The following is a 57671-nucleotide window of genomic DNA, read 5'->3' as shown; positions in this document are numbered from 1 at the left end:
ACTGCTGGCGCTCTTCCCGCATGCCGATGGCCGCCGCTGGGTGCTCTGGACGCCGTCCGGCTATTATGACGCCGCACCCGGCGCTGAAGAACTGGTTGGCTGGCATCTGAACGCAGGTAGCGATAAAGCGGCGGATTTCTTCGGGGTGGCCCGCTTTCGCGCCGATTATTACCGGCCCGACGTTGTGGCGGTTATCCTTGAGTTAAAGGACGAACAGGCAGCGCTGAACGCTGCGAACGGCAGAGGGGGAGCCCGCCAGAAGAGCCGGAGCGTGCAGAAACTGCTGCCGCCGGTGGCTGTGATCGTGTCGCCCGAGAACCTGAGCCTGCTTGATGGTGAAGAGGCGCTCTTGACCGTGGTGGTGCGCTCGCCTTCCGGCGAACCGGTCACCGGACTGAAGGTGCTGGCAGGCGGCAGACCGGCAGCGGCAAGGATCGAGGTGGTTGCCGGTCAACCCGACAAACGGCTAGTGCATGTCCGAGTGGGGGAGGGGGATGCCGAACTGGCCGTCATTGCCGAGAACCGCAACGGCGCGGGCGAGCCGGCCATCATCCATCTGCGGCGGGCAACAGTCGCTGCGCAGGATGACGGTTTTTCCATCCAGCCAAAGCTCTACATGCTGGCCGTAGGGGTTGGCGCCTATCCGGACAAGGATTTGCAGCTCGCTTTTGCTGCCAAGGATGCCCGTGATTTTGCCGTGGAGTTCATGAAACAGAAAGGAGGGTTGTACCGCGACGTGACCATCAAAGTGATCACCGATAGCTCCGCCACCCGCGAGGCGGTGCTGGACGGGCTGGAATGGTTGCAACGGCAGGCTACGGCCAAGGATGTTGCCATATTGTTTCTCGCCGGACATGGGGTCACCGATCCGAACGGCGTCTACTACTATCTGCCTGTCAATGCCGATCTTGCCAAGTTGAAGAGCACCGGTATCATCTTTACCGAGATCAGGAACTCTCTCATGGCGCTTGCCGGTAAGGCCCTGCTTTTTGTGGACACCTGCCATTCCGGTAATGTCATGGGGAGCCGCCGGGCAGTTGCCGACATCAACGCCGTGGTGAACGAACTGGCCTCTGCCGAGATCGGCACCGTGGTCTTTGCGTCGTCCACCGGGCGCCAGTATTCGCTGGAAGACGAGTCCTGGGGCAACGGCGCCTTCACCAAGGCGTTGCTAGAAGGGGTGTCCGGAAAGGCCGACTTTACCGGCAAGGGGCGGATCACCATAAACATGCTCGATCTCTATCTGGCCGAACGGGTCAAGGAGCTGACCGACGGGAGGCAGACGCCGACCACGGCCAAGCCGCAGACGGTGCCGGATTTCCCCATAGCAGTAGTGAGGTGACCAGCCAGGAAAGTTTTGGGCTCCATCAATATCCTTACGTCTGTCGCCCCAGCAGTGCGAGCGCCCGCTGGCAAACATTCTCCACGCTGAAGCCGTTTTCACGAAGCACGATCTCTCCCGGCGCCGAAGCGCCGAACTGCTCGATACCGAGAATATCACCGCTGTCTCCTACGTAGCGATGCCAGCCGAGCGGAGAACCCGCTTCGATGGCCAACCGCTTCGTCACCTGCGGCGGGAGAACCGAGTCGCGGTATTCCTGACTCTGCCGATCAAAGAACAACCAGCAAGGCATTGACACAACTCGGGCCCGGATATCCTGCCGGACGAGTTCCTCCTGGGCAGCCACTGCCAGATGTAGTTCTGAGCCGGTGGCAATCAGTATGAGGTCTGGTGTTCCTCCAGCTGCATCGGCAACAACATATCCCCCTCGCATAAGCTCTGCTGCCGAGGCATAACGATCCCGGTCCAGAGTCGGGATGTTTTGGCGGGAGAGAATGAGCGCAACCGGTCCGGGGCTCTCAAGCGCTGCCTGCCAGGCTACAGCGGTTTCGTTGGCATCGCCTGGACGGATAACTGGGAGGTTGGGTATGGCTCTGAGGCCGGCAAGGTGTTCAATCGGCTGGTGGGTGGGGCCGTCTTCACCGATCCCGATGCTGTCATGGGTGAATATGTGGATGACATGCAGCCCCATAAGCGCCGCCAACCGCAGCGACGGACGGAGGTAATCGGAAAACGTGAAAAAGGTGGCACCAAAAGGGATGACCCCTCCATGTGCAGCCATGCCGTTAAGGGCTGCAGCCATGGCGTGCTCGCGAACGCCGAAATGGAAGTTGCGCCCGCTGTAGCCCCATTCTCCGCCAACAATCCCCTGCCGGTCGGCGAGCGGTATTTCGGAACCTTCGAAATCCCCCATCCCTTTGAGAGCGGTATTGGTCGACGGGTTGAGGTCTGCTGAACCGCCAACCAGAGCGGGAAGGCGGGGGGCAATGGCATTCAATATTTTCCCCGAGGCAACACGGCTTGCCATCCCTTTTGGGTCAGCTGGAAAGGAAGGCATATCTGCGTCCCACCCTTCCGGGAGGCCCCCTGCCATCGCAAGTTGCAGCTCACGGGCAAGTTCCGGGTACTCGCGTGCATAGCCGGACAGTAATGTGTTCCATCTTTCCTCAACTTCTTTGCCTTGTGCGACTGCCTGTCGAAAATGATTCAGCGCCTCATCGGGAATGAAAAAAGCAGGTTCAACCGGCCATCCCAGGTTTTCCTTGGTGAGGCGTACTTCTTCCTCTCCCAGTGGTGAGCCGTGCGCCTCGAACGAGTCCTGCTTGTGCGGGGAGCCAAAGCCGATATGGGTCCGGACGATTATGAGCGAGGGCTTGTCCGCAGTGGACCGCGCGGTGTCAAGGGCGCTATGGATTGCTTCCAGGTCATTGCCGTCTGACACCGTCTGCACGTGCCATCCATAGGCGGCAAATCTCTGGGCGCGGTCCTCGGTGAAGCTCAGGTCGGTTGCCGCTGCAAGGGTAATTCGGTTGTCGTCGTAGAGATAGATCAGCTTGCCTAGCTGCAGGTGGCCGGCAAGCGAGGCCGCCTCTGCTGCAACCCCTTCCATCAGGTCACCATCGCTGACTATCCCGTAAGTGAAGTGATCGATGATATCGAATCCGGGGCGATTGTAACGGGCTGCAAGGTGCGCTTCAGCCATAGCCATTCCCACACCGTTGCCGAATCCCTGGCCGAGAGGTCCGGTGGTTACCTCTACTCCGGGAGTATGGCCCCGTTCCGGATGACCGGGGGTTCGGCTCTGCCTTTGCCGGAATTGTTTGATCTCCTCCAGCGGCAGATCGTAGCCGGTAAGGTGGAGAAGGCCGTAGAGGAGCATCGATGCATGGCCCGCGGAAAGAACGAAGCGGTCACGGTTGAACCAGCCGGGGTTTGCCGGGTTGTGGTTAAGGAAACGGTTCCAGAGGATATAAGCCATGGGAGCCGCACCCATAGGCATTCCAGGGTGACCGCTGTTGGCCTTCTGCACGGCATCTATGCAGAGAAAGCGGATGGTGTTGATGGAGAGAAAATCTACATTTGACGAAGTGAAAAGGCGCGGTGAGTCATCCTTCATAGTATCTCCTATAACGTTGGCTTCTTTCACAGCACTTGCAAAGATTCAGCATCAATCATGCCTTTCTCAGCGAATTAATCTGTTCAATATTTTAAGGCAATTACAGCCCTTTTTGTTAAATTCGGCTATGGTGTTCTTCTGTAGCATTTGCTGTCGATTCCAGCAGAGTCAGCGCATAATATGCTGATGTTGCGATTCTATTTCGGCATAAAGCGATGTGTATGTCGCAACAAATGTTGCGACTTTAGATTCTCCTGCCACGTGCGCCTGCTTAAATATTCCCTGTACAATCAAAGCATTGCGCTGCCCAGGCGCTTGTCGGGCAGAAGGCGTTGGCGATTTCCGGCAGTAAGTGATATTACCGTCACAGGAGAAAATGTTGTTCTTTACCTGACAGCAGTATTGCCACATAATTTTCTTATCTTTTCTCAATATTAGAGGTTCGATATACATAAGGGATTACAACATGTTTTGTCATAAAATGCTCCGGCTGCAACATCTGTACAGAACCGCTGCTTTGCTGGCACTGATCACTATTTTCTACAATATCGCCGAAGGCGTCATTTCCGTCTGGTTTGGTGCCGAGGATGAAACGATCTCTTTGTTCGGTTTCGGTCTCGACTCCTTTGTTGAAGTGATCTCCGGCATCGGCATCTGGCACATGGTTCGCCGTTTGGGGAAAGGTGATCTTGAGGATCGTGATCCCTTCGAAAGAAAGGCTTTGCGCATTACCGGAGGATCATTCTATCTTCTTGCCGGCGGTATGATGCTGACTGCCGGAGTTTCCATCCTGCAGAACCATAAACCGGTCACAACCGTTTGGGGCATCATTGTATCCGTGGTATCGATCATCGCCATGAGGATGCTGATCCACTACAAGGTCAAGGTGGGCACTGCCCTCAACTCGCCAGCCATTCTGGCCGATGCCGCCTGCACCCGTACCTGCCTGCAACTCTCCGTGGCTCTTTTGCTCGCCAGTATCGGCTACACCCTCACCGGTATCGGCTATCTGGATGCCATCGGCTCGCTGATTATTGCCGCACTTTCCGTACGCGAGGGGAGAGAAGCTTTTCAGAAGGCCAACGGACTTGCCTGTTCATGTTCCTGCTCCTGTTCCGGATCATAACAAAAGCACACCTTGCCAATTCGGCAGCCAAGGACGCTACGCAGGATACATCGACTACCTGGCGCAACTATAGCCGTTCATCGATGTTCTCCTGCCGTTCGTCGAAAACGGCGTGACCCATTCCGTTTGCTATACTACATAGAAAGGGTTTTCTTTTGCCGGCGACAGGGACAGCTGCCTTGAACCGATCAGATCTGGCTTGACGCAGTCAGCCCGGCCTGACGGTTCATTCGTTTATGGGAGGCCAAGCGATGATCGCAGCGACGGAAAGAAATAGCTACGTAATTCTTTTGCGCGGGGTGATGCCGACCGGCCGCAACCGGGTTCCGATGGCGCAGTTGCGTACTGCGCTCATCGAAGCCGGCCTGGTCGGCGTACGGACCTACATCCAGAGCGGCAACGTAGTCGCCGCTGCCAGCTGCGATGCCGCCACTCTGGAGCAGCTTGTTCACGACACCATCAGGGAGAAGATCGGCGCGGAGATAGCAGTAATAGTCCGCACCCCTGAGGAGTTCCGACGTATCCTGGCGTACAACCCTTTTGCCGATGCCGACAATTCGAAGCTCTATTTTACCTTGTTCCAGACGCCGCCTGATCCGGCGCGTCTCCGGGAGCTTCTTGCCATCGACTGCGGCCCCGACGCCATTCGGGTTACCGACTATGCGCTCTATACGCTCTATGCCACCAGGCACAGCGACTCCCGGTTCACCAACAATTTTTTCGAGAGCCGGCTGAAGGTAAAGGCGACGACGCGCAATTTCAACACAATATCGAAACTCGTTGACTGGTGCGACTGATTCGGCAATCAGTGGTGGATTGCCACCAAAATTGAGATCTCGATGGTAGAACTAAAGTGGCGCGTGGTCGCCATGCAACAGCAATCGACAAAGGAGGATAATGTTATGGCAGACAAGGAATCGATCATTCTGGGAGTATTGACTACGGCGGGCAAACCGCTCAAGGCGGGAGACATCGCCGAGGCAGCAGGGCTGGACAAGGCAGAGGTGGCCAAGATCCTGGCCGCGCTGAAGAAACAGGGAAAGGTCGGTTCGCCGAAGATGTGCTTCTACGAACCGGCACAATGAGTACCGACGCATGGACCCTAACCGCATTCGGGTGGAGCAGGTGGTGCACCGAGTGTCAGCAGGCACCAGGTGATGCGGAAAGCGGATCAAACGTCAGCACGCATCATGAGTAAAGACCCGTCATGAACAAGGCCGAACGACTGTTTCAGCTGGTGATGCTGCTCCGCTCCCGGCGCACCGCCATGACGGCGGAGGCGATTGCGACCACCATGGGTGTTTCGGTCCGCACCGTCTACCGGGACGTGCAGTCTCTCACCCTCTCCGGGGTGCCGGTGGAGGGTGAGCCGGGGGTGGGTTACCTGCTCCATCCCGGCAATCACCTGCCGCCACTCATCTTCACCCCTGACGAGCTGCAGGCACTGATCGTCGGGAGCCGCATGGTACAGGCGTTTACCGATCCTGAGCTGGCGCAGGGGGCGCGCAGTGCGGAATTAAAAATAAGGTCCATCCTGACGGAGCCGCTGCAGAGGCATGCAGAACAGCAACCGTACCGGATTCCGGTGCTGGAGAGGGACGACAGGCTGCGCGAGGTCCATGGCAAACTGCGCCGGGCCTGCGAGAACCGGCAGAAGATCCGGGCGGTCTATCTGGATGAAAAGCAGGAGAAGACCGAGAGAATTGTCTGGCCGTTGGGGATCGTCGGCTGGTCCGGAAAATGGACCCTGCTGGCCTGGTGCGAGCTGCGCAGCGCCTATCGGAACTTTCGCTTTGACCGTTTTGAGGCGCTGGAACCGCTGGAAGAGAACTTTAAGCCAACGGACAATATCAGCATTGCCCACTATCTGCAGAGTGTTGTCGGCATGCGCGATCCGGGTTAGCTGAAACAGCCCGACACTACTGACAGGTTCTGACAGTGTTTTTCCGTAGTGTGGTATTTGAGAGCTGATGCTCGACAAATCAATCGCAAAGGAGAAATGAAGATGAGCGTGAAACCGATTCCCGAAGGATACCACACCGTAACCCCCTTTCTGACAGTCGCTGGCGCCGTAGAGTTGATCGAATTCCTGAAGCAGGCGTTTGATGCCCGCGAGAAGGAGCGGATCATGATGCCAAATGGTGCCCTTGCCCATGCCGAAGTATGGATCGGCGACTCTATTATCATGCTGGGCGAACCGATGGGAGGAGATTGCGTACCAATGCCGGGCGCATTTTATCTGTACGTGAATGACATGGATACTGTCTACCATCGCGCCCTGGAGGCCGGAGCGGCGTCCACGATGGCGCCGGCCGACCAGTTCTGGGGCGACCGATTGGCCGCGGTAAAAGACCGGTTCGGCAACATATGGAACCTGGCGACACATGTAGAGGATGTATCGGCGGAGGAGCTGCAGAGGCGGATGGCGGCGCGCTTCGCGTCGTAAGAATTAACGTTTGCGCTGAATAGTAACGGCATCGTGTCTCCAGTAGTCATTTCCGGACGCTGGAGACACGATGTTTCCGGGCAAAGGAAGATATGGACCATGAGAGAATTCAAGTTCAGGGCCTGGGGGGCAAACAGCAGGTGCATGTGGCCGTGGGAAGAAATAATGGAACTGTCAATACGCTCTCTTGCCGGAGAAGTAGGGGATTTTCGGTATATGCAGTTCACCGGGTTTGCGGATATGCATGGCACGGAAATCTATGAAGGGGATATCGTGAAGACGGCCAGGGACGGCCGGCAAGTTGTCTGTGAAGTGCGATGGGGAAGGGACTGTGCCGGGTTTGTTCTGCATCGGGACAATCATGGCATATATGGGAGCCTTTCGGGTTCCGGTACACAGTCCCTTGAAGTAATCGGCCATATCTACGAAGCGGCTTAATACGCTTGTCACTGACAATAAAGCGATCACGAACATGAATATTGGTAATGCCATGAAACGTACGGCCATAGCCGGACTTCTAATCGCAATAATCATTGTTGCGTACTATGCCGCAGCGATCTATGAAGCACGAAACTTCACTGTTACCTCAGTAGTGCCCGGAGAAAGCAGTGCGCAATATCCGCTTGAGGTCTCGTCTCTTACGCCGCGGCAACTGGAGATCCTTTTGAAGGTGGAAGACCCCCGCTTCTTCGAGCATGGCGGAGTAGACTTCTCTACCCCCGGAGCCGGGATTACCACCATCACCCAGGGGCTGGTAAAACATCTCTACTTCGAGAAATTCACTCCCGGCTTTGCCAAGATCAAGCAGACGCTGATAGCCGCCTATGCGCTCGACCCCTTGATGTCAAAGCAGAGTCAATTGCGAAGATTCATCAATACGGCGTATCTCGGCCCGAAGGTGCAAGGTTTCGAACAGGCGGCTAATGTCTACTTTCACAAGCCATTTACGGAGCTCAACGAAGACGAGTATATCGCCATCGTGGCCATGATCATCGCACCAGAAGTCTTCGACATCGTGAAGCATCCTGCACGCAACCAGGAGCGGGTGACACGCATCAAACGGCTGGTACGCGGTGAGTACACGCCTCGCGGCTTATGCGACTTATATTACGGGCCGCTAGATGCGGAGGCGCAAAAGAACGTGCCACCGTTATCGTACTTCTCGTCCTACTACCAGTAAAAACATTCTTCCCGGAGGGCAATCGATGGGCACACCGGCGAACAGCCCCATTCATTGAACGGCACCTTGCTTTGTGAAAGGAAAACGCCATGATCCGCATATTCCCAATCCTTGCCCTTCTCATGCTTACGCTTGCCTCCTCCGCCTTTGCCGAGGATGCGGACATTGCCCGGCTATTTAAGGAAAAAAGCGTCCAGGGAACGATGGTCATTTCATCCCTGGATGGGGCCATCACGTACCGTCACAACGACGAAAACGCTGTTGCCCGGATGCTGCCTGCCTCTACCTTCAAGATACCCAACACCCTGATTGCGCTTGAGGAGGGAATCCTTGCCGATGAGAAGCAGGTCTGGAAATGGGATGGCACTGACAGGGGTGTGGCGGCTTGGAACAAGGATCAGACGCTGGAAAGCGCCTTCAAGTCTTCGTGTATCTGGTGCTACCAGGAATTGGCCCGGCGGGTGGGGACGGAACGCTACAACGCGTGGCTGACTAAACTGCAGTATGGCAATAGCCAAGCCTATCCGCAGGTGGATAACTTCTGGCTGGAAGGTGATTTACGGATCAGCGCCGTGGAGCATATTACCTTTCTGAAGCGAGTGTACCGCCGGGAGTTTCCTTTCAAGGCCACCTCCTACGAACTGCTCAAGAAACTGATGGTCATCGAACAGACCCCCATCTACACCCTGCGGGCCAAGACAGGCTGGGCAGGTTTCGGCATTTCGACGGCGCCGCAGATCGGCTGGTATGTCGGATATGTGGAAACAATAAAAGGCGTCTGGTTCTTTGCCATGAACATGAACATTACTACACCGGCAGATGCCGGGTTGCGGCAAAAACTTGTGATGGAGGCGTTGAAGGTAAAGGGAATTATTTGAAAAAATCTTCTTGCCCCTGAGATGAGTGTCAATGTTGTACGTTTGTTCCGGGTAAATGGAATGAGAATAGCCATTCCCGCAGTAACTGCCAGCGGTCGTTTGAGCTGGGGCCAGACTTGCCGGGAGAGGGAGCGAGTAAAATGAGCCATGAACTTCGCCGCAAAGATCGGGGAATAAGCGAATCTGAAGCAAGGGCATTGCTGGAATGTGGTGAATTTGGGGTGCTCTCCACCGTTTCACCCGATGGAGCGCCCTACGGCGTACCGCTCAGCTATTGTGTCATCGACAATGCGGTCTATTTCCACTGTGCCATGGAAGGACACAAGCTGGAAAACATCGCGGCCGACAACCGGGTGTCGTTCTGCGTTGTAGGAGCGACCGAGGTTTTGCCGGACAAGTTTTCCACCCGCTATGAGAGTGTCATTGTCTCAGGACGGGCTAAAGAGGTATTTGATGCCGAGAAGCAGAGAGGGCTGGAGGGGTTAGTGGTAAAGTATTCCTCTGATTTTCGCGAGTCCGGGCTTCGATATATCGATTCGGACGGCAAATGCACCCGGGTATTCAGGATCACGATCGATGCCGTCTCTGGCAAGGCGCGGAGATAACCCAGACGAGGATGGGAAATGTTCACCGGCTGTATTTGAACGTCAATTCTATCAATAACAAATGCCGCTTGACTAAATTGCTGTCCACTCTTGCCGACCGATGTCAGTATTGACAAATTGTTATTACTAAATATAGTTTATTAAAATTTATTGCCAAACCCTGGGAAACCTGGGGACGGAAAGCCACGGGACTAACTCCTAAAATCACCCAGTCAGCCGGGTTGCTGGAAGTCTTCTCCGAAAGGAGACCTTCAAGCGGCTCGGTTTTTTGTTTTCTAGTGAAACATGTGAGTTCAAGGAAATAAAACAATATGGATTCGATCCACTTGGGAGTGCGTTGTGAATCGATATATTCTCATTGCTCTCATCTATCTCCTTGTTGCCATTTGCAGTACAACTGTGTCCGCCACCGGCATTACCCAGAGTGATGAGGCTTCATCTGGCGCCAAACTCTCCACAATTTCAAATGTATTTGTAAACCAGTTTACCTTTACCGGAAACAAAGCGGTTCCAGCTGAGGAACTTGCCACAGTATCCGGAAAATACACCGGAAGAAAATTGAGCATTGAACAGATAGAGGAGCTTCGCCAGGAACTCATCTATCTATATGTCAAAAAGGGCTTTATAAACTCCGGAGTAATTCTCCCGGATCAGCAGGTGGAAAACGGCATAATCAATTTCAGAGTGATCGAAGGCAGACTTGCCGGCATACAGATATCCGGCCTGAAACATTTCCGCGAAAGTTACATCAGCAACAGATTGAGGAATGGATCATCGGAACCCCTCAATTTGAATTCATTGCAGGAGGCACTGCAATTACTCCAGCAGGATCAGCGGATCAGGAGGATCAATGCTGATCTGCAGCCGGGTAATACTCTGGGAGAAGCAGAGCTGAACGTTGAAATTGAGGAGTCATCCCCCTATCGTATGTCGCTTCGCTTCAACAACGACGCTGCACCCAGCACCGGAGAACTTCGGGGAGACCTATCGCTCGCCCATCTTAATCTTCTGGGGTTCGGAGATACTTTGGCAGCGGATATCGGTATCACCGAGGGCGCTCTGGATTTTGGCACCAGTTATTCAATCCCCGTCTCTACTTACGATTCGACCCTTTCCCTGTACTATCGCCGCAACGAGAGCACCGTAACTGAAGAATTATACCAGGATATGGATATCAAGAGCCGTTCCGAGACGTACGGTCTGAAACTGCGTCACCCTGTGAACAGAACAGCCAACAAAGAGATCGCTCTATCCGTGGCTGGTGAATTCCGCGAAAGCCATTCATGGTTGCTGGGCCGACCGTTTTCATTTTCGCCGGGAGAGCATGACGGTGTGGCAAGGGTCAGTGTGCTTCGGATTGGGCAGGAATTTCTGCACAGGGACAGCAGCAGTATCCTGGCCATAAATTCGACAATCAATATCGGTATCGCAACTCTTGGGTCCACTACCAATGTGAATGAGCCAGACAGCCGCTTTTTTTCCTGGTTGGGGCAGTTCTTGTTTCTGAGCCGGGTCGGGCAGACACCAGTGCAGTTGATGCTCAGAACAAATGCCCAGATGGCCGCTGAAAGCCTGCTTTCTATCGAGCGGTTCGGCCTGGGGGGGATGAACAGTGTACGCGGGTACCGGAATAATGCGCTTGTTCGGGATAATGGGGTCAACAGTTCCATCGAGCTGCGAATCCCCCTGTTGCAGGATGAAAATGGATGGGGGACGATTCAGGCCATTCCTTTTGTTGACTACGGGTGGGGGTGGAATGCCGATTATGAAACGCCGCAACCCGATACCATTGTGGGGGTCGGTGGCGGGGTGGGATGGAGTATCAGGAATCGCATTCTCCTCGAGGTTTATTACGGCTACGGGGTAAACAAGGTTCATGTGAACAGCAGAGAGTTATCCGATCAAGGGGTACATTTTCAGCTGAAAGCGGAGGTGTTCTGATATGAGCGCTAACGGGTTCCGCAAAGCCAGTATCATCGCCTTTTTTTTACTGTTACCTACGATTATTACTCTGAAATTCGCGGTGGCAGGAATAGTGACGGATGGCAGCATGGGGAGAAGCACCCCACTGACAGGCCCAAATTATGCCATCACCGCGGATCTTGGCAGGCAGCATGGCGGCAACCTCTTTCACAGCTTCTCCCAGTTCAATCTAGTGAAAAACGATATTGCGACGTTTTCCGGTCCGGCTTCCGTAACCAATATCATCAGCCGGGTCACCGGCGGATCGGCATCCTCAATTGATGGCACCATCCGATCGACCATTCCCGGTGCCAACCTATATATCGTGAACCCCTCTGGCATTATGTTCGGCCCAAACGCCAGCCTCGATGTCACCGGTTCGTTCCATGCGACCACCGCAGATTACCTGAAACTCGGGATTGACGGCCGGTTTGATGCCCGTAACCCACAGGCCTCACTGCTGACATCGGCGCCGCCGTCGGCGTTCGGATTTGTTACGACCACGCCGGCACCGATTACTGTCACTGACAGCTTGTTGGGAGTGTTGGAAGGGCAAACACTTAGCCTGATCGGCGGTGACCTTACCTTAACTAATTCAGTAGATTACTCGCTTCTTTGGGCTCCAGGAGGTGGGGTGAATCTTGCTGCGGTCGGCTCTTCAGGAGAACTAGCACTAACCACTTCCGGGATTGATGTCTCCAACTTCAATAAAATGGGGGCAATCTCAATTATCAGAACTGCCACGGATCGTAATTATTACGACATTGCGACCAATAGCGATCGTTCCGGCGGGGGAAGCATCTTTATCTCTGGAGGACAATTTTTTGCCGATAATGCCTGGATAGCATCAAATACTGAGGGGAGCGATGGAGGCAAGGACATAGTCATAACTGCAAGTGAACTCGTGGAATTGAAAAACAACACTGCCGTTTATTCAAATACTTATTCAGGTTCCATAGGAGGGTCCATATTTATTGCCTCTCCTCTTGTTGTGCTGGATTCATCAAGCTTGGGGTCATTTGCCTATGGTTCCGGTAATGCAGGCAATATCCGAATAAATGGTGAGAGCGTGTCACTGATTGGGAAGGCTGACATAAGTAGTGGGACATTCTCTGTTGGCTATGGAGGCTCGTTGTCAATCAAGGCCAAAGATTACGTATTACTTTCTGAAGGAAGTGTAATTTCTGTTTCATCGGAGGCAGGTACTGGCAACGCAGGAACTGCTTTCATTGAGACCACTGAATTGTATGTTGATGGTAGTGAAGCGAGAATTTTAGGTGAAACAAAATCAGAAGGTGTTGGTGGATCTTTGGTAATTAAGTCCAGCGATTTTGTCAACCTGACAAGAGGAGGTCGTATTTCTGTTTCTGCAACTGGGAAGGGCGACTCCGGCACTGCTTCAATCGAGACTGACAAATTGAATGTGTTTGGTAACTTCTTGTATTTATCAGGCATATCCAGTGAGACTTCATCGGTAGGCAAAGGTGGCACCTTGTCGATTAAGGCAACCGACTCTGTCAACCTAACAAATGGAGGTTTTATATCGGTTGCAACTACTGGCAAAGGGAATGCAGGCACCGCAAGCATCGAAACAGGGAATTTATCAATTGGGATGTTTTCGAAAATATCGTCTGAATCCAGATCACAAGGTGATGGGGGAACGTTATCAATCAATAGTGCAGGCTCCATATCACTGTCTTATGAAGGGACAGTTTTCTCCAGTGCTTATGCCGCGGGCAAGGGAGGTGACCTTGCAGTCAAGACTGCCGATTCAATAACCCTGGCTAATGGTGGACAAATTAACGTTTCAGCAGAAACGGGCACCGGTAACGCGGGGACTACAACAATAGAAACTTCACAATTGAATGTGAATGGGCGGTTCATAAATTCTTCAAGTATATTCTGCGGAACTTCTTCTGAGGGCAAAGGAGGAGATTTGTCAATAAAGGCCGCCGACTCTGTAAATCTAACAAATGGAGGGACTATTTCAGTTTCAGCAGTTGGAAGCAGTGGCAACGCAGGCACCGCAAAAATAGAGACCTCCAGTTTGAATATCGATGGTGACGGTTCGAATATATTCGGGAATACACTTTCGAACGGGGTAGGAGGGAGTTTGTTAATTAAAGCAAGCGATTCTATTAATTTGATTAACGGAGGCGGTATTGCAGTCTCAGCCAATGCTGGCAGTGGCAATGCTGGCAACGCCGCAATCGAGGCCACCAGATTGAATATTGATGGTTATGGATCGGGAATAAAGGCTTGTACATCGACAAGCGGTAAAGGAGGAGATTTGTCGATCAAGACCAGCGATTCCGTGAATGTGACTAACATGGGAGATATCTCAGTAATAGCCAATGCTGGCAGTGGTAATGCTGGTGTCGCTACCATTGAAACCGCCACATTGAACCTTGATGGCTTTGGCTCACTTAGTGCGTTTACATGGTCAAGCGGGATGGGCGGTTTTTTGTCGGTCAAAGCAAGTAATGCCGTAAACCTGACAAATATGGGGGCGATCACTGTTTCAACATCTGATGGCAGCGGTAACGCCGGCAGTGTTTCAATCGAGACCACCAATCTAAATGTGGATCGCTCGATAATATCAGGGACGACATACGCAACGGGGGATGGTGGGAGCTTGCTTATCAAAGCTCATAATTCCATTAATCTGGCTAATGGAGGGAAAATCTATGTGGCAGCGTCGGCAGGGAGCGGAAAGTCGGGGAGTGCCTCTATTGGATCAGCTCGATTAAACGTGGATGGTGTTAATTCGAGCATATCCTGTGTGACAAAGTCAGAAGGTGACGGAGGCACCTTGTCAATAAAGGCCGCTGATTCCATAACTCTAAAGAATGAGGGTTCAATATATTCCTCAGCTGATAAAGGAAGTGGGAATGCCGGTAATGCTACGATTGAAACCACAACGTTAACTATAGATAGCGATGCCCTTATTACCGCGGGTACAGCAACTTCCGGCAGGGGAGGGAACTTGACAATTAAGGCAAGCGATTCCATGACCCTGACTAATGGTGGAATGCTTACAGTTTCTGCGCTAAAGGGAAGCAGTGGGAACTCTGGGACTGCTACGATTGAGACTGCCAGACTTAACCTTGATGGCACTTCGCTAATCATGGGTTCAACGTTTTCCTCAGGAACAGGCGGTACCTTGTCAATCAAGGCGTCCGATTCAATTAACCTGACAAATGAAAGCTCCATTGATGTTTCAGCTATATCAGGGAGCGGTGCCGCAGGCTTCGCAACAATTGAAACTGGCAATTTGAACGTCGGTTCTCGTTCGGTCATATCTGGTGCGACATTGACATCAGGCAAAGGAGCAAATTTGATAATCAGAGCCCTCGACTCCATAAATCTGAATGGTGGAGGGAAATTATTTGTTTCAGCTGCGGAGGGTAGTGGCGACGGTGGTACTGCATCCATTGAAACTACCAGGCTGAACCTTGATAACGCTGCTATCAACGGTGACACCTGGTCAGCCGGCAAAGGGGGTACATTGTCAATCAGAGCCAGCGATTCCGTGAACATGTCCAATGGCGCGAATATTTCCGTTTCCAATTCTGCTGAAAGTACTGGTGCTCCAGGAGCAGTAACATTAGAGACCCGAAGATTAAATGTAGATGGAAAGGGCACTTATATATCCAGCATCACGTTCACAGGCTCCACGGGTGGGGCATTAGCAATCAAAGCTGCTGAGTTTGTAAACTTGACTAATGGGGGAGTCATTTCTACTCAAGCTGCTGCAGGAAGTGGCGATGGAGGCACTGCGATTATTGAAGCCGCCCAGCTGAAAGTGGCTGGCGCGTCACGAATAACCGGCACAACGTTGTCAGCCGGCAAAGGCGGCACCTTGAAAGTCAATGTTTCAGATATGGCCCTTATTACGGATAACGCAAGTATAATCGCCTCAGCAGCTGCAGGCAGCAGTGGCGAGGGAGGAGATATTCATCTGACTGCTGGCAAGCTGATTATTGGTAATAACGGAGCCATCGCATCCGAGAGCAACGGCACAGGCCGTGCCGGTGACATCAACATTGTCGCAGGATCGCAGGTAACGATGGACAACAGTTCGATTACGACCGCAACAGTTAATGCCGACGGCGGAAACATCTTCATCGATCCGCGATTGGTTGACCTGCGTAACTCAAGGATTACTACGTCGGTCAACGGCGGGACCGGCAATGGTGGGAATATCGATCTGGCCGCCCGGAATCTGGTGCTCGATCAAAGTAGTATCATTGCCAACGCCGAGGGGGGGAACGGCGGCAACATCAACCTGGATACTCCCTCCCTGATCAAGTCCCAGACCGGCAGCGTCATCAGCGCCTCATCACGCCTTGGCTTGCAAGGCACCATTCTCATCAGCTCTCCGATTGCCGATCTCGGCGCTACGCTTGCCGATATGCCGGATACTATCATCGATATCAGCTCTCTTGCCCCAAAACGGTGTGCCTCTAGGGACGAAGAGATCAGCAGCTTCACTGTTCAGGAAAGCGCCGGTGCCGCCCCCAATCCTGATCGCCCGATTGTCACTCAGTAAGAAAGTGAGGTGACAACCATGAGCCGTGGAATCGTTATTCGCCTCTTTCTGGTGCTATGCCTGGCCCTGATGACTGTACCGGCAACGGTTTCATCCGCCTTCGCCGAACAACCATCGGCTCCCTCTCTCTTTGTGCCAGCCTCAGACGATAAGATTGCAGGACAGATTGACGGAAAGATTTCGCTGGCCAGGCAACTGGCGCGACAGGGAATGGCTGACCGGGCAATACAGGAGCTTGACACATTGATACCGCAGGTCAGGGCTAAGGGGACGCTGCATCAGTTGATGGAGGCGCTCAATCTGTACGGCTCTCTCTATATCCCATTCCCTCATTCTGTTGATCAAGGGACCATGGCAACGAACAACAAGGTACGGTCGTTGAGACTATTGCCCCCAGACAGAGGGAAGAACAGCCTGAGCGAAGCCCTGGAGATTGCCCGTCGTGAAGGTGATCTTGTTATGGCGGCCTCAATACTCAATAATATCGGTACACTGCACTGGACACGCACCAAGTACAAAGAAGCATCTCATCACTATCGTGAGAGTGTGCGACTGGCGAGACAGACGGGAGACAAGGAGCTGCTTGGCGCAGCGCTCGCCAACCAGGGGCGGCTTTATGTCAGTGCCGGATCTTATGTTGAGGCGGTGAAGAGTCTTGAGGAATCAGGCCAGATATGGCTGGATCGGCCCGATTCTACGGCAAAGGGAGAAGCCCTTATCGGCATCGGTCAGAGTTTCAGGCGGCTGGCAGGAAGTTTTGGTAACAACGGTTCGGCGTATCGCAAACATGCAGTGTCTGCTCTGTCCGAAGCTGCCCGTTCGGCTCGCTCAAGCAACGATTCGAGGCTCATGTCATATTCAGCAGGATACCTGGGAGGATTGGTCGATGAGAATGGCGAACGGGACAAGGCGCTGGTCTTGACTCGCGAGGCCCTTTTCCATGCCCAAATGATCAACTCTCCTGAGCTTCTTTGCCTGTGGCAGTGGCAGTTGGGAAGAATCCTGAATGACTCCGGTGAAAAAGATGCATCGATAGCGGCTTACCGAATGGCGGTTCGTTCACTCCAGGCACTCCGCCGGAGTATAAAACCCGAAGCCTTTTACTCGGCTGTTTCCTTCAGAGAGATGGTGGAACCGGTATATCTGGGGTTTATCGAGTTGTTGTTGAACAGGAGCCGTGTTGACGCTGAACCGGCAGAGAGGGAACGGCTCCTGAGAGAGGTCCAGATCACGGTTGAAAACCTGCGTACCGAAGAACTCCAGGACTATTTCAAGGACAACTGCCTCGGCGACCTGCGAGGTATGGGACAAGGCCAGCAACCCGGTCCCACAGCGGTAATCTACCTGATTTCAATGCCGACACGACTGGAAATTCTCATGAATCTCCCTTCAGGTCCCCAGCACTTTACGACAGACGTCACTGCCGAACAGATCAGCTTACAGGCCAGAGAGCTCACGACTTTAGTTTCATCATCTTCTTCCGGCAATTACCTGCATCTTGCAAATAAGCTTTACACACTGATAATCCGCCCGATAGAAGAAGTACTGAAACAGCAAAAGATCGAACATCTGGTATTCGTTCCTGACGGCATCCTCAGGACGGTTCCCATGGCAGTGCTCCATGACGGGAAACAGTTTCTTATTTCACGCTACACGATCTCCACAACCCAGGGGCTGCAGTTGATCAATCAGGCCCCCCGAACCTACTCTGAGCATCAGGAGATTCTTTTAGCCGGCATCAGTAAGTCAATAAACGATTTCCCGGCACTCCCGAGCGTGCAGGACGAGGTGACGGGGATTCAGTCTCTCTTCAGAGGCAAAACCCTCCTGAATGAATCCTTTGTAAAAGATTCCCTGGAAAAAGAATTTGAACAGAAACCGTATTCATATGTACATCTCGCAACACATGGCGAGTTTGCCGGTGACATGCATAACATGTTCATATTGGCCTGGGACGGCCTAATAACCTTCGAGCAGTTTGACAAGTTCATCCGGCCGACCCGATACCGCAACGAACCCATTGAACTGCTGACGCTGAGCGCCTGCAAGACTGCTGCTGGAGATGACCGGGCAGTGCTCGGGCTCGCGGGTATAGCAGTCAAGGCAGGAGCGAAGAGCACTTTGGCAACGCTCTGGGAGATTTCTGATGAAGTCACAGCACAATTGGTGCAGAAATTCTACAACTACCTGAAGCAGCCAAGAACAAGCAAGGCTTCGGCACTGCAAAAGGCCCAGATGGAGATCATGCAGAGTCACAGCCACCCCTATTACTGGTCGCCGTTTTTGTTGATAGGTAATTGGTTGTAGAAAGCAGCATTTTCGGTAACTTGCCGGTCAGATTCTAGACATTTATAAGGGGAATAGTTATGAGTAACGATACTATAAAGTTGTTAATCAAGGCTATAACGGCGTTGTTAATAGTTTGTATTATTGCATATTTAGCTCTTAAGAAACCAACTAAAGCTGCTATTGATATGAGAAATAAAAGCATTACGTTTGACACATCAGAAGCTAACAAATCAAATAAACCAATTGAAAAAAATTCATCAGTTAATGCTAATCAGAAAATCGATAAAATTGAAGGCAATGTTACAGGTATTAATGCGAAAGATTTAGATTCAACTGATGAACAAACGAAATACAACGTCAATCAAGAGATAAAAACCGTTAAAGGCAATGTAACTGGTGTTGATCTTAGCAAAACAAAGGAGGTTAATAAATGAAATGGTATGTGATATTAACTATATTACTTTCACCAGTACATGCTCGTGCTATTGAAAACGTAACTGTAAAGCAGATCGTTGAAAAATGCGTACAAAAGGCTGATACACCTTGCGTGGTTGGTGTTGATAAGCGAACAATAACTGTTAATAACATTAAATATAATATATATAAAAAGACCATCAAAGAGTTAGAGCAATTTTTTGCCGATAATAATACAAAATTTGAAGAAAAAGCCATAGAACGTTTTGAGGTAATTCGCAGCGGATTTTCACATCTTGAAGTTGAGATTGGTGGAGTGAAAGAGGATACAGCAATTATAAGGGAATCTGTGCAATACCTCAAAGAATCGTTGGAGCCTTATTTCTTGGGTAAAAACCTTGGAGATATTGTTAAAAGCAAGAGAGTTGTTGCCACAGGAACTGGGTGCGCTGGCCATAATCTTTCTTTGGAGCAGGCCGTTCAGTTTGCGCGGAGAGACGCGGTCACAATAGCAAAGAAAGAAGCAGTTTCTCGAGTTTCAGCCTTCTTTACAGCCGACAACACTGGTAGAGGAAAAATAAGTGGCAAGAATGTGGAACAGGCTATTTCAGCGACTGTGGAAGTAGTTGGCGATATTGTATACTCTGAGCCGCTCAGCGATGCCAGTGGAATTTGTTTAACAGCTTCTTTTTCTGCTCTGGTAAGCGTAGATGCTAACGTATTGAAAGACATGTCGGCAGGACCATCCTTCAACGCTGATCCTAATGCGTTCCTCAACGTACGGGTCTGGACCGATAAGCATGAGTACTACCATGGTGAAAAGCTGAAAATATATGTTATGGCAAATAAGGATTTTTATTTGGACTTGCTTTATGTTGATGCCGGAATGAGAAAAATTAAGGTTATTCCCAATCAGTACCGTACCGATACGCGCTTCAAAGGTGGGCAGGTACATGAAATCCCTGTTGACGAGAAGGAGTTTACTATTGAAGTGGATTGCGAAGAAGGCAAATGCGGTCAGGAAACTCTGGTGGCTACGGCCTCAACGCACAAGATCCTGTACGATCCTGATACCAGCGGTGCCCCAATTGCAGGTACAAATATTTCAGAATACAAAGGTGATGTGAGGAAACGAAGCATTAAGATCCTGGCGGGCTCGTCATCGAATGTTAAAGATATTCAGAGTCTCGCTTCTTCTTATCAAGAAACAGCACAATCAACTTTGGTGTTGTATACAAGAAAGTGAAGTGGTTGCGGATTTTGAACAATTAACCCGGCTTAGTATCAAATTACTTTTGACCCTCTTGATTCTTCGATGTCTGTTATGTATCGGATAGTCAATGATGAGAGGCCCGTTTTTACGGGCCTCTTCGTTTATAGCTGAACATTGATGCTTAAAAGACAACTGCTCATCGTATTGCTATATTCTCTATGGCCATAGTGCCACGTTGGATGGTTACAGTTCCTTGTATTACGGTAACTCCTGCATTGCTTGAATAGGTGGGGTTATAACCTCCTTTGAGTGTTACCGATACTGGTCTGTTAAAGGCGACATTTTCAATGACGGTTGTCGCAAGCGTCTGGATTATGCTGGCGTCAGGAACATTGATGAATGCTTCCTGTATTGACTGATACGTGAAACTAGGAGGGACCTTGGCCAACGGGGCAATCTCGATGGTCAGCTCTTTTGTTGCAGTTGCTTCTATGAAATCAGTTACTTTAAATGTAACTGGGAAAGTGCCTGATACGGTCGGAGCGCCTGAAATAACCCCAGTACTCTGGGTCAATGAAAGTCCTGACGGGAGGCTTCCCGATAGGATGGACCAATTGTAAGGCGCTGTTCCATTACTTGCCGCCAGAGTAGCGTTATAGGCGATTCCTTGAGATCCGTACGGCAACGATTCGGTCGTTATTGTCAGTGGCTGAGGGACTATCTGGATACTCAGTTGTTTAATCACTGTTGTGTTGAATGGATCGGTAACATGGGCGTTAAACAAATAATGCCCTGGAGTTGATGATGTCGTGCCTGAAATGACACCGGTTGACGGATTTAGGGTCAGGCCGGCGGGTAGATAGCCGGGTGGGATGTACCAGGTGAAGGGTGGCGTGCTGCCCGATGCGCTCAGGGCTTGTCCATAAGCGACGCCAACCACGGCATTTGGCAGTGAATCGGTGGCAATCGCCAGAGGAACGGTATAGATACCCCAGCTATAGCTCACCGGCGGGGACTCTATCTCCCCTGCGTCTCCGAATGAACGGATCATGAATGTATGAGGGCCGTCGCTCAGAGAATAATAAGTGATAGGGCTAGTGCACGTGACAAACAGCTCTCCGTCCATGCTGCATTCGGTTTTGACTGTGTAACTTGACGGGTTGGATCCGAATGAGAAAGCAGCTTCTGTGCTGTTGCTCGGTGATGGTGGAGAGGAGCTGATTGTGGTAACAGGCGCCCCTGGAGCGGGTTGTGCATGGCAATTTATACAGTTTGCGTATCTTGCCGGCTTGGTCACCGGCAAAACCACTCGCGGAGAAGAGATGTTCAGAAACATCTGCTTGCTTGCTGTTGCCGAAACGGCATCGGTAACCTTGACCATGAAATTATAGATTCCCCCGGATGTAGGCGTACCGGATACAACTCCGGCGGAGGAGACAGTAAGACCGGGAGGCAGAATACCCGATGCCTTCCATGAGTATGGGGAGGTACCTCCGGACGCTGACAGGAACTGCTCGGTATAGGGTAAATCAACGGTACCGATGTTCAACAGCGGCGCAGTATCGATGGTGAGAGGGGCGGCGGCGACGCTCAGGCCCGACAGCACCAACACAAGAAGAATACCGATTACCGTGACCTGCCGGGAAATACCCTTCATAATCAACCTCCCAAATTCTTGCCAAAGACGAAATTACAGATCAAATGACTCCAACCGACACAATGAACGGGGTTCAGTGGACAGCACAGGCAATGCAAGGGTCGAAGGAATGCACAGTCCTTAGAACTTCCAGCGGTTGCTGCTGATTTAGAACCGGAGTGCCAACGAGTGCCTGTTCCACAGGTCCCGCCACATCGTTTGAATCCCGTGGCCCGAAGTTCCAGGTGGAAGGAACGACCATCTGGTAATTGACGATCTGCGGATTGCCGCCACCGGAAGAGTAACTGACCCAATGCCCCAATGCGCCGCGCGGCGCCTCATTGAGAAATGACCCGGCACAGGTGGGTTGAGAAGGCAATGTAAAACTGACCCGACCAACAGTGTCAGTGGTTAATTGAGGGTTAATTCTATTCATAAGTTCATTGACCCAGTCAGAATACATACTGTCGGCGATAAACTTTGTTTCAATGGCTCGTGCCGCAGTCCGGCCGATGGTGGAGTACATGTCAGGGAGTGTCATCCCCGTACTGGCAAGAAAGTCGCCTACGAGCTGCGTAATGGCCGGCACAATCCCCAACCCGTAGGCAACCATTACGCGTGCCAGAGGGCCGACTTCCATAGGTTGGCCGTTGTAACGGGGGGCCTTGAGCCAGCTGTATTTGTCATTGAGATCGAGACCGGTATAGGTCGGGTTCGTTGCCCCGCTGGCAGGATTCAGCGCTGTAGAACCTTCGTACCAGCTTCTAGCCACATGCTCCGTGATCTCGGCCTCGTTAACTGCCTGCACTGAACCAGTCGCCCTGTTGAAAATGGCGCCACGCGGGAACATCTGGTCACCTGCGGAAGAGAGATCGGCAACGCCGCCAAAGCAGAGTAGGTTGTTCGTGCCGCCGATGGCTCTGTATTCTGGGTATGCTGAGGCAATTGCCGTGGCATCCGGGAGGTAATAAGTGTCAACGAAGGTCTTTGCCTCATAACTGAGGGTGTTCAGTTCAGAGTACAAAGCCAACCACTGGGATTCGTCTAACACCAGGTCCAGCGACACCCCTCCGATCAGCATGCTTTGGGGGTGAGGGTTCTTGCCGCCCAGGAGGGCGTGTATCTTTATGATACGCGCCTGGATACGAAGCGCCTCCAGATAATCGGCCATCATGATCAGGCAAACCTCCGGGGAGAGGTTGGTGTACCCAGAATGCCCCCAGTATCCGTTTGCCAGGGGCCCAAGCTGGCCGCTGGTTGCAACATCGGAAAGCCTTTGCTTTACATCGGCAAAATACGCGGCATCCCGTTCCCGACTGGATGATATTGCCTGATCGGCAACCACAACCGCATTCATATCTGCAGCCGAAAGTGCCCTGGTGACATCAACCCAGTCAAGGAGGTGGAGGGCGTAAAAGTGAACGATGTGGTCCTGGACGAATTGAGCACCGCCAAGGATGTTACGGATGACTCGGGCATTTTCGGGGACCGCGAAATAGGGGTCAATTGAATTCTCAACGGCCCTGATCGACGTAATCCCGTGTACATAGGTGCAGACTCCGCAGACCCTCTGGGTAATCATCCATGCATCACGCGGATCGCGATTTTTCAGGATCGGCTCAATCCCGCGGAAGAGGGTCCCTGTGCTCCATGCGTTAATAACCTGTCCATTTGCAACTTCTGTCTCCACCCTGAGATGACCCTCGATACGGGTAATCGGATCTATCACAATCTTGCTTGACATGAACTGTTTCTCCTTGATGAGCTCTATTGGGAGCAAAAATGCTTCATGGGCCTACTGGCTCACAAGCATTAATGTAATAACCGTTATAAAAGAAGAAATTGCTGCGATCCCAGAAACGCGGCTCACTGCACCCGTAACAGGGGGCATTGACCTGGACCGGCCAGCACCCGTCAGGGGAGCCAGGGGTGTTCACAATATTATTGAACTTCGCCGAAGAGCAGTTGTTGTGTGTTGTCCTCCCCCTGCAGCCGTAATAATACAGACACTTGTCGGAACAGGATAACTTGCGCTCACAATTTTCGTGGTTGGTGGTTCCGTACGCAAAGAGGGGACGGCCATAGGTATCGATTTGAGGGAAAGTGCCGTTAAGCAAGTAGGAGGTGAGAGTGGCGACGAGTGTGATCGGATTGGGCGGGCAGCCGGGGATGTTGATCGTTGAAAACCCTCCGAGGGCCTTGTGAACACCCCTTGCGCCGGTAAGGTTGCCGTTTGCGGCCGGCAGGCCGCCGAAGGATGCACAGGCGCCGAAGCTTATGACTGACTTGGCCTTGGGGCAGATGTCTTTGGCTATCTGGAGCATGGTCTTGCCTCCTATCATGCCATAAACACCATTGTCTGCCGTAGGAATGGCGCCTTCGCAGATGCAGATGAATTGACCCCTGTAGTTTGTGGCTGCGTTCAGCAGGTTTTGTGTGGCGTTCTGACCAGAAGGCGCCATGAGGGTTTCATGATACTCCAGTGAAGCGGTTCCAAAAATAATGTCATCAATGAAAGGGTTTGTCGAACGGAGGAAAGATTCAGTACATCCGGTGCACTCTGCAAACTGGAGCCAAATTATGGGAGGACGAGCGCCTCCCCAGGCTTGGGCAATCCGGGGGATGAAGGATGCATCAAGCCCGAGGGCAGCCGCTACCAAGCCGCAATACTTGAGGAAATCCCGGCGCGAAATCCCTTTTCTCGGAGGTGTGAAATCAAGATCGTCTTGGCCTCGATTATCTTCAATCATAAATGGCTCTCCTTCATTAAGATGGGCATAACACAGAATACCTTTACGTTAAATAACTTGAATTCGCTCTGCATCCGGTCATTGGACTCCCATGGTATATGACCGGCATGAAATAGATGACAGCCTGATGCAATTGTCATTAAGAAAGGATTAGCTATACGAAGCTACAATTAATAGCAAATAATTATATATTTTTATTTTGTGGACGCAATTTCCATACCACAATGTCTAGCAGGGGGACATTATTGTGAACATTGCTCTTGGTGAATATCCATAAAATCATTAAGAAAAAGATGACAAAGGTGAACTAAAACTATGCGCCATTTGACTTATGTCACGGCAACAAGCGAAGTATTCAAGCTGATTAGAACTGTATTATTAGTGCAACTTATTGTAATTGCTAACATTAACACAATTTAATCACATGGTTCAAATTTTGCATGTCATAAATATTCTTTGAATCATTCATTGCTGAACTGCCAGCCTTATTGTCTCAATTGGAAACTCTCACTGCCGTCTGCCCTGCATACCAGTAGATACAGTATGAGTTTTCATATTTGGTCATATACAACTGAATACCCACTTAAGCTTGCATCAAGGAGGCACCATGAACCGTTGGCCGAGGAGAGGGTACCACTCCTGCTCATTTATAATGATGGCTCTGGTTGCGACGTTTATCTTTATGCACCCGGCAATCGGAAGAGCGGCTATCGAGTGTTCTGGTTGCCACGGCAATAAGGAGCCTGCCGACATACGTCCCCTAGATGACCCCTCCGGAGAAAGAAACACGTTAACAGGGGCTTTTCGGGGGAGCCACCGTAAGCATCTCCCTCAAACTGCTTCAAGTTCCAATTGCGAAAAATGTCACTCCGGAAGCTCTGCGTATCGCAGCGATCACCGGAACGGTGTTATCTCTCTCAATGCCAAGGTGAATGACTCACCGAGAAGGACTGTTTACGACACTCTTTCTTCGAGCGGCGCTTCTATCTTTTTTCCTCAGACCCCGGAGCCTGTTCCTGCAGCATGCAATGGCGTGAACTGCCACTTCGAAAATCTGACCAAGACATGGGGGGATCATAACCCTGCCGATGCATGCGGTTCTTGCCACGGCGCTCCCCCTACGGACGGTGCGCATGGCAAGAAACATGGCGAATATTATGGAAACAACACAGGAAGCTGCATTAAATGCCATCCTGATCACCAAAATGACCTAAACCCGATCACGCATCCCCTTGAGTCAGGGGCACGTCCTCTCGCCGTCGGATTCAATACCTCCCCGAACAACGGCGGCAATTATAACAGCAATATTAATTACCCGAACTATCTTCCAAGCCAGCATCCCACCCGAAACGGCAGCTGCAGCAATATTTACTGCCACGACGACGGGCAGGGTCATGGCCCCAACATACCCTTAACCTGGTCCTCCACCAAAACAACAACCTGTTTTTCCTGCCATAAGGGGAAAACTGAAGACAATACGTCTTTCAACTGCTATTCAAGCGGCGGGACCTGGAACAGCGACAAACAGATCTGCTCCCCGTACCTCAACATGACGTCCAATGGTCATGGCAAGCTTGTTGGACCACAATGGATCAGAAAATACGCCTGTTACTACTGTCACAACAACACCGTCAACACTGCGGGTGTCATCTCAGACAAGACAATGCACGTCAATGGTGCAAAAGATATAAAGATGGCCCCGGAATGGAATATTGTCGGGAAAGATGATGCAAGTTACGAACAATCGACCAAGAAATGCTACAACGTCTACTGTCACAGCGACGGCAGCGTGAACCCGGCATCGGTCAGGCCGTTTGCATGGACAGAACCGTCAGCCAAGTGCAACACTTGCCATGGCCACCCCCTCGGTTCATGCAGCGACACCAGCTGCCATGACGGCAGAACAGACGGTACCGGCAAGATATGGACCCTGCCGTCCAAATTCCTGAAACCAGGGACCACCAACGAGTATCAATGGCCAACAGGTGAAGAATGGAAATCCGCAATCCCGATGTTCTTGAACGCGGGCGCCGGCAAGACGCGGGCCAACTCCCACACAAGGCACATAGAAACCAATTTCTCCTGTGACCTGTGTCATTATCTTACCATCAGACAGGCTGACAACAGCTGTAACGCCACTGGATGCCATCCGCATACCACCGGCTCAATGAATGAAGTCGCCCACCTTAACGGGAACAAACACGTTAACCGCATCCTTGATGTCGCCTTCAAAAATGGTGGTAGTTACAACAAAGACACCAAGACCTGCTCGGGTACGAGCTGCCACATCAACATGGGAACTGACCCGGTCTGGGGCGATACGGTAAATGGTACTATTATCTGTCTCGGCTGCCACGGGACTACCAACGCTGATAATGACGACTATGGAGCGATTTTTAACGGGACTCAGGCAAAAATCAACCTTAGCGAATGGGCAACCACTGGTCATGGCCGATATTCAACTTCAGGCCGCTACCCCGCGTCCGGAAACCCGGCTGCAAATTTCCCCGGAAACCCCTGCTGGTATTGCCATGACAATAAAGTCTTCCACAATTACAGCAGTAACCCTTTCCGGCTCAGGATCCACAACCAGTTTGAACAGCGGTTCGAAAAGGAGTGCGTCTATTGCCACATGGAGTGGACAGCCGACGCCAGCGAGTGCATCGGCTGTCATGTGAACCAAACTGAATCGCTGGCCCCTCAGGCAACTGGTTCCGGGATACTTTTCAAGCTGGCCAACGGCTCCACCGAGAACCGGTATCCGGGCCACAAATACACCGTTAACTGCATAAACGGGGTTGATGGAACGATCACCTGCCACACCTCGGATACTGAACTGTTCACCACCGGAGCCCATAAGGGGCACAACAGTAACGCCGGCACCTGGACCAAAGCCCAGAAAGATGACATCAAAAACCAGTACGTTATGATGGGTGTCTGCCTCAAGTGCCATGACGACGACAGCGGCGACAAGTGCGTGAGCTGCCATACCTCCAGCGACCCGTTCAAATATTCACTGGGGTTCAATCCTGGGACAGGATGGATCAAGCCGAAGAAGGCACGGGCAACATCGGCCCATTTTGGTTACAAGCATTATAAGGCCCTGCAGGAGAATGGCGTCACAAAAGGCGGGAAATTCTGCTGGGACTGCCACGATCCACATGGCGACAAGAATATCTACATGATCCAGAGCATGGTTGCCACCACCACGGATGGCAAGTTCGGCAAGCCGATAACACGGGCTCCCGTCACGTTCACCCGTAAGCAGAGCGGACTTGACTATGCCAGGATATCGGCGCCGTTCGACGGAATCTGCAATGTCTGCCACTCTGCCGGGAGCCAGCATTTCAGGAGTGACGGAGGCGATGGGCATAACTCCAGCCGTGTCTGCACAGTCTGCCACGAACACCGCTTCAGCGACAGCCACGGCAACAAGCAAAGCTGCACTACTTGTCACTTCAACAAGCCGGTGCCTCGTCATTCCGGGTTCGGTCTCCCGCGCGACTGCACCAAGTGCCACGCCGGCGCGATCGGCATGCGGATGGACGTCATGAGCCAGTTGAAAGCGAACTCGCACCATGTCCAGGGGGTCGATGTCAGCAACAAGCACTGCTACGCCTGTCACTGGGAATCGACGCCTGAGGGGCTGATCGATGTCCAGCACCACGAGGGGTACAACTATAAGAACCACTCCACTGTCAAGAACGCCAAAGTTGACTTGGTTGTGTGGGGTGCCCGGTTCCGGCCGTCGGTTTACAAAAACAGCTCCACGGCCATCCAGTTCCTGGCAAGCAAAGTCAGTTTTCCAATTCTTTCCACATCGAGGAAAGAAGTTGCCAAGCTGAACACCCACTGCATCTCCTGCCACAGCGACCAGAACAACGATACCCAGCCGTTTGGCGACTGCCGGACGCCGCGGGAGTACGCCTGGGACAAGAAGAGCATCGACGCCCGCTACTCCCAGACCGGTACCGCCAGGTGGAGCCAGTACAACACCACCGGCAAGTACGGCGTCAACAAGGCGTTCTCTGCCCACGGCAATGCGACTGCCAATGCCGGCGGATGGAGCGCGACCACCGGCACTGATTCCTCGATAATCAATAGCAGAAATGGCAGCTATAGCGTTACCTGCTTTGACTGCCACAGCTCGCACGGTTCCAAGGTTACCGGCAACACCACCAGCTACGAGACCTTCAATGGGACCAAGAACGGCGGCAACCTGAAGGAGACTCAGGCCGGTAAGGGCGGCTACACCATGAGCTACAAGGCATCCGCCAACGAGAACCCGGCGGCGATAAATCCTTACAGCGCCGGTGCCGGGCAGTGCTTCGACTGTCACCTGAGCCAGAACGCCGGGACCACACCGTGGGGGTACCAGGCGACCTTCGGGGCAACGGCGGCGATCATGGGGTATAAAGACACCCCGAAATTCGGCCAGGGGACCAAGGGGTCCACGGCCCGGTTCCCCGAACGTGCCACCAAGGCGACAATTGTCGGCGGGCACATGAAGGCATCCTCTACACTGGCGACCACGCCGGCCGACACGATCGGCGGTACCTGCGCTGCCTGCCACGATCCGCACGGGGTCTCGCCGTCGTTAGGTGCGGACCAGGCGTATGCGGTGCCGCTTCTGAAGGGAACCTGGATGACCTCCCCATACAAGGAGGACTCGCCGCCGCCGAATCCGTCCGGGGCATCCTCGACCGCCCTCTCGTGGGGACAGTATAGCTGGTATCCTTCGATCACCCCAATAACGAACCACAATATCGACAGGAACACCTTCGGAGTCGGAGGGAAAATCAGCGAGGACGACAGCAAATTCGCCGGGCTCTGCCTCCAGTGCCACGTGAAATCGAGCCTTACCAACGGTACTAACAAGGACCAGGGATGGAAAAGCATCGACCGCATCCACGAATCGGTCAAGGGATGGGGAGCCAACACTGAACACAACTATACCTGCTCCAAGTGCCATCAGCCGCACAACTCCGGCCTGCCTCGCCTGATGCAGACCAACTGCCTCGACTACCAGCACCGCGGCAACCGGCCATCCGGAGGAACCCCCTGGAAGGCGAGCAGCCAATATGCGTACGCAGGGAGCCATGGCCAGTACCGAGGGTACCCGAATGGTAACCTGCTCGGCAATTTTGCCAGCTACGAGGCAGGCGTCGCATGTCACACAAGCGGGACCTGGCCGAACAAAAACTACTGGAACCTGAAGACACCATGGCCGACAGTGCCGTAAGCGACGTGACTGCATCCAATACACCCGGAGGCTCGCCAATGAACCGACTTGACCATAGAAAAATCTGCCGCACCATTTTAAGAGGATTTCTGCCGCTCCTCATGCCGGCCATAGCAGTGGCATCGTTCCTGGCCCTCGGGACAGGCGAGCTCTTCGCGGCCGGGGGTGACATCCTCTGGCAGCAACAGGATTCCCAGGCCGGGAAACAGGAGGCTCGCCGTTCCGTAGTTGATTCCAGCGGCAGTGTCATCATCACCGGCTACCGCAATCTTAACGGAGACACGGATAACGATTTCTGGACGGTAAAGTTCAAGGCCGACGGTAGCGGCATTGCCTGGCGGGCACACTTCGACAAGATCGGCGGCAATGACCAGGCCAATGCGATCTCTGTGGACAAGGACGACAACATCATCGTCACTGGTCGCGTCCTTGACGGTACGAACAATAACATGCACACCATAAAATATAACGGTGCCAACGGCACCGTCATCTGGCAGCATACCTACAACGGAGCAGCCGGCGGCATGGACAGCGGCATGGCGGTAACCACCGACGAGAACCGTGATGTCTTCGTTGCCGGCTACACCCAGAACAGCCAGGGCAACCTCGACTATATCATCCTCAAATATCCCAAAGACGGCCAGATCGACAACACCAATACTCCCAGCTGGACAGCAACCTACGGACACCCCTCCGCTGGCGACGATATTGCAGAGTCGATTGCCGCCGGCAACGGAAAGGTTGCCGTCACCGGCCGCTCTTGGAACGGCAACGATTACGACATTCTGACGATACGTTACGATATCGCAGCGGAGACATCATGGCAGAAGCGATATGCAACCGCTGCACAAGGCGGAAGCAAGGATGATATGGGGCGGGAGGTCCTCTTCGATACCCTTGGCAACGTGGTTGTCACAGGGGTTACGGTCAACGACCTGGACAAGGACATCTACACAGCCAAATACTCGGCCTCGACCGGTGATGTAATATGGGAGTATGTCTTCAACGGCGCCTTTGACGACGAGCCGACAGGTCTTGCTGTTGATGCTTCCGGAGTCGTCTACGTAACCGGGTATACCTGGACACTTGACGCAAAGCACGACTTCTACACGGCGAAATATATCGATCCCGTCGACCCGTTGGTAAAAACCCCGGTTGTCGCCTGGGAGAAGAATTTCAACTCCTACAACGGTAATGATGACATTGCTTCAGCCACAGGGATCGTCGTGGATGAAGGCGGTGATCTTTTTGTCACCGGCTACACAATCGCCAACAATAATAACGACAGCTATCAGACCGTCAAATACAGAAAAAGTGACGGGACGGAACTCTGGCAGGTCGGACTGGATGTCTCTATCGGCAGAAACGACCGCACAATAGGGATCGGGCTCGACCAGGCCGGAAACGTACTGGTGGCAGGGTGGACCGATTCAGCGGCCACAGGCTTCGATTACCATGTGGTCAAATACGATCCTGATCTTATAAATCCGCCGACAAACCTTACCACCACCCTCAACAGCGACAGTTCCGTTACCTTGAGATGGGATTACCTTCACTCTGTCGAGACAGGGTTCATCGTTCAGCGCTGTACCGGCTGGGGGTGCACCGATTTCACCGACCTCCCGATCGATCCGCTTCCGGTGGGCTCGACTACCTATACCGACACCACCATTACTGTCGACGCCTACTATTATTATCGGGTCAGGGCATTCAACACGGAGAACTCCTCCCACTTCAGCAACACGGCCCGGGTTCTCACCCAGTACATCGCTTTTATCACAAACACATCCCCTTACGTTTTTGACAGCACATACAACGGCGACGACTTTGCCAAGGTGATAGCAGCCGGGCCGGACAACAACCCGGTTGTGACCGGATACAGCGACAGCAAGGAGATGATCGAAGGGCTACCAGGTAGCGGAGGCGGGCTCGATTACCTCACCATGAAGTTTGACCGGTCGCTCAACCAATCCTGGAACAACCGTTACGACAGCGCCCAGAACGGCTTGGACGTTCCGACCTGTCTTTTTATCAACAATAATAATGACGTCCTGGTTTCAGGACACTCCGAACTTTTCTATGCCCAGGCCGGCGGCAACATCAACTCCATCTTCACCATTAAATACCCGCCCACCGGAGGGAGCTTTACCTGGGAGGACCAGTTTAACGGACCGGGAGGCATCGATGACCGGGCCACTGCCATATCGTCCAGCGCCGATGCAAACAACAACATTGCGGTGGTGGGATACGGCAAGAATGCCCAGAACAATCAGGATATCTATCTCATCAAATACCTTGCCAGCGGGACCCGTGCCTGGATACCGGTGATCATCGACAAGTTGGGTGACGATATCCCTTCGGCAGTGGTTTTTGACAAGAAGGGCGACATCTTCATTACCGGGACCAGCCATAACGGCACTAACCGTGACATCTTTACCGCAAAATACAGCGGGGCCACCGGCGCACTCATCTGGGAAGATCTCTATAATGGCGGCTATGGCGACGACCAGGGATTGGCTCTGGCCATCGACCCTAGCGGCAACCCTTATGTGGCCGGCTTTGTCACCACCGGTGCCAATGGGCGGGATTTTATCACCATCAAGTATGACGGGGCTGATGTATCCTCCCAGAGGAGAACCTGGCAACCTACATACGACGGGCCGGCGCATGGCGACGACTGGGCGGCCGCGATATCGGTCGACCCCATCGACGGATCGACCGTGACGGTAGCCGGAACGAGCCGTACCCGAAACAACGATGCCGATTTCCATGTTATCCGTTACAATGCGAATGGTGGCGAGATCTGGTCGAGTACCATCATGAGGCCGGATACCGATGAAGAACTGAAATCTATGAGTACGGACCTCTCGGGCAACATCTTTGTCGCCGGTAGTACAACCGACTGGACCAACACATCAGCCCTGGCGTTCAGGATCAAAAGTGATGGGACAATCCTAGAAGGAACAGCGGTCCCCAGCCTAGAGGAGTGGATAACGGACCCCAACTCCGAAGGGTATATGGCCGAAGCATCCTCGGTTGCCGTCAACCGGCTGGGCGAGGCGTTCATGGCCGGATACAGCGAGAACGAGTCACTCAATGCCGACTACCTGGTCTTCAAGATGTCGGGTGCCACCCTTCAGCCCCCGTACCCGGTGATAACCTCTTCTACCAACGCCAGCGTCATCGTCACCTGGAGCGACAACTCTCTGGCGGAAGACGGCTACCGGATCTACCGTAAGGCCGAGGCGTGCAGCGCGTCGACACTCTCTTTTTCCCTGCTGGCGAGTCCGGAAGCGAACCAGATCACCTACACCGACAGTACGGTCATCCCGGCAAACAGCTACTGCTACCGGGTAACCGCCTATGCCGGAGGCACCGAGACCAAATATGTGCAGGCGGACACTCCGCCGCTCACCCCGGCCCCGCTGACCCTGACTGCCGTCTCCGCGACCCAGATCAACCTCTCCTGGACCAACGTTGCCGGCGAGACCGGTTACACCATCGAGCGCAAGGTGGGTACTGCCGGTAGCTGGGCAGTCCTGGCCACCAAGGCTGCCGATGTGACAACCCACAGCGACTCCGGACTTACCGCCGGCACGGTCTATTACTACCGCGTCAAGGCATCCAACGCCATCGGTGGCTCACAGTACATCGAACAATCGCTTCCGGGGGCACCGGTGATGAGCGCCCCCGTGGTCGCATCGACCACCCAGATCAACCTCGCCTGGACCGATCTGGAAACCGAAACCGAGTACATTCTTGAGCGCAAAACCGGGGCCGGCGGAGCATGGGGCCAGGTCGGCAGCAACCTGGCACAGAACAGCATCACCTACAACGACACCGGGCTGTACACCGGTACGCTCTTCTACTACCGCCTGAAGGGCCGCAATGCTTCCGGAGACTCCGCCTACAGCGCCGAGGTGTCGGCCACCACCCTGCTCCAGGCGCCGACCTTCAATTCGGCAACCGGCACAAGCACCACCACGGTTGCTCTTGGCTGGACCGACACCAACAACAGCCCCAACGGCAATGAATCAAATTACCAGGCATCATACGCCGCCTGCACCAACAACGACCCCGTCTCCTGTGTCGATGTCAACGGCGCCTACTGGGGAGTTTGGACGAACTTTACCGCCTTCGCGGCCAACTCGATCTCAGGGAACGTCACTCCTCTCACCCCTGGCCGCACCTACAAGTTCCGGATGCAGGGACTCCTGAACGGCGCCAACTCCACTTACAGCTCTCCAGATCGGACAGCCACCACTTTTATTCCCACGCCGGCGGCACCGACTACCTCCAACATCACCAACAACTCGGTAACCCTTACCTGGACTGATATCCTAGGCGAAACCAATTACGACATCATCAAGGACGGGGTGCGGATGAACCTGGCGCTCGCCAAGGACGTCATCACTTATACCGTGCCCGGCCTCTCCCCGGCCACTGCCTATAACTTCCAGGTCTATGCCTACAACAGTCTCAGCAATTCAACATCCACAGCCACACCGGCCACTACCACTGTCAACCCGACCAGCTTGTCATCGGTTGTCCCGCAATCGGCCACCGCCATCCAACTCACATGGGCTGATGCTACCGGCGAGAGCGGCTACGAGATTCAGCGGCGGACCCTGAACAACCAGGAGGAGAACCCGGCCAGCCCGCCGACCGGCTGGACCGCCTGGACCACCCTCAACCCGCCGGCGCTTCTTGCCGCAGACACGACGACCTACCTTAACGACTCCCCGGCGCTTACCGCCGGCAATACCTATCAGTACCGGGTCAGGTACAAGATCGGTACTTCGGCTTACTCCGCCTACAGCAACGAGATATACGGCACCACCACCCCCAGGACCCCGGCCACCATGTCCGCGGCTGCCGGCGTCATTAGCTGGGAGAACGTCCCTGGTGAGACCGGTTACTATTTCTACCAGAAACAGCTGGCCGGTGCCGACTGCACCACCGAGGACTGGTCAGCCGTGACCCCGGCCACACTCCCGGCAACTACCTACAGCAATACCCCGTCCAGTCTAACCCCAGGGGCAACCTACTGCTACCAGGTCAAGTCGTTCAATAACACCGGAATCTCGTCACCGCGCGTTATCACCTATCTGCAGGCTCCGGCGAGTATTACGGCGTCAGGGGCGACCCAGAACTCGGTCAACGTTTCGTGGCCCGCGGTCACAGGCGCCACCAGCTACACCCTCCAGTGGAGCACATCCAGCGCATTCACCAGCCCCGGAAGCTACTCCGGCAACGTAACGTCGCGCAACGTTACCGGCCTGATGAGTGGCACGACTTACTATTTCCGGGTCCAGGCAGTATGGGGCAACGGCAACTCCTTCTGGACCAGCTCGAACCCCAGCGCGCTCACCATCCCGATGACGCCGGGCACCCCGACCGCCACCCCGGCCTCCTTGACCTCGGTTACCCTCTCCTGGGCCGCCAGCTCCGGTGCCACCGGCTACCGATACCAGTACAAGCCGAGGGTGGCTGCAACTTGCTCCGCCGAAGACTGGAACGGGATCACCGAAAATTCCCAGGCGGGCGTCTCGGTGCCCATCGTCAGCCTCACCACCGGTTCGGCCTACTGTTTCCGGGTGAGATCCTATAACGGCTCCGGGGATTCTCCATATTCCACCACACCGGCCACGCAGACGACCCTGCTCGCCACGCCGGTACTGAACCCACTCTCCGGCATCACGGCAGGCAACATCTGCCTCACCTGGAACAATATCGCTGCCAACGAAGGGTACAAGGTGGAAAGAAGCCCTGACAACACCACTTGGACGGCGGCCTTCAACATCAGCAAAAATGAAACCACCTACTGCGACGCCTCTGTCCTGGCTGGGACCCTTTACTACTACAGGGTTTCACCGAGGAACATCGTCAACGGCTACTCAACCGTAAGCAACGTTCAGTCGACCACAACTACACCTGCCGCGCCGGCCACATTAACGGCAACTGTTGTTTCCAATACTCGCCTGGATCTGGCGTGGAGCAGCAGTCAGAGTGCGACAAAATACCGGCTGGAGCGGAAGGAAGGAAACGGCAGCTGGGAGCTGGTTATAGAACAGCCCGATCTCACCTACCAGAATACCGGACTCAAGGCCGGCACTACCTATTCCTATCGGGTCATGGCCTGGAACACCACCGGTCTTTACTCCACTCCGGGCAGCGAGGCAACGGTGACCACCCTCACCCTGGGGAGCGTCGCCATCACAGCGCTAACGCCAGCCAATCCGACAAGCGTCACAATAGAATGGAACTACGACGGATCAGTCTGCATCCCAACTAGTTGCGCTCTCCCTGAAGGATACGAGATTCAGATGAAGCTTGCGTCCGGTCGTTGGTCGACTATTGCAACCATTGCCAAGGGCGATGAAACTTTCTACACCGACAGTTGCGGTCTGCGCCCCGGAAAGACCTATTACTACAGAGTTCGTTCCTACAGAGGGACCGAGCGTTCACCATACAGCGCCGAACAGAGCGTGACCACTCTGGCATATGCCAAGGCAACTTGTTCCTACGGGCCGAACGAGGCAAACCATACACCTGTTATCACCTCGACTCCGCCCACATCAGCTCAGCAAGGGACAGCGTACAACTACCAAATGACCGTCAACGACCCATATAGTGGCGACACCTTCCTCTATACCCTCCTGACAGCGCCATCGGGCATGACAGTGTCTTCTGCCGGCCTCGTCTCCTGGACGCCAGCCTCAGACCAGCTGGGGGATAGAAATGTCCTCATCAGGGTCAGTGATATTGTGGGGAACTCTGTTGAACAGAGCATAGTTATCAATGTGACTGCCAATTAGACGTTGTTACTGACTTATTAGTATAGATTGATTGAAGTAGCACCGACCATTGAAACAGCCACTTAGCGAGATGCTAGGCGGCTGTTTTTTTGTGTCAATTGTTGGATCAGTTTGCGGCAATACGTTCAGGTATTAATCAGTGGCATCCTGCGTTGCATATTGATGATTGAAGAATTCCCGGTTGCATAATCGCACAAGTTGTTTGCCTCATGATGTTGCCCGTGGTATTTATTGCTCGAGTTATTGACGATTTTATAGAATTGGAGGCTTAACTTGATTGAGGCATTTGCGGCTAACAGCATAGGTCGCGTCATTCAGCTTTCCATTGCCCCGGTTTTTCTCCTCACGGCAATAGGGACTTTACTCAGTGTCCTGACAAATCGATTACACCGGGTAATCGACCGGGCAAGGGTTTGGGAAGCCAGGCTGGAAGCCGAAAACTCAAATAGCGAGATTGCCCACATCAATTCCCATCTGGCTGTACTGTCAAAAAGGGCAAATCTGATCGGTGCTGCTATAACACTTTGCACTGCCGCTGCACTATTCGTATGCACACTTATCGCAACCCTTTTTGTCGAGAGCTTTGTTACTCTAGACCTGAAGACGCCCGTTGCCGTTCTTTTCATTTTAGTAATGCTGCTATTGATCGTAGGTTTGATCGTTTTCCTGCGCGAAATTTTCGTAGCCACGCACAACCTTCGAATAGGTCCGCATTGATTGACGCCTTACAGCAAAACCTTTATTCTCTCTTGTCTCTTAATACATTATACAACTCGAGCGAGGTTCAAATACATGCGTCAAATCCTTCACCTTTTCAGTTTGCTGGCACTGCTCCTGTTGGCTTCAACCATCTGCGAAGCTGCTGGCAACGGGGTCCAATCCTCGACAATCATTCTTAAAGTTGAAACTACAGCAGCTGATCTCGGTAACATCTTGAATCAGTCGATCAAAAAGGAATTATATAAAGGCCAGGGCAGTTTAGGTACTTCTGTAGAAATCTTGCGTGCCGGATCAGTGGCCGTAACTGCAGCAAACGATTTTGTTTATATTTCAATACCTGTCCAGCTAACCATTGGCTATGGAATGTTTACTACTGCCCCACTCAAGACCGACCTCCGGTTCAAAGCGAAAGTAAGCGTCTCACCTGACTGGCGATTGAAGACGGAGCTATACTACACCGGGCTTTCTGACGGGCTTTCTGACAGTATCCGGCTCGGTATGGTGACGCTGAAGCCTAAAAGTCTTGTCGAAGGTGTTACGCAGCCGGTGCAGAGACTTTTGGCTCCTGTCATAGATAACAAGATCAATGATACTGTCAGGCTGCGTGAAAAAATCACCCCAGTTTGGCAGAACGCGTTTAATCCGGTGCTGGTCGATAAAAACTTCAGCGCTTGGTTGAGAATGTCCCCGGAAAAGATACTCATGAGTCCGATATCGGCAACCAATAATAGGCTTCGCCTATCAATCGGTCTTGTTACGATCGCTGAAATAGTCATCGGGCCGAAACCGGGTTCGCCTCCGGTCAGACCGCTGCCGCAAATTCAGCAGCTCGCAAACTTCGATAACCAGTTCCATATTCAGCTGGGGACCAATATTTTCTTCGCGGATCTTGTCACTGCATTGAATCCGATCCTGATTAACAAAACCTTTGGCGATGACAAGAAGATTACAGTTCGCAGTTTCAGCTTGAAAAGCGATGATGGCCGTCTCGTTATTGATCTGGCTGCTACCGGAGATTTTGACGGCGAACTGACACTGCTTGCCAAGCCGGTTTACAACCCTGAGAACAATTCTCTGACTTTTGACAATATCGACTTTGATACCAGAAATGCCGGCTTGCTGATTGGTGTCGGCAGTTGGTTGTTCAACGGTACGATCCGAAATGTTATTAAAGACAAACTCAATACGACAATCGTCGAACAACTTGAATCCGCTCGCCTAAAAGCGTCAGCAGCGTTAGCAAAAATCAGGCTTGCGGACCATGTGGAACTCTCCGGTACTGTGAAATCTCTGAGGCTTGGTGAGGCTATTGTTGCATCGGATCGTTTGTCGCTTCAAGTTACGGCTCTGGGCGAATCAGGAATCAGCCTAAAGTAATTTGCCTGGCTGTGAAGAACATACCTTCATACCCAGCGGTATATTGGTAAAATGAAAGGACCGGCAGATGGACGAGGCGGTGTCATTCTGGCTTGACAACAGGAACTGTGCGGGCACGAAAGCGGCGCAGATAGGGAACAAGGTGCTGGTGCTCTATCGCGATCGTTACTACGTAATAGAGGGAGGAGCGGCACAGACCAGAGCGGGCAAACCGTTGCGCTTTTCAGCCTCGTCCCTACCAAAGGCCTGGAAGCTGGCATTGAAGGGAAAGACCCCGGCAGCGGTGACTTCATTGCCCGAGGCAGAGCTGGCGCCCAGAACGCAAAATACGAAACGCGAGCGTAAGAAAGCGGAGAAAACAGTCATGACTGAGACACAACAGGAGAAGGTTCCGGAGCTGAATGTCAATGCCCCGGTTTCTGCAGCCAAGCCAAAGCGTAAGAGTGAAGCTAAACCTGCCGCCCAGCCACCTGTTGCGGCGAACTGCCCATACTGCCATGCCCGTCATGAGATACCACTGGAGAAGGGCAAAAGCGGCAAGCCGTTCTTTATCCCCTGTGCCAGGTGCAAGAAAGAGTTTGCGGTTCGTTTTGTTCAGGTCACCATGTACCAGGCCCAGGTTGCCGGATTCCAGTAGATGGGTGACCGGACACGCAAGTCAGAACTGGACGTCCAAATTGTGCCTGATGACGATTACCGGCAACAGAGACGGGCGGACTATCGCGAAGAGGGTGTCGAAGTTCCGCTTGACCGTATCAGACCCGAGATTCTGTATAACATGATCGCTGAGTTCGTGACCAGGGAATGGGAAGAACTCGGGGACTCTCCCTACACACTCGAGGAAAAGATCGAACAGGTGCAGGTGCAGGTGCAGCAAAATAAGGCCAAAGTCGTATTTGACCTGTCCACGAACAGCTGCAATATAGTCGTCAACCAATAATCGCAGCTAGTTGTAACTGCAACGGTTGGAGAATCACTCGCTGTTTCACGCCCTCTCAGACCTTTGATAGAGCAATCCTATTGATCTAATTCGGCGTATCACCACTGGCAGGAAGAACATTGCGGCAAGAACGATAAACATGGTCGTGTCAGGGTCGCGAAAGTACGAGTTCAGACGCAGCGTGGTGATCGCAATGACGGCAAAATAGAGCATGTCGCCAGCGATGGCGATGGCCCAGCCGGTAATGAAGCCATGGCCTGCCGCCAGTGCCGAAGCACGCCCAGTCATGGGATCAACACCGAAAGCGATCATGATCAGCGCTATTGGACCGGCACCAGTTCCACCAAAATGTGTCACGCTCCGAGCCGTTGCCGCTTTCAATGCAGTGCTGAAGCGGGCCAGAAATGAAACCTTGCCGCAGATAAAGGCGATAATGCGCAGGATTGGTTCAAAGGCAAAGGCCAGTATAATATCCGAAACCAGGTAGAGCAGGGTGGTAATGGGCCAGGCCAACCCTTTGGACTGGGCGAGCATAACACCGGCAGGAATCCCCCCTCCGACCGGAATAATGAAGAGCTTCAGCACGGGCAGTATAGTCGGTGTTGATGCAGCAATAGTTTCAGTCATGGTTCGTCTCAATTCCTTCCAGACTCTAGGTAACGTCCTTTCCAATCACCGGATTTCCCCCGCAAAGAATCATTAACGTGAATTTGGGAGTATAATTTGGATTGAACGATATCAGTTAAACTTCTGAACTGCAAGGTTGAGGAGGGGGAGGATGAGATGTCTGTGATCAGGTCGTTCATCTACAGCCTGTATGGATTCAGCAAGGCAGGCACCTGCTACCCTGAGACAATACGGTCGTTTTTGGGGGATTGTTGTGAATACGATCGAATTGCTCTCACGGGATATTGGCGATATATTTTAATCAGACGCAGCACTGTGAAAGGAGAAACAACATGAGACTACTGATTGCATTGTTGACCCTGGCACTATCTGCAGCTGTCGGCCAGGCCGCAGGTTACACCGACGCGGTCACCGGCATGGAGTTCGTCCTTGTCAAGGGGGGGTGTTACCAGATGGGGAATACCTTTGCCGGCGGCAGTGGCAACGAAAAGCCGGTCCACAAGGTCTGCGTCGATGACTTTTACGTCGGCAAATTCGAGGTTACGCAGGCTCAGTACCAGAAGGTCATGGGGAAGAACCCTGCAGCATTCAAGGGGTGCGGCCTTAGCTGCCCGGTGGACTCGGTAAGCTGGGAAGATGCCCAGGAATTCATCCGGAAGTTGAATGCCGGTTCCGGCAAAAATTTTCGTCTGCCTTATGAGGCGGAATGGGAGTACGCTGCCAGAAGCGGCGGCAGGAATGAGCAGTATGCCGGCACCAGTGATCTGGAACGGTTGGGGGATTATGCCTGGTATGAGGCCAACAGCAGCGATAAAACTCATGAGGTTGGCACCAGGAAGCCCAATGGGCTGGGCATCTACGACATGAGCGGCAGCCTGTGGGAGTGGTGCGCGGACTGGTACGATGAGAACTATTACGCGAACAGCCCGGAGGAAAACCCCAGCGGCGCCCTGGCAGGCTCCAACCGCGTCTCTCGCGGCGGTAGCTGGAGCAGCTCTGCCGAAGACCTCCGGACAGCAGTCCGCAGCGGAGACGTTCCCGGCAGCCAGAACAACGACAACGGTTTCCGGCTGGCATTCCCTGCTCAGTAACCGCGGCGCGCAGATTTGAACGCGGCTGGGCATAGTTTTTTTCATTTGTTGGTCTGTCGCCCGAGTGGCGATCCCTGCAGAGTTTTGCCTGCCACACCAGAACAACGCCATTGTCGTTGACACCAAACCCTTCATATGTATTGATATGGTGAAATTTGCATCGTCCAGAATCAGCGTTGTTGAAGAACAGGCGGCGTGACATCATCTATCATCAAGAGTAATGAGTAGTTGAATTGAGCGAGGTAACCATGAAAAAATCATTAGGCGCGAAAACCCTCCTTTTCCCCACACCTGTTCTTATGATCGGAACCTACGACAAAGCAGGCAAGCCCAACGTTATGAACGCTGCGTGGGGCGGCATCTGCTGTTCCGATCCCCCATGCGTGACCGTATCCATACGCAAGGCCAGACACACCTATGACAGCATTCTGGAACGCAAGGCCTTTACCGTCGGGGTTGCCTGTGAAGCGAAAATCGCTGAAGCCGATTACGTCGGCATTTCATCAGGCCGCGACGTCGACAAATTCGCAGTTGCCGGGCTGACCCTTGTCAGGAGCGAGCTGGTGGACGCCCCGTACGCGGAGGAGTTCCCGGTAGTTCTGGAGTGCCGCCTTCTGCATACGCTGGAGATCGGGATACATACCCAGTTCATCGGTGAGATCGTTGATCTGAAAGTTGACCTGAATACGTTGAGTGAAGACGGGCTTCCCGATATCCTCAAGATCAAGCCGCTGGTCTACGATACCGCCCACAAGGGGTATCACGCGGTCGGGCCGTTGCTCGCCAAGGCCTTCTCCGTTGGAAAGAAACTATTATGAACGGCAAAGAGCTTTCCTCCCTGGATCGAGCCTTGGCAAAGGTATGCGAACTTTGCCCGGTCTGCCTTCACGCCCGTTACCACCAGAAGGGGATCGTCTATGGTTTTGTGAAGAACGTCGAGCAGGACATCTGCCCATTCTGCCAGGCCTATGAACGGGTGCACGGGAAAAAAGCCCACGAGAAAAGAGGATAACCATGTCAACAGTAACTGTAGTGGCAAAGGTTACATCAAGGAGTGATGCCGTCGATGCTGTTAAGGCCGAACTCCTGAAACTGGTGACAGAAACCACTCAGGAGGAGGGGTGCATCGAATACCGGTTGCATCAGGATAACGAAGATCCTGCAGTTTTCGTTTTTTACGAGAACTGGGATAGCCTTGCCTGCCTGGAACAGCACCTGAACTCGAAACATTCCCAGGCGTATCTTGCGGCAGTCGATGGCCTGATCGCTGATAAGGTCGTGCACAAAATGACTGGAATTGGGATATGAGTCGAAGTCCTGAGTAGGGGTTTTTCCCCACAATACTGGCTCAGTTAACGGTGAGACCATCACCTCCAACACACAGCTAAGGAATAACACATTTATGGCGATACAATGGTTCCCCGGACATATGGGCAAGGCCCTGGAGCAGATCCAGGATTTGATCAAGCGGATAGACGTAGTCATCGAGGTGCTGGATGCCCGGCTCCCTGTTTCCAGCTCCAATCACAGGCTGGCGGAGCTGCGCCGGAACAAGCCCTGGATCAAGGTTATGACCAGGCACGACCTGGCCGACCCGTCTGTGACCAAGGCCTGGGTGCGGGAGTTTGAACTGCAGACCGGGGTGCGGGCGCTCCCTCTCTCTGCCAAGAAGCACTCCGATACCAAGCCGCTGATCAAGCTCTGCCAGGAGATGGCCCCGAAGCGGGGCAAGCCGGGCTTTCCGGTCCGCACCATGGTGGTGGGGATTCCGAATGTAGGAAAATCTACACTGATCAACACTCTGGCAGGTAAAAACGTGGCAAAGGTGGGAGACCGGCCGGCGGTCACCACCACTACCCAGCTGATCGATCTACGCAACGGCATCGTTCTCTCCGATACGCCTGGGGTTTTGTGGCCGGATATGGGTGACCAGGAAGGTGCTTACCGGTTGGCTGTCAGCGGTGCTATCGGAGATAATGCCATGGACAGTGTCGCTGTCGGCATTTTTGCCGGCGAATATTTGCTGCGAAGGTATCCCGAACTGCTGCAAGCCCGCTACGGGCTGCAGGAACTGCCAGACTCCCCCGACGACCTGATAGTGGCGGTCGGTCGTCGCCTGGGATGCCTGGCCGGGGGCGGTGCAGTAGACCTGAACCGGGCATCGGAGGCTTTCCTGCGGGAGCTGCGGGCAGGGAAGATCGGCCGGATCAGTTTCGAAGAACCGGAAACGATTTCCTCGAAATAAAGTCGGTAGGCACTAAGAGATGAAGGCAGAAATCTATTCGATTACGTACAGAATACCATTGACTGATGCCCAGCAGGCGAAGCTCGACAGAAAGTGGCCTGACGGCGAGCCGTTCATCTCCTATGAGAAGATCGACTCACTGCTTGAGCCGCTTCCGGTCGGTGATGTCTACTGGTCGCACCGCACCGGCCAATTCCTCTATTTTACCGTTCACGGGGATGATATTGAGGGTACCGTTGCCGAGGTCATCGAACGCCTTGAGGATAAGTTGGGTAAGCATTGAATCATTCTTGATATCGGCTCTTTGGGTCGTTTTCCGCCAGGTCAGCGTTGAGGCTTGAGGGGATCTCCTTGGGGATATCCATGCTGGTTTTGGCGGCATTCAGCCGGTCGTCGCGTTCAATGCGCTGCAACTGCCTGAATACCGTGATTGCATATTTGTTGCGCTTCCCCGGGGTCTGGCTGTTGTAACAACCGATTGCTTCCCAACTATAGCCGTATTTTTTCATGCATGCGGCCAGGATCATGGCGCCGGCCTTGATGTTGGTGCATGGGTCCCCCAGGGTACTCCACCACTTCTCCCCATAGGTATGCCCCCAGCTTGAATTGATCTGCATAACGCCGAAATCGTAGCTGCCGTTGCTGTTCCAGTTGACGGCTCTGGGGTTGAACCTGGATTCGACCTGCGCGATCGCCCGGAGTATCTGCGGGTTTATCTCGTATTGCATGCCCGCCTCGTCGAAACAAAGTGGATCAGCCTTGGCGGCAGCAGCAAAAAAAACGCATCATGATGATGCAGCAACTCCTGATCTTCCACATGGCTGTAGTCTGGCCTCCGGAATCACCTTTAGGATTGGTAGAAGCGAAGAGTCTACCAGCTGATAACGTTATTTTTATCACATTTCATCGAGCTGTTCCATGGCTTATGGTTATTGGGATTGCCTGGTAATTGAAATCCAGGGTTGCCTTAATTCATAATGTTGCGCGCAGCATCATTTTCAGGCATGCTATCCACATCCATTACCCCGTCTCCTTCGATTTTACAACTATACAACGAAAGGCCATTAAATGACAGAACTTGACCAGGCGTTGGTGCCCCTCCGCCAGAGCCCGAGAGACCACAAGAGCCAAGCGAACTATTTCGATCTGTTCCTTAATTCCACCTTTTTTGTCCCGATCCTGCACGTGGAACATGTAACTGGAGCAGATGCCGAGGTGGCAGCGGAAGACGTGCTGCCGCTGATACTCGAAGTAGATGGGAACGACTACATGCTGCTGTTCGACAACAAGGAGCGGCTGCATGCCTGGGCAAAGGCCGAGGTGGAGAGCGTTGAGGTGCCGGGGTATGTGCTTGCCGCTACAACTCAACCGCCACTGCACTGGGCACTGAACGTGGGGACCGAATACACGAAACAGTTTATACCGGAAGAGATCGCCTGGCTCAAGGACTCGGTGGAGCAGTGTAACGCCGAAGCAGCCGGGGAAACTGAAGAACGGATTCAATAGGAACTCGAACTCTCAGGTTGACAGGAGATTCAGTTGAGACAGAATATTTCTGAAAATCAGGCAGATTACAAACCGATGCTTGCCATTATTCGGAGAAGAAGATGGTATCTCTGGTGTTTGATTCTGATCTACATGCCATTAGCTGTGACGACGCTCCAGACCACCCAATCCTACAAGGCGTTTGGAGTTGTCTTTGCCCTCTGGGTTATCCTGCTCTGCATTGCCGTGACTCTGACCGCCACAGCAAAGTGTCCCAAATGCGGCAACAACTTTCATATGCGGCATTCTACCCTTTCGTACTTGCGAAAATGCCGCCATTGCGGGCTCCACATCTGTGCCGACAAGATCTGAGTGACTGCAGTATTGTCCAACTGCTACCTCAGCCTACTTGCCGAAATAAATAAAGGCTGCCGGAACTGTCCGGTCAGCCTTTGATTTTGATACCCCCAAGCAACCGCATAATCTTTATATTGATTGCTCCGGATTCATTGTGCCTATGCTTATGTTTAAGCTTTGATTTCGCTTTTTTTGCTGACGCTACCTTTAACCATTCCGATTACGGTCATGATTGCCGGAATAACCTGTACTACCACAACCAAAGCACACACGGCCAGAAAGCCGATTACGAGTATCCCGCTGCTGTATACCTTAGTGGTGGTGGCAGCATATGCGTTTCCGAACATAGCAACCCAAAGCAGTACTGTTGTCAGAGTTAATTGTGTCGTTTTCATGGCATCCTCCCCGTTCTTCTTCGATTTCAAACCAGTTATTTTATATATAGCAGCATGCATACCAACAATTAGTGATTGTTAAATATAAGTTGCAACTTACCGTAATTGTTAAGTAAATACAGCAATTACTGTCTGTGGCAAGCGAAATGAATTTCTTGAACTGTATAAAAAGATGATGGTGGACAAGAAGGAACGATTTGTCTCATATTGCACGAAACTGTATTAACTTGCTGCAATGTATGTGTTTTTTGCATAGCATAGGGATGTATTAAATAAATATTCATGTATATATTCTATGTTAGTCGTGTGTAACAAAGACAAGGCGACCATGGGTATGGGTACAGGCTTTGATTCCTTGACAGGGGCGCATCCAGAGGTGTATGAACCGTTTCGGGGATGATGTTTAGGTCCGAAAATTGGAGGTAGCAATGCGAAGAATTGCCGTATTGACCAGCGGAGGTGATGCCCCGGGGATGAACGCCGCCATCCGGGCGACTGTCCGGACTGGTATTTCCCGGGGGTGGGAGGTACTTGGGGTTCGTAACGGTTATGCCGGCTTGATCTCCGGAGCCATTACCCCTTTGGGGGCACGGGAAGTGGGAGGAATTATCCAGCGCGGCGGCACTATGCTGGGGAGCGCCCGCTGCCGGGAATTCGAGACCGGGGAGGGGCAGAGCAAAGCCCTGGGACAGCTGCAGCAGCGGGGGATCGACGCCCTTGTCGTTATCGGCGGCAACGGTTCTCAGTCCGGGGCTCATGCCTTGTCGCAGCACGGCTTCCCAGTTGTCGGAGTTGCCTCCACCATTGACAACGACCTGAGCGGCACCGATGTGACCATAGGGGTGACGAGCGCCATTGACGTGGCCCTGGAGGCGATCGACCGGTTGAAGGTCACTGGCGCCTCGCACCAGCGGGCCTTTCTGGTGGAGGTCATGGGGCGTAAGTGCGGTTATCTGGCACTGATGGCCGGACTGACCGGCGGCGCCGACGCCATAGTCATTCCCGAGCAAGAGGCCGACCCGGAAAGTGTCGCCGATCACCTGCGTGCTGCCTATGCCAACGGCAAGGCCCATGCAATCGTCGTGGTTGCCGAGGGTGCCCGGAACAATGCGGAAGGGATGGCGAACTACTTTCAGCTCCATCACGAGCGGCTCGGTTTTGATCTGCGGGTTACCAAGCTGGGGCATGTCCAGCGTGGCGTTGCTCCCGGCGCTTATGACCGGCTGCTCGGGACATTGCTCGGCGCGGCCGCAACAGAGCAGTTGGCCAACAAGTCCCACGGGGTGCTGGTCGGGATGATCAAGGGAGAGGTTGCAACCACGCCGCTTAGCGAGGTTGTGACCCAGAAAAAAGCTCTGGATCTGCGGCTGCTCGATCTTGCCCATGTGCTGGCCAAGTAGCATACCCTTATGAAACACCTTCACGTTACCTGCGCCATCATCGAGCGCGATGGTCTTGTCCTTGCCGCCCAACGGAGCGCTGCCATGAGCCTGCCGCTCAAGTGGGAGTTTGCCGGTGGCAAGATTGACCCGGGAGAGTCTCCGGAGGAATGCCTGCGACGTGAACTGACTGAAGAGATGGGCATTCAGATCCGCGTGGGCAAAGACCTGCCTGCCGCAACATATCATTACCCGGAATTTGCGGTTACCCTCCACCCGTTCGTCTGTAAGATTGAGTCCGGAGAGATTGTCCTCCATGAACATGCCGCAATCAGATGGCTGCCTCCCGAGCAGTTGCTGGACCTTGATTGGGCCGAGGCCGACTTGCCGGTGATACAGTCTTACCTTTCGTCACTTGCCTATGATGGCGCCGGTAGCTCGTCGGGATGAGCCCATAGTGGTATTGATTTTCTTTCCTGCAGTTATTAGGTTACAGTATAAGAAAACGATATACCAAAAGGAGACATGTAAATGGCAATTCCCGCACATGCACGCATGCGGACATATGAGGTTGAGCGAGACAATTCAATTGCAGCGGTGTACGGCTGGATGGCAGCCGGACTCTGTCTGACGGCACTGGTTTCACTGGCAGTGGTCAGTTCGCCCGCACTGTTCAGTGCGGTATTCCAGAACCGGGCCGTGTTCTACGGGGTGATTCTGGTGGAATTTGTGCTCGTATTCGCCATAAGCGGTTTTGCGATCAGGATGGGGGCAGCAAAGGCAGCACCGCTGTTCCTGCTCTACTCGGCGCTCAATGGGGTCACCATCTCCGGTATATTCATGATCTACACCGGGGAGTCGATCGCCTCCGCCTTCTTCACCACGGCAGGGACCTTCGGTGTCATGAGTGTTTACGGGCTTACGACAAAGCGGGACCTTACATCCGTCGGATCTTTTTGCTTCATGGGGCTGGTGGGGGTGGTAATTGCCTCGGTAGTCAATATTTTCCTCCATTCGAGCATGCTGCAGTTCGTGGTCAGCGGCGTTGGGCTGATCGTGTTCATCGGCCTGACCGCTTACGACACCCAGAAGCTGAAAGGGGCTCGGGGGGGTGCCGCGGTTTCTGGAGCATTGGCGCTATACCTCGACTTTCTCAACATGTTCCTCATGATCCTGCAGCTCTTCGGCGGCAGAAGGGATTGAACGGGGAAGGGTGGTCAGCTTCCATACAGTAACCAGCAACCGGCTGTTATGGCTGAACCATACAGCAGCAGGCTCTTCCAGTTGCAGGCGATCCTGAGGTCCTGACGGGACGGTGCCGCATTGTACAGGAGTATGAACATCACCAGATAGAGCCAGATGGTCGAGGATAGTGCCGGCTCGAACCAGAGGTGCCACAACTGCCAGACAATATAAGCCGCAAAGGCAAGTCCAAGCGGGGCAAGCGCCACCGGTACGGCGTTGAACGCATTGACCTTCCGGAAGGTAACGCTCCCCAGCTTCCACCCTGTGTCACTCCTGCGCGGTATGATCGAAAAGCCTGTCGGTCCCGCTCCAAGGATCAGGCCGGACAGGAGGTGCGCCAGTTCATGGAGCACCACCCCGGTCAGGTTCCAAAGAGCGGCAATAAATATCCCCTTTCTTCTGGTCCACCTGTGCATGGCAACTAGCAGCAGGAACACGGCCATGCCGCAGGCGTCCCAAAGCAGATTATGTCCGGTGGCAATCACGGAAACGGTCTCTCCTGTCAAAACTCTAATTACTGTGACGTGCACTTGTCGGCATGCATATATTGCACTGGGTGACGAGCCTGTTCAAGCAATTTAGCCCGGGGTGGTAACCTACACTTCTGCCACGGCTGCTGTAACGGGAGCATCTATGCCGAAAGATTCCGTTGAGGTCTGATCAGTGGCTTTGATCTGTCATCAGGGGGAGTTTACATGCACATTTGGAAACCTGAAGCCTGGTTGTCGGCAGGAATGAATAAACAGCAATAACCATCTCGACCCGTAGGTCATTACTACCTGATGATCAGATCATTTACTATTGCTGTCCCATGTTCGATAGTCAGGGAACCGCGCAGCTCAGTGTAACCGCTCTTGTTCTGGAAGGTATTGTCAAAGCCGCCATCAAGGGTAACGGCAATGGGGCGGTTAAACACCAGAATCTCGATATACCCTTTTGCACCGGCTCGGACCGTGGCAGTTGAATCAATGCTGTTGTATGCCGCTTGCAGAGTAGTCAGGGTCTGAATTGTGGGGGAAGAAGACGCAATTACCTGGACCGACGCCGACCTGGCTGCCGAGATATTGTTGTCGGAATCTTTGGCCCAGGCATAGAGGGTCTTGGCGCCAAAAGAGGCAAAATTGTAGCTGGCCGGTTTATTCCCGCTCCATTCCGTGTCGGTAAGAGACGGGAGTGATGGATTCTCGGTGATCAGGTATCCGGTGACCTGCTTGGAACTGCTGACCGTAAACGTATTGATCGGCACTTCCAGCGTGATGGATGTTGACGGAACGACAAACTCGGTGATAACCGGGGGGACTGCCGTAAACTCTACGTTAAAGGTCATGGCGGAACCGCGCGCCGAGATATTGCTGAGCCCTATTTCGCCAGTAATCCCGGAATAGTAAAGCGCTGCCGGGGTTGTAGCCGGTCCGAACGCAGGGTTGTTGCCGGCAAAAAAGGTGGTAGTGGCCGCTCCCCGGCAACTGGTGGCCAGCATGTCACAGGTTGCCGTATTGGCCTGCTCGGGCACCACACCCTGATGAGAGCCGGCTGTGTATTGGTTGATATCATTACTCCCCGCAGTGCCTGCAGTGATATCCACATGCGTTACCAGAAGGCCGCCGGAATAGCCGCTGACGAGGCCGGTAATCCCTTGGTCCCATCCAGTGGGATGCCGGTTTTCCACCAGCCAGTACTCGGTGCTGCTGATCGACGGTCTGACCAGCTTGACTGTCTTGTCCGGTGCGGCAAGGGCTGCGCCAAGGGATTGCGCGCCAGAGGCCGTTGGTGTTGCCGGGATCGACCACCCCAGAAATTCCCTGGACCATGCGTCCAGAGCCACAGGAGTGGCGCCGCTGTATTGACCGCTGGCAAGGCCCCAGCACCCCCCGGCCATGACTGAGAAGTTCCCCATGCCGGCGTTGGTATAGGATGTATCGTAAAGGTCAGGCAACCCGAGCATCTGGTGCCCAAGTTCGTGCACAATTACTCCGATGGGGTGCATCACATCGGCATTGTTCAGTTCACCGTTGACGGCATAATCCGGGAACTGTTTTCCGGCGCCACTGGCGCTAACCCAGGCATGAGCCCAGATACTGGGTATCTTGTTGGAACCGGATTCTTCGTACCCGGCAACGATAAAGTAAACAACCGCCTCCGATGTCTCGATCGAACCGTCCCCATCAATATCCAGGGCGTTGAAATCCACGTATGGACCGGCAGTATTCAGGGCTGCGGTAATCCATGCCTGTTCATTTGACCAGGTATCGGGATAATTATATGGGTGGCTCCGATTGATGCTGACATGAACAACACCCGGAGGTTTTGAAGGCTGGGTATGCGTTACAGGGGTAATGGCCAACGCGCCGAAAGAGTTGTCTTTATAGAAATTGGCCACTGACTTGACACCCGCCGTAGTGCTGAACAACGCATTATACCAATCCGAGGGAGATGTCTGTATGGCCCTGTCGGTAAAACTGACCAGGATCAGGAGCAATTTTTTTGCACCGGATTCCGGGGCAGGGATCCAGTCTCCAGGGTTAGGAGCGTAACTGGACCCGGACGATGGCGCGTATAACGGCAGGGGAGATCCTGACGTAACTGCTCCGGCTGAGGGTGCTGCAAGAGCGGCCGGAACGAGCCGTTTGCTATATTTCCGGTGGGCCGAGCCTTGTTGCTTCTGCTCCGAGTCCCGATCCCGGTCAGGCTTGACCCCTTTCGGCAGGAAATCGGGGGCATAACGGCCTGATGGGTCTACCTTGATACCGGAATGCTTCATTGTGCCGTCGGGATGTTTCTCCGCGTACTCCCAGTAACCGGTTTCGCGGTTATGGAGAATGGTGTGGCCGCTCCCTTCTGCCTCAGTCCACTTCTGGAACTCATCGCCATGTTTTTTTGCCTTGAAATCGGAGCCGTCCGGTTGTCTGATGTCTATTGACTGCGGATCAGCAGGGACTGCAAAGGAAAGCGAGACGTGACTAAAAAGAATGAAGGCGCTGCAGAGTAGCGGACCGATGCTTAGATATGAAAAGTGCCGATGAATCAAGTTGCACCTCAAATGGATATTCCTGGTGAAACAGGCCACTTTCGGTGCCTGCTTCTTCGACAACCCAGCTGTCCGGTTCATTGCTGAACTTGGGACCTGTGGCTTTGTGCCCCTCGGTTACCCGAGGTTTACCTGTTCGGAAACAGTATTTCTGATGTCCAGTATTATGTTCTCACAATTTACTTCCGATGTTTGGTAAGCAAGTTTAACACCAATTGCCATTTGTAGTGATATTGAATGGTTATGCGAGTGTTTCTGCGCTGATGTGCAACTTATGAACAAAACATTTTGCATCTCACCTGCCGAGGACCATCTTAATCGATCCTTTCACCTCGACAAATAATGAAGTTTTAGGGAATAATGCCGGGTCACAACAAGACCAAACCTTCGGTAATCTGGCAAGTCGCACTGGAAGAACCCGGGTGGCCACGCCATGCCGTTCGGGGCGACATGGGGAAGTGGCAACAACAGGAATCAATATGACTGAGGGTATGACATTATTGCTGGATAAGGGCGATCTGCTCCAGAGCATCATTGCGAAACTCAACCACGATCTGGATGTGATCTTCACGGCTGCCAGGACCGCCCACGAAGCGGCAACCCATGAAGAGAACCAGCCGGACAACAAGTACGACACCCTGGCGCTGGAGGCATCCTATGTGGCCCAGGGGCAGGCGAACCGGGCCAGTGACATCCGACAGGCAATTGAAGTTTATAAACAGTTGGGGAGTCTTCCCCTGGATGACGAGTCCATACGACTGACGGCGCTGGTCACACTTGAAGCAGAAGACGGCACGACCAAGGTCATTTTCATCGGCCCGACCGAGGGGGGCTTGAAGGTTGACGTTGCCGGCACCGAGGTGGTGGTCATAACACCTGCTTCTCCCCTGGGGAGAGAACTGATCGGCAAGAGTGTCGGCGACACTGTCGAGATGACAACCGCTTGTTATGAGATAGTCGCGGTCTGTTGATTCGCATGAAAACCAGCGGCTGCAACATTGCCGAAAAAAGGAAACCGCCATGTTTGAGAACCAGTACAACGAAGAGATGGAGGCCGAGGTGCGGCGGATGGAAGCAAAGAGGCGTGCCGCTGATGCCGGTCATCCGGAGTGGGTGAACGCCTGCGCTTGTTGTGGCTGCCAACTTGCCTCCCCTGATTCTGAAAAATGCCGCGCCTGTTCTTAGTATCATCTCTTATCATCTGACCCTCAAGACACCTGAGACCAAACTCAATGAAATTGTTATGGTCTTGGTCTTACCTTTTCTTCATCCCGAACTAATTTCCCAGCACCACACTTTAATTGACAATTGTGCCTGTTAACAGTAAACAATTAGGGCTTATTAGTGAATACAGGAGGACGGTGAAACATGTCCTTTCATCAATTTCGTATTATTACCAGGATATTGCTCGGTTTTCTTGTCATGTTGTTTGCCATGGCCATTATTGGCCGGCAAGCAGTCAACTTTATCTCAACCATTGCCGGCACTTCTGACGACATATTCGAGCACCCGTTCACTGTTTCCACATCAATATCCGGGATAAAGAGCGACCTGCTGTCCAATCAGGTCCGGGTAGCGAAATTGCTGAACACCACCGACCCCGGTGAAATGGAGAGTTTAATCCAGGGGATTTCGGTCAGCAAGGCAAGTGCAGACCACCATCTCGGCCTGTTAAGGACAAAATACCTGGGGAACGCGCAAGATGTTGAACAACTGGAAACGGCCATCGCCGAATGGCGAGCCGCACGGGAGAATACCGTTGCCCTGATAATGGCAGGACGCAGAAATGAGGCGGCAAAGCGGATCGCTACATCTGATACGCTTGCCGCAGAAAAGGCGCTTAAAGAGGCGGATGATATCTATCGTTTTGCCGCAGACAAGGCTCAGGAATTCAGGAAACTCTCGGCAAACCAGAGCTTGCAGCTCTCTCAGACCATCACGCTGACATTCATTTTTCTAATCGGGGCATCAATCGTAATTGCAGTCATTGTTACCAGAAGCGTTGCCGCTTCTCTTAACAGTGCCGGTTCTATAGCCAAGCGGTTGGCAATGAGCAGTTCCGAAAAGGTCGAAATTGTCCGGGCGATCAGTGCAGGAGATCTGGACCGATCGATAACGGTTTCTGAACCTATAGAACTCGACGAGTCAACGCTGCCGAGGGACGAACTCGGGAATCTGATCAAATCCATGGGAGAACTGGCCGACATGCAAATCGCCCTGGACAGGGCATTCCAGCAGATGACCGACTCGCTCAGGGAAAGCCGGGCATCGGATCGTGCCCAGGACTGGCTGAAGAGCGGCCAGAATGAGCTAGGGGAAAGGATGCGGGGCGATATGGCAGTCAATCTCCTCGCGGAAAATGTCCTCGGTTTCCTGTCCGGATACCTGAATGCGGCCGTGGGGTCGATCTACCTGTATGATGAAGTAAATGGCATTCTGCGTCTTGCCTCCTCCTATGCCGTGAGCGAGCGCAAGGAACAGTGCCGTCTGGGCGAAGGTGTTCTGGGGCAGGCTGCCCGGGATAGACAGACCATCACCATAGCTGACATTCCACCTGCCTACCTGAAAGTCTCCTCTGCATCCGGGGAAATAGCACCGCTGATAATTACGGCAATCCCCCTTACCGTAGGTGACCAGCTGGTGGGGGCGATGGAGTTCGGAACCTTCCGCCGATTCAACGAGGTAGAGTCAGAGCTGCTTGAACAGGCTGGACAAGCAATTTCGATCGCATTTGTCGTGGCCATTGCCCGTGAGGAGAACAACCGTCTGCTGCAGCAGACCTTGAGCCAGACAGAAGAACTGCGGGTTCAGCAGGAAGAGTTGCAGCAGTCCAACGAAGAATTGGAGGAAAGGGCACAGATGCTCGAACAGCAGAGAGAGCAGATCCGTGCCAAAAACCGGGAGATAACGACTGCCAGCGAGGAGCTGGGAAGAAAGGCCGCAGAGCTGGAACGGGTCAGCAGCTATAAATCGGAGTTCCTGGCCAACATGTCGCACGAATTGCGCACGCCGCTGAACAGCATGATGATCCTGTCACGACTTCTGAGCGAAAACCGGGAGGGTAACCTCACCGCCAAGCAGGTGGAGTTTGCCACAACGATCAATTCCGCCGGCACTGACCTGGTCAATCTCATCAATGACATCCTCGATCTGTCCAAGATCGAGGCCGGCAGGCTCGAATACATCTTTGAGCCAGTTTCACTGCCGTCCGTCTGTTCGGCCCTTGAGGGGATGTTCCGCCCCTTGACGGAGCAGAAGGGGATCGGCTTCCATGTTCTTTTCTCCGACGACCTCCCGGAAAAAACTCGTCACCGACGAGCAGCGCACCCTCCAGATCCTTAAGAACCTGCTCTCGAATGCGGTTAAATTCACCTCTGAAGGAGAGCTGACACTCAAGGTTTTCATTCCGGACAGCGAGGAAAACCCGTTGTCAGCCCCTGCGATAGCCTTCACCGTTGAGGATACCGGCATCGGCATCCCCGAAAACAAGATTCAACAGATATTTCAGGCATTCATTCAGGCCGACGGCTCGACAAGCCGGCGCTACGGGGGGACGGGTCTGGGACTCTCCATTTCGCTGCAACTCGCCAAAGGATTGGGTGGGGAACTGGTGGCTGCCAGTGAAGAGGGGAAAGGGAGTTCGTTTTCGCTCTATCTGCCGATGAAGCCTCAGGGGCAGGATGCGGCACTGTCTCCAGGTCGTCCAGTTTTGTATTCTTCAGCACCGGTTATTGTCCGAAAGGGATCCGGTCCGCAACCCATCGACCAACCACCGGTGCATGATGATCGCAGCGAACTGAATCCGGGTGATCAGTCGATTCTGATCATTGAAGACGACCTCCCCCTGGCCCGGATCGTCATGGATATGGTGCGGGAGCGGGGTCATAAGGTGCTTGTTGCCTCAGACGGCGAAAGCGGGTTTGTTTTGGCCGACAGTTTCCGGCCGAGCGCCATTGTCCTTGACGTTATACTTCCGGGCATGGACGGCTGGCAAGTGATGCAAAAGCTCAAGGACAACCCGCGCACACGGCATATTCCGGTCCATTTTCTCACCTGTATGGAGGAACGGAACAGGGCGATGACCATGGGTGCGGTCGGTTATATCTCCAAGCCGGCGGATGGCGAAAAGCTGCAGGCGGTCTTCGGAACCATCGAGAAGTCTATGCAGGATACTGTGAAACGGTTACTGATCGTGGAAGACGATGAGACCGAGGCTCAAAGCATGGTCGAACTCCTTTCCGAAAAGGGTGTTGAGATTACGGTAGCGGTGACCGGCAGCAGGGCCATGGAGCTGCTCTCCAGAGAGAGTTTCGATGTCATGGTTCTTGACCTCGGGCTTACCGACATGTCCGGCTTTGAACTGCTGGAGCAGCTTTGCCAGCTTATCGGCACAGTGCGTCTGCCGGTTATCATCCATTCCGGAAAGGATCTTTCCCACGAGGACGAGCGCAGGCTGCGTCATTACGCCGAGAGCATCATCATAAAAGGGGCAAGAAGCCCTGAACGGCTGTTGAACGAAGTCTCGCTCTTTCTTCATCTTGTCGAGGAACGGCTCCCCGCGGAAAAGCAGAAGATGATCAGGGCGTCGGTGGATCTTGAGACGGTTTTTGATGGGAAAAGGATACTTCTTGTGGATGACGACATGCGTAATCTCTTCTCCCTTACCAACATCTTTTCAGAAAAACAGATGGTTATCTTCGAGGCCGAAAACGGCCGGAAGGCCATGACCCTCCTCAAAGAACATCCTGACATCGACATTGTCCTGATGGATATCATGATGCCGGAGATGGACGGTTATACGGCAATAAGAGAGATCCGGCGCGACAGCCGTTTTGCGGAGCTGCCGGTTATTGCCATGACCGCCAAGGCGTTGAAAGGTGATTTTGAAAACTGCATTACGGCCGGGGCGAGCGATTACATCGCCAAGCCGATTAACGTCGATAAGCTGGTCTCGCTGTTGCGGGTCTGGCTCTACCGTCAGGGGTAACCGGATGAACCGGAACGATCTCGATCATATCGAGATGCATCTTCTTCTGGAGGGAATCTATCGGGTTTACGGCTATGATTTTCGCGACTATGCTGAGGCCTCCCTACGGAGGAGGCTCAGCCACTGGCTTGCAGAGGCGGGCTTTTCCTCGTTTTCAGAGGCGCAATTCCGTGTCCTGCGCGATCGGAACCTTCTTGACTACCTGATCCGGGGGATTACTGTCAATGTCTCCGAGATGTTCCGCGACCCCTTGTTTTTCAAGAGCCTGAGGGAAGAAGTCGTGCCGGTTCTCAAGACCTACCCGTTTGTAAAGATCTGGCATGCCGGCTGTGCAACAGGTGAAGAGGCGTATTCCATGGCAATCATGCTGAACGAGGAAGGGATGGCCGGTCGGTACCTGATCTATGCAACCGATATCAATGCCGCGACTCTTTGCCGTGCCCAGACCGGGATCTTTCCGCTGGCTGAGATGCAGCGGTATACCAAAAACTACCTCAAGAGCGGCGGCACCTCCTCATTTGCAGACTACTACACAGCGCGTTACGATGGGGCGCTTCTAGCCCCGGCGCTACGCGAAAACATCGTATTTTCCACTCACAACCTGGCAACCGACGCCGATTTCAGTGAAATGCATCTGGTCCTTTGCCGTAATGTCCTGATCTATTTCAAGCTGAATCTGAAGGATCGGGCATTGAACCTGTTCAACTGCTGTCTGATCCCCGGCGGCTTTCTCTGTCTGGGTTCCAAGGAAACCCTTGAGAACAGGGAGATTGCCGGTCACTTCACCGAAACCATTCCGCAGTCACGCATCTATCGAAAGAGTGTTGCCATGCGCCGTTAAAAGCCTGGAGGGATGGGTGTCAGCGTGCAATTTCCGCTGACACGGCTCTCTCCGATTCTTTCATCAGAACATGATCCGATAACGCCGATCACGCCGGGCGTTTTCGGTGAATCCTTACAGTTTCTGACATAGAGATTTTGAATGAGAAAGCTCTTAAGAATCTGGCCGTTTCTTCCGACAATAATTAACTGTAATGTCAACAATTACTAACAAGATACCTGTCCTGCTCGTGGACGACCGGCCAGAGAATTTGATCTCGCTGGAAGTGCTGCTCGAAGATATGGGGCTTTATCTCTGCAAAGCCCAATCAGGCCAGGATGCACTTCGTCTCTGTCTCAACGAAGAGTTTGCCCTGGTTCTCATGGACGTCCAGATGCCGGAAATG

46 protein-coding genes, 1 pseudogene and 2 riboswitches (2 of these 49 running past the window's edge) are annotated in these 57671 nt (G+C 53.2%); of the genes and pseudogenes, 38 read left to right on the top strand and 9 right to left on the bottom strand.

The window, feature by feature from the left end:
* Positions 1-1342, top strand: the 3' portion of a protein-coding gene (locus OR1_RS08540) for a caspase family protein (RefSeq protein ID WP_041971269.1). The gene continues 1508 nt to the left of window position 1, outside the view; 1342 of the gene's 2850 nt are visible here — the last part of the coding sequence; its start codon lies beyond the left edge, outside the window; it ends in the stop codon at positions 1340-1342.
* Positions 1343-1376: 34 nt separating this feature from the next.
* Here the strand turns inward: OR1_RS08540 and tkt are convergent, their stop codons facing one another.
* On the bottom strand, positions 1377-3458 hold the full coding sequence (gene tkt, locus OR1_RS08535; RefSeq protein ID WP_041971268.1) for a transketolase: 2082 nt from the start codon (positions 3456-3458) through the stop codon (positions 1377-1379).
* Positions 3459-3924: 466 nt separating this feature from the next.
* Here tkt and OR1_RS08525 point away from each other — a divergent pair, with 466 nt between their 5' ends.
* The 14 genes from OR1_RS08525 (at position 3925) to OR1_RS20720 (ending at position 20156) form a co-directional block, all read left to right on the top strand.
* Entirely contained in the window at positions 3925-4584 is a 660-nt protein-coding gene (locus OR1_RS08525) for a cation transporter (RefSeq protein ID WP_041971266.1), read from the top strand.
* 251 nt (positions 4585-4835) lie between these two features.
* Complete coding sequence (locus tag OR1_RS08520; protein ID WP_041971265.1) at positions 4836-5381, top strand: DUF1697 domain-containing protein; 546 nt, start codon at positions 4836-4838, stop codon at positions 5379-5381.
* A 42-nt stretch (positions 5382-5423) separates the two neighbouring features.
* On the top strand, positions 5424-5669 hold the full coding sequence (locus OR1_RS08515) for a helix-turn-helix domain-containing protein (RefSeq protein WP_202812038.1): 246 nt from the start codon (positions 5424-5426) through the stop codon (positions 5667-5669).
* Positions 5670-5791: 122 nt separating this feature from the next.
* On the top strand, positions 5792-6487 hold the full coding sequence (locus OR1_RS08510) for a YafY family protein (RefSeq protein WP_041971263.1): 696 nt from the start codon (positions 5792-5794) through the stop codon (positions 6485-6487).
* 102 nt (positions 6488-6589) lie between these two features.
* Entirely contained in the window at positions 6590-7030 is a 441-nt protein-coding gene (locus tag OR1_RS08505; protein WP_041971261.1) for a glyoxalase/bleomycin resistance/extradiol dioxygenase family protein, read from the top strand.
* A 99-nt stretch (positions 7031-7129) separates the two neighbouring features.
* The gene (locus OR1_RS08500) at positions 7130-7468 is read left to right on the top strand and encodes a YopX family protein (protein ID WP_052440346.1); all 339 of its coding nucleotides are present in this window, start codon (positions 7130-7132) and stop codon (positions 7466-7468) included.
* 52 nt (positions 7469-7520) lie between these two features.
* Positions 7521-8210: a transglycosylase domain-containing protein gene (locus OR1_RS20725; RefSeq protein ID WP_160295230.1), complete on the top strand. Its 690-nt coding sequence runs from the start codon at positions 7521-7523 to the stop codon at positions 8208-8210.
* A gap of 89 nt (positions 8211-8299) precedes the next feature.
* Entirely contained in the window at positions 8300-9088 is a 789-nt protein-coding gene (gene blaOXA, locus OR1_RS08490) for a class D beta-lactamase (protein ID WP_041971260.1), read from the top strand.
* 140 nt (positions 9089-9228) lie between these two features.
* Positions 9229-9693: a pyridoxamine 5'-phosphate oxidase family protein gene (locus OR1_RS08485; protein WP_041971258.1), complete on the top strand. Its 465-nt coding sequence runs from the start codon at positions 9229-9231 to the stop codon at positions 9691-9693.
* 142 nt (positions 9694-9835) lie between these two features.
* A riboswitch (cyclic di-GMP riboswitch) is annotated at positions 9836-9922 on the top strand.
* 110 nt (positions 9923-10032) lie between these two features.
* Positions 10033-11634 (top strand): ShlB/FhaC/HecB family hemolysin secretion/activation protein, encoded by a 1602-nt coding sequence (locus OR1_RS08480; protein ID WP_052440344.1) that lies wholly within the window; start codon positions 10033-10035, stop codon positions 11632-11634.
* A gap of 1 nt (position 11635) precedes the next feature.
* A complete protein-coding gene (locus OR1_RS08475) occupies positions 11636-16207 on the top strand; it encodes an S-layer family protein (protein WP_041971257.1) in 4572 nt (1523 codons plus the stop codon).
* Between the two features lie 18 nt (positions 16208-16225).
* On the top strand, positions 16226-18514 hold the full coding sequence (locus OR1_RS08470) for a CHAT domain-containing protein (RefSeq protein ID WP_052440343.1): 2289 nt from the start codon (positions 16226-16228) through the stop codon (positions 18512-18514).
* A 59-nt stretch (positions 18515-18573) separates the two neighbouring features.
* The gene (locus OR1_RS08465) at positions 18574-18930 is read left to right on the top strand and encodes a hypothetical protein (RefSeq protein ID WP_041971256.1); all 357 of its coding nucleotides are present in this window, start codon (positions 18574-18576) and stop codon (positions 18928-18930) included.
* Positions 18927-20156 (top strand): DUF4384 domain-containing protein, encoded by a 1230-nt coding sequence (locus tag OR1_RS20720; protein WP_052440342.1) that lies wholly within the window; start codon positions 18927-18929, stop codon positions 20154-20156. The genes OR1_RS08465 and OR1_RS20720 overlap by 4 nt, the downstream gene beginning before the upstream one ends.
* A gap of 163 nt (positions 20157-20319) precedes the next feature.
* Here the strand turns inward: OR1_RS20720 and OR1_RS08455 are convergent, their stop codons facing one another.
* The 3 genes from OR1_RS08455 to OR1_RS08445 all read right to left on the bottom strand — a co-directional run bounded on the left by OR1_RS08455 (position 20320) and on the right by OR1_RS08445 (position 24509).
* The gene (locus OR1_RS08455) at positions 20320-21780 is read right to left on the bottom strand and encodes an Ig domain-containing protein (RefSeq protein WP_041971255.1); all 1461 of its coding nucleotides are present in this window, start codon (positions 21778-21780) and stop codon (positions 20320-20322) included.
* 73 nt (positions 21781-21853) lie between these two features.
* A complete protein-coding gene (locus OR1_RS08450) occupies positions 21854-23503 on the bottom strand; it encodes a nickel-dependent hydrogenase large subunit (RefSeq protein ID WP_041971254.1) in 1650 nt (549 codons plus the stop codon).
* Between the two features lie 43 nt (positions 23504-23546).
* Positions 23547-24509: a hydrogenase small subunit gene (locus OR1_RS08445; RefSeq protein ID WP_041971253.1), complete on the bottom strand. Its 963-nt coding sequence runs from the start codon at positions 24507-24509 to the stop codon at positions 23547-23549.
* Between the two features lie 607 nt (positions 24510-25116).
* On the opposite strand from OR1_RS08445, the gene OR1_RS08440 reads away from it, so the two are divergent.
* The 6 genes from OR1_RS08440 (at position 25117) to OR1_RS08415 (ending at position 39606) form a co-directional block, all read left to right on the top strand.
* Positions 25117-29751: a CxxxxCH/CxxCH domain-containing protein gene (locus OR1_RS08440; RefSeq protein ID WP_052440341.1), complete on the top strand. Its 4635-nt coding sequence runs from the start codon at positions 25117-25119 to the stop codon at positions 29749-29751.
* Positions 29679-36569 carry a fibronectin type III domain-containing protein gene (locus OR1_RS08435; protein ID WP_152609845.1) on the top strand — a complete coding sequence of 2297 codons (6891 nt, stop codon included), beginning with the start codon at positions 29679-29681 and terminating at the stop codon, positions 36567-36569. The genes OR1_RS08440 and OR1_RS08435 overlap by 73 nt, the downstream gene beginning before the upstream one ends.
* A 273-nt stretch (positions 36570-36842) precedes the next feature.
* Positions 36843-37286 (top strand): DUF2721 domain-containing protein, encoded by a 444-nt coding sequence (locus OR1_RS08430; protein ID WP_041971250.1) that lies wholly within the window; start codon positions 36843-36845, stop codon positions 37284-37286.
* Positions 37287-37361: 75 nt separating this feature from the next.
* On the top strand, positions 37362-38666 hold the full coding sequence (locus tag OR1_RS08425; RefSeq protein WP_082002872.1) for a DUF4403 family protein: 1305 nt from the start codon (positions 37362-37364) through the stop codon (positions 38664-38666).
* A 67-nt stretch (positions 38667-38733) separates the two neighbouring features.
* The gene (locus tag OR1_RS08420; protein ID WP_041971247.1) at positions 38734-39303 is read left to right on the top strand and encodes a hypothetical protein; all 570 of its coding nucleotides are present in this window, start codon (positions 38734-38736) and stop codon (positions 39301-39303) included.
* Positions 39304-39606 (top strand): YheU family protein, encoded by a 303-nt coding sequence (locus OR1_RS08415; protein WP_041971246.1) that lies wholly within the window; start codon positions 39304-39306, stop codon positions 39604-39606.
* A gap of 45 nt (positions 39607-39651) precedes the next feature.
* On the opposite strand, the gene OR1_RS08410 is transcribed toward OR1_RS08415, so the two are convergent.
* A complete protein-coding gene (locus OR1_RS08410) occupies positions 39652-40233 on the bottom strand; it encodes a hypothetical protein (RefSeq protein WP_041971245.1) in 582 nt (193 codons plus the stop codon).
* A 332-nt stretch (positions 40234-40565) separates the two neighbouring features.
* On the opposite strand from OR1_RS08410, the gene OR1_RS08405 reads away from it, so the two are divergent.
* From OR1_RS08405 to OR1_RS08380, 6 genes are all read left to right on the top strand, one after another.
* On the top strand, positions 40566-41324 hold the full coding sequence (locus tag OR1_RS08405) for a formylglycine-generating enzyme family protein (protein WP_041971244.1): 759 nt from the start codon (positions 40566-40568) through the stop codon (positions 41322-41324).
* Between the two features lie 248 nt (positions 41325-41572).
* Entirely contained in the window at positions 41573-42142 is a 570-nt protein-coding gene (locus tag OR1_RS08400) for a flavin reductase family protein (protein ID WP_041971311.1), read from the top strand.
* A complete protein-coding gene (locus OR1_RS08395) occupies positions 42139-42336 on the top strand; it encodes a hypothetical protein (RefSeq protein ID WP_041971243.1) in 198 nt (65 codons plus the stop codon). Before OR1_RS08400 ends, OR1_RS08395 begins: the two co-directional genes overlap by 4 nt.
* Positions 42337-42338: 2 nt before the next feature.
* On the top strand, positions 42339-42632 hold the full coding sequence (locus OR1_RS08390) for a putative quinol monooxygenase (protein ID WP_041971241.1): 294 nt from the start codon (positions 42339-42341) through the stop codon (positions 42630-42632).
* Between the two features lie 94 nt (positions 42633-42726).
* Positions 42727-43569, top strand: coding sequence for a ribosome biogenesis GTPase YlqF (ylqF, locus tag OR1_RS08385; protein WP_041971240.1), 843 nt, complete (start codon positions 42727-42729; stop codon positions 43567-43569).
* A 19-nt stretch (positions 43570-43588) separates the two neighbouring features.
* Positions 43589-43852, top strand: a complete 264-nt coding sequence (locus OR1_RS08380) for a hypothetical protein (protein ID WP_041971239.1) — start codon at positions 43589-43591, stop codon at positions 43850-43852.
* Position 43853: 1 nt separating this feature from the next.
* On the opposite strand, the pseudogene OR1_RS08375 reads toward OR1_RS08380, so the two are convergent.
* A pseudogene (locus OR1_RS08375) lies at positions 43854-44303 on the bottom strand (lytic transglycosylase domain-containing protein); the annotation flags it as partial.
* A gap of 334 nt (positions 44304-44637) precedes the next feature.
* Between OR1_RS08375 and OR1_RS08370 the strand changes: the two are divergent.
* Together OR1_RS08370 and OR1_RS08365 are read left to right on the top strand one after the other, a co-directional pair.
* Complete coding sequence (locus OR1_RS08370) at positions 44638-45075, top strand: SseB family protein (RefSeq protein ID WP_041971238.1); 438 nt, start codon at positions 44638-44640, stop codon at positions 45073-45075.
* Positions 45076-45108: 33 nt separating this feature from the next.
* Positions 45109-45426, top strand: a complete 318-nt coding sequence (locus OR1_RS08365; RefSeq protein ID WP_052440338.1) for a hypothetical protein — start codon at positions 45109-45111, stop codon at positions 45424-45426.
* Positions 45427-45581: 155 nt separating this feature from the next.
* Here the strand turns inward: OR1_RS08365 and OR1_RS08360 are convergent, their stop codons facing one another.
* Positions 45582-45806 (bottom strand): hypothetical protein, encoded by a 225-nt coding sequence (locus OR1_RS08360; protein ID WP_041971236.1) that lies wholly within the window; start codon positions 45804-45806, stop codon positions 45582-45584.
* A 428-nt stretch (positions 45807-46234) separates the two neighbouring features.
* Between OR1_RS08360 and OR1_RS08355 the strand changes: the two genes are divergently transcribed.
* The 3 genes from OR1_RS08355 (at position 46235) to OR1_RS08345 (ending at position 48388) form a co-directional block, all read left to right on the top strand.
* Positions 46235-47206, top strand: a complete 972-nt coding sequence (locus OR1_RS08355; RefSeq protein ID WP_041971235.1) for an ATP-dependent 6-phosphofructokinase — start codon at positions 46235-46237, stop codon at positions 47204-47206.
* Positions 47207-47215: 9 nt separating this feature from the next.
* Positions 47216-47635: a (deoxy)nucleoside triphosphate pyrophosphohydrolase gene (locus OR1_RS08350; protein ID WP_041971234.1), complete on the top strand. Its 420-nt coding sequence runs from the start codon at positions 47216-47218 to the stop codon at positions 47633-47635.
* Positions 47636-47716: 81 nt separating this feature from the next.
* On the top strand, positions 47717-48388 hold the full coding sequence (locus OR1_RS08345; protein WP_041971233.1) for a Bax inhibitor-1/YccA family protein: 672 nt from the start codon (positions 47717-47719) through the stop codon (positions 48386-48388).
* Between the two features lie 14 nt (positions 48389-48402).
* On the opposite strand, the gene OR1_RS08340 is transcribed toward OR1_RS08345, so the two are convergent.
* Together OR1_RS08340 and OR1_RS08335 are read right to left on the bottom strand one after the other, a co-directional pair.
* A complete protein-coding gene (locus OR1_RS08340) occupies positions 48403-48915 on the bottom strand; it encodes a hypothetical protein (RefSeq protein ID WP_052440337.1) in 513 nt (170 codons plus the stop codon).
* Positions 48916-49205: 290 nt separating this feature from the next.
* Entirely contained in the window at positions 49206-51539 is a 2334-nt protein-coding gene (locus OR1_RS08335; protein WP_041971232.1) for a M6 family metalloprotease domain-containing protein, read from the bottom strand.
* Positions 51514-51601: riboswitch (cyclic di-GMP riboswitch) on the bottom strand. Its footprint overlaps the gene before it by 26 nt.
* Before the next feature lie 336 nt (positions 51602-51937).
* On the opposite strand from OR1_RS08335, the gene OR1_RS08330 reads away from it, so the two are divergent.
* The 6 genes from OR1_RS08330 to OR1_RS08315 all read left to right on the top strand — a co-directional run.
* Positions 51938-52429, top strand: coding sequence for a GreA/GreB family elongation factor (locus OR1_RS08330; protein ID WP_237754257.1), 492 nt, complete (start codon positions 51938-51940; stop codon positions 52427-52429).
* 49 nt (positions 52430-52478) lie between these two features.
* On the top strand, positions 52479-52643 hold the full coding sequence (locus OR1_RS22465) for a hypothetical protein (RefSeq protein ID WP_193377092.1): 165 nt from the start codon (positions 52479-52481) through the stop codon (positions 52641-52643).
* 183 nt (positions 52644-52826) lie between these two features.
* The gene (locus OR1_RS20715; protein WP_052440336.1) at positions 52827-54800 is read left to right on the top strand and encodes a histidine kinase dimerization/phospho-acceptor domain-containing protein; all 1974 of its coding nucleotides are present in this window, start codon (positions 52827-52829) and stop codon (positions 54798-54800) included.
* Entirely contained in the window at positions 54730-56445 is a 1716-nt protein-coding gene (locus tag OR1_RS20710) for a response regulator (protein WP_052440335.1), read from the top strand. Before OR1_RS20715 ends, OR1_RS20710 begins: the two co-directional genes overlap by 71 nt.
* A 4-nt stretch (positions 56446-56449) precedes the next feature.
* On the top strand, positions 56450-57286 hold the full coding sequence (locus tag OR1_RS08320) for a protein-glutamate O-methyltransferase CheR (RefSeq protein WP_041971231.1): 837 nt from the start codon (positions 56450-56452) through the stop codon (positions 57284-57286).
* 193 nt (positions 57287-57479) lie between these two features.
* Positions 57480-57671: the 5' portion of a response regulator gene (locus OR1_RS08315; RefSeq protein WP_052440334.1), read on the top strand. 1596 nt of this gene lie beyond the right edge of the window; 192 of the gene's 1788 nt are visible here — the first part of the coding sequence; it begins with the start codon at positions 57480-57482; the stop codon falls past the right edge of the window.

Source organism: Geobacter sp. OR-1 (assembly GCF_000813145.1).
Taxonomy (GTDB): domain Bacteria; phylum Desulfobacterota; class Desulfuromonadia; order Geobacterales; family DSM-12255; genus Geoanaerobacter.
This window is presented reverse-complemented; position numbering and strand designations above follow the sequence as displayed.

What these genes read in the sequence shown, in the direction of transcription:
- tkt (WP_041971268.1), bottom strand. Translation starts at nt 3,458, where the DNA reads ATGAAGGATGACTCACCGCGCCTTTTCACTTCGTCAAATGTAGATTTT.
- OR1_RS08525 (WP_041971266.1), top strand. Translation starts at nt 3,925, where the DNA reads ATGTTTTGTCATAAAATGCTCCGGCTGCAACATCTGTACAGAACCGCT.
- OR1_RS08520 (WP_041971265.1), top strand. Translation starts at nt 4,836, where the DNA reads ATGATCGCAGCGACGGAAAGAAATAGCTACGTAATTCTTTTGCGCGGG.
- OR1_RS08515 (WP_202812038.1), top strand. Translation starts at nt 5,424, where the DNA reads ATGGTAGAACTAAAGTGGCGCGTGGTCGCCATGCAACAGCAATCGACA.
- OR1_RS08510 (WP_041971263.1), top strand. Translation starts at nt 5,792, where the DNA reads ATGAACAAGGCCGAACGACTGTTTCAGCTGGTGATGCTGCTCCGCTCC.
- OR1_RS08505 (WP_041971261.1), top strand. Translation starts at nt 6,590, where the DNA reads ATGAGCGTGAAACCGATTCCCGAAGGATACCACACCGTAACCCCCTTT.
- OR1_RS08500 (WP_052440346.1), top strand. Translation starts at nt 7,130, where the DNA reads ATGAGAGAATTCAAGTTCAGGGCCTGGGGGGCAAACAGCAGGTGCATG.
- OR1_RS20725 (WP_160295230.1), top strand. Translation starts at nt 7,521, where the DNA reads ATGAAACGTACGGCCATAGCCGGACTTCTAATCGCAATAATCATTGTT.
- blaOXA (WP_041971260.1), top strand. Translation starts at nt 8,300, where the DNA reads ATGATCCGCATATTCCCAATCCTTGCCCTTCTCATGCTTACGCTTGCC.
- OR1_RS08485 (WP_041971258.1), top strand. Translation starts at nt 9,229, where the DNA reads ATGAGCCATGAACTTCGCCGCAAAGATCGGGGAATAAGCGAATCTGAA.
- OR1_RS08475 (WP_041971257.1), top strand. Translation starts at nt 11,636, where the DNA reads ATGAGCGCTAACGGGTTCCGCAAAGCCAGTATCATCGCCTTTTTTTTA.
- OR1_RS08470 (WP_052440343.1), top strand. Translation starts at nt 16,226, where the DNA reads ATGAGCCGTGGAATCGTTATTCGCCTCTTTCTGGTGCTATGCCTGGCC.
- OR1_RS08465 (WP_041971256.1), top strand. Translation starts at nt 18,574, where the DNA reads ATGAGTAACGATACTATAAAGTTGTTAATCAAGGCTATAACGGCGTTG.
- OR1_RS20720 (WP_052440342.1), top strand. Translation starts at nt 18,927, where the DNA reads ATGAAATGGTATGTGATATTAACTATATTACTTTCACCAGTACATGCT.
- OR1_RS08455 (WP_041971255.1), bottom strand. Translation starts at nt 21,780, where the DNA reads ATGAAGGGTATTTCCCGGCAGGTCACGGTAATCGGTATTCTTCTTGTG.
- OR1_RS08450 (WP_041971254.1), bottom strand. Translation starts at nt 23,503, where the DNA reads ATGTCAAGCAAGATTGTGATAGATCCGATTACCCGTATCGAGGGTCAT.
- OR1_RS08445 (WP_041971253.1), bottom strand. Translation starts at nt 24,509, where the DNA reads ATGATTGAAGATAATCGAGGCCAAGACGATCTTGATTTCACACCTCCG.
- OR1_RS08440 (WP_052440341.1), top strand. Translation starts at nt 25,117, where the DNA reads ATGAACCGTTGGCCGAGGAGAGGGTACCACTCCTGCTCATTTATAATG.
- OR1_RS08435 (WP_152609845.1), top strand. Translation starts at nt 29,679, where the DNA reads ATGTCACACAAGCGGGACCTGGCCGAACAAAAACTACTGGAACCTGAA.
- OR1_RS08425 (WP_082002872.1), top strand. Translation starts at nt 37,362, where the DNA reads ATGCGTCAAATCCTTCACCTTTTCAGTTTGCTGGCACTGCTCCTGTTG.
- OR1_RS08420 (WP_041971247.1), top strand. Translation starts at nt 38,734, where the DNA reads ATGGACGAGGCGGTGTCATTCTGGCTTGACAACAGGAACTGTGCGGGC.
- OR1_RS08415 (WP_041971246.1), top strand. Translation starts at nt 39,304, where the DNA reads ATGGGTGACCGGACACGCAAGTCAGAACTGGACGTCCAAATTGTGCCT.
- OR1_RS08410 (WP_041971245.1), bottom strand. Translation starts at nt 40,233, where the DNA reads ATGACTGAAACTATTGCTGCATCAACACCGACTATACTGCCCGTGCTG.
- OR1_RS08405 (WP_041971244.1), top strand. Translation starts at nt 40,566, where the DNA reads ATGAGACTACTGATTGCATTGTTGACCCTGGCACTATCTGCAGCTGTC.
- OR1_RS08400 (WP_041971311.1), top strand. Translation starts at nt 41,573, where the DNA reads ATGAAAAAATCATTAGGCGCGAAAACCCTCCTTTTCCCCACACCTGTT.
- OR1_RS08395 (WP_041971243.1), top strand. Translation starts at nt 42,139, where the DNA reads ATGAACGGCAAAGAGCTTTCCTCCCTGGATCGAGCCTTGGCAAAGGTA.
- OR1_RS08390 (WP_041971241.1), top strand. Translation starts at nt 42,339, where the DNA reads ATGTCAACAGTAACTGTAGTGGCAAAGGTTACATCAAGGAGTGATGCC.
- ylqF (WP_041971240.1), top strand. Translation starts at nt 42,727, where the DNA reads ATGGCGATACAATGGTTCCCCGGACATATGGGCAAGGCCCTGGAGCAG.
- OR1_RS08380 (WP_041971239.1), top strand. Translation starts at nt 43,589, where the DNA reads ATGAAGGCAGAAATCTATTCGATTACGTACAGAATACCATTGACTGAT.
- OR1_RS08370 (WP_041971238.1), top strand. Translation starts at nt 44,638, where the DNA reads ATGACAGAACTTGACCAGGCGTTGGTGCCCCTCCGCCAGAGCCCGAGA.
- OR1_RS08360 (WP_041971236.1), bottom strand. Translation starts at nt 45,806, where the DNA reads ATGAAAACGACACAATTAACTCTGACAACAGTACTGCTTTGGGTTGCT.
- OR1_RS08355 (WP_041971235.1), top strand. Translation starts at nt 46,235, where the DNA reads ATGCGAAGAATTGCCGTATTGACCAGCGGAGGTGATGCCCCGGGGATG.
- OR1_RS08350 (WP_041971234.1), top strand. Translation starts at nt 47,216, where the DNA reads ATGAAACACCTTCACGTTACCTGCGCCATCATCGAGCGCGATGGTCTT.
- OR1_RS08345 (WP_041971233.1), top strand. Translation starts at nt 47,717, where the DNA reads ATGGCAATTCCCGCACATGCACGCATGCGGACATATGAGGTTGAGCGA.
- OR1_RS08335 (WP_041971232.1), bottom strand. Translation starts at nt 51,539, where the DNA reads ATGAACCGGACAGCTGGGTTGTCGAAGAAGCAGGCACCGAAAGTGGCC.
- OR1_RS08330 (WP_237754257.1), top strand. Translation starts at nt 51,938, where the DNA reads ATGACTGAGGGTATGACATTATTGCTGGATAAGGGCGATCTGCTCCAG.
- OR1_RS22465 (WP_193377092.1), top strand. Translation starts at nt 52,479, where the DNA reads ATGTTTGAGAACCAGTACAACGAAGAGATGGAGGCCGAGGTGCGGCGG.
- OR1_RS20715 (WP_052440336.1), top strand. Translation starts at nt 52,827, where the DNA reads ATGTCCTTTCATCAATTTCGTATTATTACCAGGATATTGCTCGGTTTT.
- OR1_RS20710 (WP_052440335.1), top strand. Translation starts at nt 54,730, where the DNA reads ATGTTCTTTTCTCCGACGACCTCCCGGAAAAAACTCGTCACCGACGAG.
- OR1_RS08320 (WP_041971231.1), top strand. Translation starts at nt 56,450, where the DNA reads ATGAACCGGAACGATCTCGATCATATCGAGATGCATCTTCTTCTGGAG.